This window comes from Aequorivita sp. CIP111184 (genome assembly GCF_900489465.1).
Taxonomy (GTDB): domain Bacteria; phylum Bacteroidota; class Bacteroidia; order Flavobacteriales; family Flavobacteriaceae; genus Aequorivita.
In genome coordinates this window covers 115,343-173,013 of sequence record NZ_UEFQ01000026.1, presented here as the reverse complement: position 1 = coordinate 173,013, position 57,671 = coordinate 115,343, and the positions used below count along the sequence as shown (strand labels likewise).

The 57,671-nt window shown below is 36.4% G+C and carries 57 protein-coding genes (1 of these 57 cut by a window edge); 30 read left to right on the top strand and 27 right to left on the bottom strand.

Annotated features, from left to right (window positions below):
* The 3 genes in view from AEQU1_RS12720 to AEQU1_RS12710 are tightly spaced (each overlapping or abutting the next) and all read right to left on the bottom strand, a layout consistent with a single transcriptional unit that may run on beyond the window.
* Nucleotides 1-297: the start of a peptidylprolyl isomerase gene (locus tag AEQU1_RS12720; RefSeq protein WP_258455297.1), read on the bottom strand. Its footprint begins 1,137 nt before the window's first position; 297 of the gene's 1,434 nt are visible here — the first part of the coding sequence; its start codon is at nt 295-297; the stop codon falls past the left edge of the window.
* On the bottom strand, nt 290-1,147 hold the full coding sequence (locus AEQU1_RS12715; protein WP_309300263.1) for a peptidyl-prolyl cis-trans isomerase: 858 nt from the start codon (nt 1,145-1,147) through the stop codon (nt 290-292). Before AEQU1_RS12715 ends, AEQU1_RS12720 begins: the two co-directional genes overlap by 8 nt.
* Nucleotides 1,144-3,099, bottom strand: a complete 1,956-nt coding sequence (locus AEQU1_RS12710; protein WP_111881687.1) for a peptidylprolyl isomerase — start codon at nt 3,097-3,099, stop codon at nt 1,144-1,146. Before AEQU1_RS12710 ends, AEQU1_RS12715 begins: the two co-directional genes overlap by 4 nt.
* Before the next feature lie 244 nt (nt 3,100-3,343).
* Here AEQU1_RS12710 and AEQU1_RS12705 point away from each other — a divergent pair, with 244 nt between their 5' ends.
* From AEQU1_RS12705 to AEQU1_RS12680, 6 genes are all read left to right on the top strand, one after another.
* Nucleotides 3,344-3,583 carry a hypothetical protein gene (locus AEQU1_RS12705; protein ID WP_111881686.1) on the top strand — a complete coding sequence of 80 codons (240 nt, stop codon included), beginning with the start codon at nt 3,344-3,346 and terminating at the stop codon, nt 3,581-3,583.
* A 107-nt stretch (nt 3,584-3,690) separates the two neighbouring features.
* Nucleotides 3,691-3,927, top strand: a complete 237-nt coding sequence (locus AEQU1_RS12700; protein ID WP_111881684.1) for a hypothetical protein — start codon at nt 3,691-3,693, stop codon at nt 3,925-3,927.
* Nucleotides 3,924-4,025 (top strand): DinB family protein, encoded by a 102-nt coding sequence (locus tag AEQU1_RS16450; protein WP_111881753.1) that lies wholly within the window; start codon nt 3,924-3,926, stop codon nt 4,023-4,025. The genes AEQU1_RS12700 and AEQU1_RS16450 overlap by 4 nt, the downstream gene beginning before the upstream one ends.
* A gap of 68 nt (nt 4,026-4,093) precedes the next feature.
* On the top strand, nt 4,094-4,609 hold the full coding sequence (locus AEQU1_RS12690) for an OmpH family outer membrane protein (RefSeq protein WP_111881682.1): 516 nt from the start codon (nt 4,094-4,096) through the stop codon (nt 4,607-4,609).
* A 110-nt stretch (nt 4,610-4,719) separates the two neighbouring features.
* Nucleotides 4,720-5,250 (top strand): hypothetical protein, encoded by a 531-nt coding sequence (locus tag AEQU1_RS12685; protein ID WP_111881680.1) that lies wholly within the window; start codon nt 4,720-4,722, stop codon nt 5,248-5,250.
* Entirely contained in the window at nt 5,243-5,656 is a 414-nt protein-coding gene (locus AEQU1_RS12680; RefSeq protein ID WP_111881679.1) for a hypothetical protein, read from the top strand. The genes AEQU1_RS12685 and AEQU1_RS12680 overlap by 8 nt, the downstream gene beginning before the upstream one ends.
* An 83-nt stretch (nt 5,657-5,739) precedes the next feature.
* On the opposite strand, the gene guaB is transcribed toward AEQU1_RS12680, so the two are convergent.
* The 10 genes from guaB to AEQU1_RS12630 form a co-directional block, all read right to left on the bottom strand.
* Nucleotides 5,740-7,212 carry an IMP dehydrogenase gene (gene guaB, locus AEQU1_RS12675; protein ID WP_111881677.1) on the bottom strand — a complete coding sequence of 491 codons (1,473 nt, stop codon included), beginning with the start codon at nt 7,210-7,212 and terminating at the stop codon, nt 5,740-5,742.
* A gap of 104 nt (nt 7,213-7,316) precedes the next feature.
* Entirely contained in the window at nt 7,317-9,749 is a 2,433-nt protein-coding gene (locus AEQU1_RS12670; RefSeq protein ID WP_111881675.1) for a TonB-dependent receptor, read from the bottom strand.
* Between the two features lie 9 nt (nt 9,750-9,758).
* Nucleotides 9,759-11,123, bottom strand: a complete 1,365-nt coding sequence (locus AEQU1_RS12665) for an HTTM domain-containing protein (protein WP_111881673.1) — start codon at nt 11,121-11,123, stop codon at nt 9,759-9,761.
* A complete protein-coding gene (locus AEQU1_RS12660) occupies nt 11,123-12,244 on the bottom strand; it encodes an imelysin family protein (RefSeq protein WP_111881672.1) in 1,122 nt (373 codons plus the stop codon). Before AEQU1_RS12660 ends, AEQU1_RS12665 begins: the two co-directional genes overlap by 1 nt.
* A gap of 79 nt (nt 12,245-12,323) precedes the next feature.
* Nucleotides 12,324-13,547, bottom strand: coding sequence for a DUF4856 domain-containing protein (locus AEQU1_RS12655; protein ID WP_111881670.1), 1,224 nt, complete (start codon nt 13,545-13,547; stop codon nt 12,324-12,326).
* A 112-nt stretch (nt 13,548-13,659) separates the two neighbouring features.
* Complete coding sequence (locus AEQU1_RS12650) at nt 13,660-14,142, bottom strand: heme-binding domain-containing protein (protein WP_111881668.1); 483 nt, start codon at nt 14,140-14,142, stop codon at nt 13,660-13,662.
* Complete coding sequence (locus AEQU1_RS12645; RefSeq protein ID WP_111881667.1) at nt 14,142-15,680, bottom strand: bifunctional UDP-sugar hydrolase/5'-nucleotidase; 1,539 nt, start codon at nt 15,678-15,680, stop codon at nt 14,142-14,144. The genes AEQU1_RS12650 and AEQU1_RS12645 overlap by 1 nt, the downstream gene beginning before the upstream one ends.
* Complete coding sequence (locus AEQU1_RS12640) at nt 15,681-16,544, bottom strand: hydroxymethylglutaryl-CoA lyase (RefSeq protein WP_111881665.1); 864 nt, start codon at nt 16,542-16,544, stop codon at nt 15,681-15,683.
* A gap of 81 nt (nt 16,545-16,625) precedes the next feature.
* On the bottom strand, nt 16,626-17,252 hold the full coding sequence (locus AEQU1_RS12635) for a LysE family translocator (RefSeq protein ID WP_111881664.1): 627 nt from the start codon (nt 17,250-17,252) through the stop codon (nt 16,626-16,628).
* Nucleotides 17,249-18,289, bottom strand: coding sequence for a quinone-dependent dihydroorotate dehydrogenase (locus AEQU1_RS12630; RefSeq protein WP_111881662.1), 1,041 nt, complete (start codon nt 18,287-18,289; stop codon nt 17,249-17,251). Before AEQU1_RS12630 ends, AEQU1_RS12635 begins: the two co-directional genes overlap by 4 nt.
* Before the next feature lie 85 nt (nt 18,290-18,374).
* Between AEQU1_RS12630 and pepT the strand changes: the two genes are divergently transcribed.
* Complete coding sequence (gene pepT / locus AEQU1_RS12625; protein WP_111881661.1) at nt 18,375-19,637, top strand: peptidase T; 1,263 nt, start codon at nt 18,375-18,377, stop codon at nt 19,635-19,637.
* Between the two features lie 87 nt (nt 19,638-19,724).
* On the opposite strand, the gene yajC is transcribed toward pepT, so the two are convergent.
* The 4 genes from yajC to AEQU1_RS12605 form a co-directional block, all read right to left on the bottom strand.
* Nucleotides 19,725-20,015 carry a preprotein translocase subunit YajC gene (yajC, locus tag AEQU1_RS12620; RefSeq protein WP_111881659.1) on the bottom strand — a complete coding sequence of 97 codons (291 nt, stop codon included), beginning with the start codon at nt 20,013-20,015 and terminating at the stop codon, nt 19,725-19,727.
* 28 nt (nt 20,016-20,043) lie between these two features.
* Nucleotides 20,044-20,526: a DUF1573 domain-containing protein gene (locus tag AEQU1_RS12615; RefSeq protein ID WP_111881658.1), complete on the bottom strand. Its 483-nt coding sequence runs from the start codon at nt 20,524-20,526 to the stop codon at nt 20,044-20,046.
* 54 nt (nt 20,527-20,580) lie between these two features.
* Nucleotides 20,581-21,525 (bottom strand): transcription antitermination factor NusB, encoded by a 945-nt coding sequence (gene nusB, locus AEQU1_RS12610; protein WP_111881752.1) that lies wholly within the window; start codon nt 21,523-21,525, stop codon nt 20,581-20,583.
* 85 nt (nt 21,526-21,610) lie between these two features.
* Nucleotides 21,611-22,708, bottom strand: coding sequence for a Glu/Leu/Phe/Val dehydrogenase (locus AEQU1_RS12605; protein WP_111881656.1), 1,098 nt, complete (start codon nt 22,706-22,708; stop codon nt 21,611-21,613).
* Nucleotides 22,709-22,827: 119 nt separating this feature from the next.
* Here AEQU1_RS12605 and AEQU1_RS12600 point away from each other — a divergent pair, with 119 nt between their 5' ends.
* The 5 genes from AEQU1_RS12600 (at nt 22,828) to AEQU1_RS12580 (ending at nt 30,361) form a co-directional block, all read left to right on the top strand.
* On the top strand, nt 22,828-24,585 hold the full coding sequence (locus AEQU1_RS12600) for an ABC transporter ATP-binding protein (RefSeq protein ID WP_111881654.1): 1,758 nt from the start codon (nt 22,828-22,830) through the stop codon (nt 24,583-24,585).
* A gap of 66 nt (nt 24,586-24,651) precedes the next feature.
* Nucleotides 24,652-25,047: a PUR family DNA/RNA-binding protein gene (locus AEQU1_RS12595; RefSeq protein WP_111881651.1), complete on the top strand. Its 396-nt coding sequence runs from the start codon at nt 24,652-24,654 to the stop codon at nt 25,045-25,047.
* Between the two features lie 117 nt (nt 25,048-25,164).
* The gene (locus tag AEQU1_RS12590; protein WP_111881648.1) at nt 25,165-26,757 is read left to right on the top strand and encodes an NAD(P)/FAD-dependent oxidoreductase; all 1,593 of its coding nucleotides are present in this window, start codon (nt 25,165-25,167) and stop codon (nt 26,755-26,757) included.
* A 142-nt stretch (nt 26,758-26,899) separates the two neighbouring features.
* A complete protein-coding gene (locus tag AEQU1_RS12585) occupies nt 26,900-28,675 on the top strand; it encodes a mechanosensitive ion channel family protein (RefSeq protein ID WP_258455296.1) in 1,776 nt (591 codons plus the stop codon).
* A gap of 69 nt (nt 28,676-28,744) precedes the next feature.
* Nucleotides 28,745-30,361, top strand: coding sequence for a SulP family inorganic anion transporter (locus AEQU1_RS12580; protein WP_111881749.1), 1,617 nt, complete (start codon nt 28,745-28,747; stop codon nt 30,359-30,361).
* A 7-nt stretch (nt 30,362-30,368) separates the two neighbouring features.
* Here the strand turns inward: AEQU1_RS12580 and AEQU1_RS12575 are convergent, their stop codons facing one another.
* Nucleotides 30,369-30,878, bottom strand: a complete 510-nt coding sequence (locus tag AEQU1_RS12575) for a DUF6265 family protein (RefSeq protein ID WP_111881645.1) — start codon at nt 30,876-30,878, stop codon at nt 30,369-30,371.
* Nucleotides 30,879-31,032: 154 nt separating this feature from the next.
* On the opposite strand from AEQU1_RS12575, the gene AEQU1_RS12570 reads away from it, so the two are divergent.
* Together AEQU1_RS12570 and AEQU1_RS12565 are read left to right on the top strand one after the other, a co-directional pair.
* Nucleotides 31,033-31,890 carry a TIGR02587 family membrane protein gene (locus AEQU1_RS12570; RefSeq protein WP_111881643.1) on the top strand — a complete coding sequence of 286 codons (858 nt, stop codon included), beginning with the start codon at nt 31,033-31,035 and terminating at the stop codon, nt 31,888-31,890.
* Between the two features lie 2 nt (nt 31,891-31,892).
* Nucleotides 31,893-32,279 carry a hypothetical protein gene (locus AEQU1_RS12565; RefSeq protein ID WP_111881641.1) on the top strand — a complete coding sequence of 129 codons (387 nt, stop codon included), beginning with the start codon at nt 31,893-31,895 and terminating at the stop codon, nt 32,277-32,279.
* 48 nt (nt 32,280-32,327) lie between these two features.
* Here AEQU1_RS12565 and AEQU1_RS12560 read toward each other — a convergent pair whose 3' ends face one another.
* Both AEQU1_RS12560 and AEQU1_RS12555 read right to left on the bottom strand, forming a co-directional pair.
* On the bottom strand, nt 32,328-32,666 hold the full coding sequence (locus tag AEQU1_RS12560; protein WP_111881640.1) for a tRNA-binding protein: 339 nt from the start codon (nt 32,664-32,666) through the stop codon (nt 32,328-32,330).
* Nucleotides 32,656-32,967 (bottom strand): phosphoribosylpyrophosphate synthetase, encoded by a 312-nt coding sequence (locus AEQU1_RS12555; protein WP_111881638.1) that lies wholly within the window; start codon nt 32,965-32,967, stop codon nt 32,656-32,658. Before AEQU1_RS12555 ends, AEQU1_RS12560 begins: the two co-directional genes overlap by 11 nt.
* A gap of 185 nt (nt 32,968-33,152) precedes the next feature.
* On the opposite strand from AEQU1_RS12555, the gene AEQU1_RS12550 reads away from it, so the two are divergent.
* Entirely contained in the window at nt 33,153-33,710 is a 558-nt protein-coding gene (locus AEQU1_RS12550; RefSeq protein ID WP_111881636.1) for a thioredoxin family protein, read from the top strand.
* Nucleotides 33,711-33,766: 56 nt separating this feature from the next.
* Here the strand turns inward: AEQU1_RS12550 and AEQU1_RS12545 are convergent, their stop codons facing one another.
* Together AEQU1_RS12545 and AEQU1_RS12540 are read right to left on the bottom strand one after the other, a co-directional pair.
* Nucleotides 33,767-34,297 (bottom strand): YfiT family bacillithiol transferase, encoded by a 531-nt coding sequence (locus tag AEQU1_RS12545; RefSeq protein WP_111881634.1) that lies wholly within the window; start codon nt 34,295-34,297, stop codon nt 33,767-33,769.
* Between the two features lie 67 nt (nt 34,298-34,364).
* On the bottom strand, nt 34,365-35,297 hold the full coding sequence (locus tag AEQU1_RS12540) for a peptidylprolyl isomerase (RefSeq protein ID WP_111881633.1): 933 nt from the start codon (nt 35,295-35,297) through the stop codon (nt 34,365-34,367).
* A gap of 282 nt (nt 35,298-35,579) precedes the next feature.
* Between AEQU1_RS12540 and AEQU1_RS12535 the strand changes: the two genes are divergently transcribed.
* The 4 genes from AEQU1_RS12535 (at nt 35,580) to AEQU1_RS12520 (ending at nt 40,599) form a co-directional block, all read left to right on the top strand.
* The gene (locus AEQU1_RS12535; protein WP_111881631.1) at nt 35,580-36,083 is read left to right on the top strand and encodes a hypothetical protein; all 504 of its coding nucleotides are present in this window, start codon (nt 35,580-35,582) and stop codon (nt 36,081-36,083) included.
* A gap of 286 nt (nt 36,084-36,369) precedes the next feature.
* Nucleotides 36,370-37,266, top strand: a complete 897-nt coding sequence (locus AEQU1_RS12530; protein WP_111881629.1) for an ABC transporter ATP-binding protein — start codon at nt 36,370-36,372, stop codon at nt 37,264-37,266.
* A 6-nt stretch (nt 37,267-37,272) separates the two neighbouring features.
* Nucleotides 37,273-38,109, top strand: a complete 837-nt coding sequence (locus AEQU1_RS12525; RefSeq protein WP_111881628.1) for an ABC transporter permease — start codon at nt 37,273-37,275, stop codon at nt 38,107-38,109.
* Nucleotides 38,110-38,163: 54 nt separating this feature from the next.
* A complete protein-coding gene (locus AEQU1_RS12520) occupies nt 38,164-40,599 on the top strand; it encodes a gliding motility-associated C-terminal domain-containing protein (RefSeq protein ID WP_111881626.1) in 2,436 nt (811 codons plus the stop codon).
* 71 nt (nt 40,600-40,670) lie between these two features.
* Here AEQU1_RS12520 and AEQU1_RS12515 read toward each other — a convergent pair whose 3' ends face one another.
* From AEQU1_RS12515 to AEQU1_RS12500, 4 genes are all read right to left on the bottom strand, one after another.
* Nucleotides 40,671-42,563, bottom strand: coding sequence for a VWA domain-containing protein (locus AEQU1_RS12515; RefSeq protein ID WP_111881624.1), 1,893 nt, complete (start codon nt 42,561-42,563; stop codon nt 40,671-40,673).
* Between the two features lie 116 nt (nt 42,564-42,679).
* Nucleotides 42,680-44,413 carry a DUF2207 domain-containing protein gene (locus tag AEQU1_RS12510; RefSeq protein ID WP_111881623.1) on the bottom strand — a complete coding sequence of 578 codons (1,734 nt, stop codon included), beginning with the start codon at nt 44,411-44,413 and terminating at the stop codon, nt 42,680-42,682.
* A gap of 94 nt (nt 44,414-44,507) precedes the next feature.
* Nucleotides 44,508-45,065, bottom strand: a complete 558-nt coding sequence (locus tag AEQU1_RS12505) for a LemA family protein (protein ID WP_111881621.1) — start codon at nt 45,063-45,065, stop codon at nt 44,508-44,510.
* Between the two features lie 254 nt (nt 45,066-45,319).
* Complete coding sequence (locus AEQU1_RS12500; protein ID WP_111881619.1) at nt 45,320-45,646, bottom strand: helix-turn-helix domain-containing protein; 327 nt, start codon at nt 45,644-45,646, stop codon at nt 45,320-45,322.
* 120 nt (nt 45,647-45,766) lie between these two features.
* Between AEQU1_RS12500 and AEQU1_RS12495 the strand changes: the two genes are divergently transcribed.
* From AEQU1_RS12495 to AEQU1_RS12460, 8 genes are all read left to right on the top strand, one after another.
* A complete protein-coding gene (locus tag AEQU1_RS12495; protein WP_111881618.1) occupies nt 45,767-46,279 on the top strand; it encodes a VOC family protein in 513 nt (170 codons plus the stop codon).
* Between the two features lie 76 nt (nt 46,280-46,355).
* Entirely contained in the window at nt 46,356-46,943 is a 588-nt protein-coding gene (locus AEQU1_RS12490; RefSeq protein ID WP_408730909.1) for an alpha-ketoglutarate-dependent dioxygenase AlkB family protein, read from the top strand.
* Between the two features lie 673 nt (nt 46,944-47,616).
* The gene (locus tag AEQU1_RS12485; RefSeq protein WP_111881614.1) at nt 47,617-48,702 is read left to right on the top strand and encodes an efflux RND transporter periplasmic adaptor subunit; all 1,086 of its coding nucleotides are present in this window, start codon (nt 47,617-47,619) and stop codon (nt 48,700-48,702) included.
* The gene (locus AEQU1_RS12480; RefSeq protein WP_111881613.1) at nt 48,699-49,958 is read left to right on the top strand and encodes an FtsX-like permease family protein; all 1,260 of its coding nucleotides are present in this window, start codon (nt 48,699-48,701) and stop codon (nt 49,956-49,958) included. Before AEQU1_RS12485 ends, AEQU1_RS12480 begins: the two co-directional genes overlap by 4 nt.
* Nucleotides 49,959-50,642 (top strand): ABC transporter ATP-binding protein, encoded by a 684-nt coding sequence (locus tag AEQU1_RS12475; RefSeq protein ID WP_111881611.1) that lies wholly within the window; start codon nt 49,959-49,961, stop codon nt 50,640-50,642.
* A 97-nt stretch (nt 50,643-50,739) separates the two neighbouring features.
* The gene (gene ppsA / locus AEQU1_RS12470) at nt 50,740-53,133 is read left to right on the top strand and encodes a phosphoenolpyruvate synthase (protein ID WP_111881609.1); all 2,394 of its coding nucleotides are present in this window, start codon (nt 50,740-50,742) and stop codon (nt 53,131-53,133) included.
* A 178-nt stretch (nt 53,134-53,311) separates the two neighbouring features.
* Nucleotides 53,312-53,923, top strand: coding sequence for a class I SAM-dependent methyltransferase (locus AEQU1_RS12465; RefSeq protein ID WP_111881608.1), 612 nt, complete (start codon nt 53,312-53,314; stop codon nt 53,921-53,923).
* A gap of 123 nt (nt 53,924-54,046) precedes the next feature.
* Nucleotides 54,047-54,697 (top strand): carboxymuconolactone decarboxylase family protein, encoded by a 651-nt coding sequence (locus tag AEQU1_RS12460; RefSeq protein ID WP_111881606.1) that lies wholly within the window; start codon nt 54,047-54,049, stop codon nt 54,695-54,697.
* A gap of 91 nt (nt 54,698-54,788) precedes the next feature.
* Here the strand turns inward: AEQU1_RS12460 and AEQU1_RS12455 are convergent, their stop codons facing one another.
* Complete coding sequence (locus tag AEQU1_RS12455) at nt 54,789-55,115, bottom strand: hypothetical protein (RefSeq protein WP_111881605.1); 327 nt, start codon at nt 55,113-55,115, stop codon at nt 54,789-54,791.
* 326 nt (nt 55,116-55,441) lie between these two features.
* Here AEQU1_RS12455 and AEQU1_RS12450 point away from each other — a divergent pair, with 326 nt between their 5' ends.
* The 3 genes from AEQU1_RS12450 (at nt 55,442) to AEQU1_RS12440 (ending at nt 57,616) form a co-directional block, all read left to right on the top strand.
* On the top strand, nt 55,442-55,675 hold the full coding sequence (locus AEQU1_RS12450) for a hypothetical protein (RefSeq protein ID WP_111881604.1): 234 nt from the start codon (nt 55,442-55,444) through the stop codon (nt 55,673-55,675).
* Nucleotides 55,676-55,779: 104 nt separating this feature from the next.
* The gene (locus tag AEQU1_RS12445) at nt 55,780-56,931 is read left to right on the top strand and encodes an ATP-grasp domain-containing protein (protein ID WP_111881747.1); all 1,152 of its coding nucleotides are present in this window, start codon (nt 55,780-55,782) and stop codon (nt 56,929-56,931) included.
* Between the two features lie 457 nt (nt 56,932-57,388).
* Complete coding sequence (locus tag AEQU1_RS12440; protein ID WP_111881602.1) at nt 57,389-57,616, top strand: hypothetical protein; 228 nt, start codon at nt 57,389-57,391, stop codon at nt 57,614-57,616.
* Nucleotides 57,617-57,671: the final 55 nt, after the last annotated feature.

The window sequence follows — 57,671 nt, the reverse complement described above, 5'->3', positions numbered from 1 at the left end:
GTCTTCCATCAATTTTCCCATCAATTGACAACGGGAAATATCTTCAATAGACATTCCTTGTGATTGCATTTCAACATAGGCTTTGTCAATATCGCTATCAAGAATAACGTATTCGCCAACTACTGCGCTTACACCTTCCGCTTTATATCTTTTAAAGGGAACTGTATCTCGTTTTACAACTTGCTGTACAACAAGAGAATCATTACTTTTTACCACACCGGTACTGTCCGGCTCCAAAACCACCTGCGCTTGCAGGATGGCAGTAGAAAATAACAATATCAATAAAAATTTATTCATTTTTATAAATTTCAAAATTATTTGTTTCAATAGCATCTTTTGTAATATCTGTTTCTAATTTTTTTATGAGTTCAAGCTTCCTCTTGTTCAAAATAATCTGTTTCAAAGTGGGCTTAACATAGGAAAGTGGCGCTGTATCATTGGGATTGAGCACATTTTCAATTTTCACCAAATATACTCCTAATGAATCTTGCAACTGCGAGAAATTAGATTTTTTTAACACTTGTTCACTATTCCCCCTTAATACCGGTAAAGTGTTTAGCAGAACTTCCTTTTTAACCCAAACAGAATCATTAAAATTTGAAGAAACAAATTGATAATCTTGACTGTTAAGAGATGTTTTATCCTTTTGATTATAACGATTCAATTTTTCTTTTACTGTGGCTAAACCGTCGTAATTTACAGGTACTTGCACGTAGCGCAGTTTAACCAAAATATCTTTTAGTTTAAAGTTTTCCTTATTGGTCTCATAGTATTCTTTGTATTCTTGCTCCGCAATGGTACTATCCAATTGCTTACTTACAATTACATTTTTGTAGGCCTCTGTTAAAAGATCATTTTGATATTCGCGAACCAGCTTATTGTATTGGTCTAGTTTATCTGAGGTAAGATTAATTTTTGCTTGGTCTATAAGCAATTGCTGGGTCGCCCAACGGTTTATATAATTATTTACTATTAATGTACTGTCTTCTGCGGAAGTATTTTCAGCAATCAATTTCGCAATGTCTTCTTTATATAAATAACTGTTGTTAACGCGCGCGACAACATCTCTTTCTGTTTCCTGTTTAAAGTAATTACAGGAACTCAAAAAAAAACTTAATACCAATATAAAAAGAATATTCCGAATCACTTAAGTTCTTTTTTCAAATGCTTCAAGGTTTTTTTGTCAACCTCAACTTTATATTTAGAACGTAAATCTTTTATCCACCTAGCCTCAATATCGTTTTGATAGCTGCTTAGAACTTTTCCTTTTACATCATCTAAAGACTTTTCACTGGGCGCCATTATTGCTTTTACGTTTACCACCACGAATGAATCGTTGCTTGGGTATACTTTTGAAACACCTTCTTTTATTTCTAAACCAGCAGGAAGTTCGTGTTGTTCTACTTCAAAAAGACCTGGAGTGATCAATACATTTACCTTTTCTTCAGTATTGAGTGCTGTTTTAATTTCTTCTGCTGTTTTACCTTCATTAAGCATTTTCTGAATTTGTTGTGCTAACATTTCTGAAGTAGCAGAATATATTTCAGCATCAACTCGTTGCTTCCATTGGTAATCTTGCTTCGTTTTGTTATAATATTCTTGAATACCAACAGAGTCGTTCTTTGCTTTCTGCCAAATATTTTTGTTCATTACATCAAAAATTAAAAGACCATCGCGATACTCCGAAAGAATTGCAGCATAATCCTCGTTTTCATCCTCTAGATGCTCCTTAAAATATTCTTTTAAATTTTCAGTTTCAAACTCATCATAAAGATCCACTAAAAAAGCTTCTTTTTGTTTGTAAGGCCTGGTTGTTTTTTGACGAGCGGCAATAAAATTAGCGAAATCTGTATAGCCTAATTTTTTATCACCAATTGTAAAAAGGGTTTTTTCCTCATTATTTGGTATTGGGCTCATAGTCCATTTTCTTTTCAAAACATCATCGGTAACGTAGGTGTCAAAATAAGGTAAAAAGCTCTCTCCCTTTTTAAATCCGTATTTTTCCTTTATTTTATTGTTGATGGCGTTTGTTACAATTTTAGAACGATCTCCTTCAGTCACCCTTTTTTCAAGAGATTCTTTTTGTGAGTCAAATGTTTCTACAGGTAATCTTTCGTCCAAACGAATAATGTGCCACCCAAATGTTGTTTTTACTGGTTTGCTTATGTCGCCAACGTTTTTAAGATTGTAAGCTGCATCCTCAAATTCAGTGGCGCGAAGATCGCCTTTTGTAAATGGGTTTAATTTACCGCCTTTTACTGCGGAATTTTTATCATCTGAAAATTGCTTCGCAAGGCTTTCAAAAGATTCTCCCTGCTTTAGCATGGTGTAAAGTTCGTTGATGCGTTCTTCAGGGTCAAAAGTACGTGCTCCCTTTTTATCAGAAATCATAATATGAGACACTGCAATTTTTGGCAATTTCTCTCTTCTGTCGTTTACTTTAAGAATATGGTACCCAAAACTAGTACGTATAATTTTTGAGATTTCACCAACCTTAGTATTATAGGCTGCATTTTCAAAAGGATAAACCATATTGAACACTGAAAAATAACCCAAATTCCCGCCACTTTCCTTTGCTCCAGGTTCTTCAGAATATGTTTTTGCCAATTGTGCAAAATCATCTCCTTTAAGCGCTTTTTCACGTATAGATTTAATTTTGTTATAAGCTGCCAAGGTATCTTGTGGTACAGATTCATAATCTACGCGAATTAAAATATGTGAAGCATCTACATCTTCTTTTCCTCGTTCGTAAGCTTCTTTGGCAAGTTCTTCAGTGACTTTATCTTCAAAAAGATAATTTCGTGAAAGTTGATCTCTGTATTTTGAAAGTTCGTTTTTATAAGAATTCTCCTTATCCAAGTCTTGTGCTTCGGCTTCGGCGATTTTCAGTTTGTAATCAATAAAAAGCTCCAGGTAACCATCAATATCTTTTTGCGACTCGTCCTGAACCAAATCAAGGTTTTTATTATAAACACGTTTAAATTCTTTGGCATACACAGGTTTGCCATCAATGGTCATTAATATTTCTTTTTTATTTTGTGAAAAAACGGTAGTGGCACTCAAAAGCACCAAAATGAATACGGAAAGAATATTTTTCATTTTTTTTAAAATATTTAATTTTTATTGAAGCAATACACCTATGCTTAACCTTTGGCTAACAAAGGTGCAAAAATAACAAAAAGGTACGGTATCTTACCTCAGAAAAGTTAACGAATTTAATATAATTATAGTGTTTTCCGCATTTTAAAATATTCTCAAAACCCTTATCTTGCAATATTTTTTAAATTGAAGCGGATTGCTCTTATATTTAGAATTAGCGTATTTTCTTCACAATAAAATGTAAATGACTGAACGAGTAAAACTTATATGGGATTTTCGCGGCCCCAACGCCCAACCTATTGCTGTACATCATGCAAAACACCTTGCCGAGTTTGCCATGTCCGAAAAATTACAAAACACTCTTACTGGAAATGAAGAAATTACATCCATGCACCACATCGCTTTTTTAGTAATAGAAAAACCTTTGATGAATACCTTACGGGAAACCCTCAAGCCTACACGAGGTCAAATTTATGACGATTAATTAAGGCCTTCGTTTTAGACAAGTTTGAATACACTCATCATTGCAACCATTTAGTAATTGATGTTCTTTTCAACAATTCTGAAATCTATAAAGAAAAAATTAGCCTTTTGGCAAGCCACACTTTAAATGCCCATCACGTTTGGAATCATAGACTATTTGGCATAGCCGCAGCGCTATCTATATGGCAAGTGTTGGATATTAAAAATTTGCATGCCATAAACGATAAAAACTTTGAACACACTAAAGAGCTTCTTCAAAAAAAGAACTTAAAAGAGCCCATAAATTACACAAACAGTAAATGTGAAAATTTTACAAATTCAGCCGAAGAAATCTTTTTCACATAATAAATCATAGCACTTATCATCGCGTACAAATTATTAATCAATTGAAAGAAGACGGACTGAAACCAATTGAAACGGATTACATTTTCTATAAACGGTAAACTTACCTTATGCTTATTTGCAATATTTATAGTAATATTGCGCTGTAAATACTTTAAATACAAACACAATGAAATTTTTAAAAGTTGCCATATTTTTTATTGGAATTACCGCTTTCGCACAAAGTAAAGTAGGAGCTGTTGACGTAGAGTACATTCTTTCCAAAATGCCCGAAATGATTACTGTACAAACACAATTACAATCCTACGGACAACAATTGGATGCAGATCTCAACAAAAAAATAGACGAATACAAGAAAATCGCAGAAGAATACAAAAGTGGCGAGGCCTCCTTTACTCCCGCACAGAAAAAAGAGAAACAGACTGCTCTCTTAAGTCTAGATGCAGATATCCAAAAATTTCAGCAAAACGGCGCTAAGCTAATGGATATCAAACAAAAAGAATACCTACAGCCTCTTTATAAAAAAATAGGCGAAGCATTGGATAAAGTGGCGAAAGCTCAAAACTACACTCAAGTGATGCAAACAAACACAGATTTGGTTTATTTAGATCCAAATTATGATCTTACAACGCCAATTCTAAAAGAGTTAGGCATTACTATTACTGTAGAAGAAGAAGGGAAATAGCCTACCTTTTTTTAATTTATAAAACTATAACGTGAAGTCTTTAAGCTTCACGTTTTTTATTTATGCTTTATGAAAATAGTTATATTTGAATACCTTCAGAATTGATTTTAATGAGTCTTCTTAAAAATTTTGCAGAAAAAAATAATGGCACTTATACAGAAGAAAGCATAAAAGAAGCCTTTTCGCCAATTGGAAAATTGATTTATCAGCCAAAAAGTGCATACTTTATGATAGGCGAATCCAAAATTTCAGTTAATCTTAATGAAGTTGGTGGCGCAATTCCAACAGCGGAACCTTTTAGAATAACACTTCATTTACAAAATAAGAACAAAAATACTTTAGAAATATACCCAGTTTCTTTTTGGGAAATAATATTTCAAAATGTTTTTCCCTCAAACCAGATATTAATAAAAGGTTCCTATATTTTTAAAGGTAATAAGAAATTAATTGACAAATTAAGCACGGCAGGTTCTATTGTCAGTGAACTCAAAAAACAAAGAGTTTATATTCGTATTCCTAAAGAAAATACTTCAAAAATCATTCTTACACCCGCAAGAGGAATTGAAACTGAAACAGAATTTGAATACTTTATAGCAATTCTAAAAGCTCTTGAAGAAAAAATAAATTCACATAATGACTGAAAACATGCTTGAGGAAATTCTCCAAAACCCTTCAGGCATTATATCTGAAAAAATTAATATTCAAGCTCGAGATTATGAAGTTACCTATACTTGGGAGCGGCGAATCCATATAAAAATAAAACCATATCAACATTTAATTGACAGACCATCTTCTTTCAAAATTAGAAAATCATCCTTCGCTAGTATTATTTTCCGTACGCCACAATACAGTTTACGTGGAAATAAAACAGCGCTAAGTGAAAAATTACTTTCCAACCAATATACGCGAGCCTTACTTTATTTTCCAAATTCAAAGATTATTGGTTACAAAAGTCAAATTGCATATACAGCAGAACTCAAGAAAAAAAACAGTGATCAGCTGGAAATAATACTAAATTATTTTAAAGCCTTACTTGTTACTCTTTAAACAAAATCTGTATTCCATTCCAAATAGAAAAAGCACCAGATAAACCCAGTGCTTCTAATAAAATATTGGTATGCTTTAATTTTTTATCTACTATAATTCGGCGCCTCTTTTGTAATGGTTACGTCATGCGGATGACTTTCTGCAATTCCTGAAAAAGTAATTTTTACAAACTTGCCGTTTTCTTTCAATGTCTCAATATCCTTAGCTCCGCAATAGCCCATTCCAGCTCTCAATCCACCAATAAACTGCGTCATGCTTTCCACTAATTCACCTTTATAGGGTACACGGCCTACAATTCCTTCGGGAACCAATTTTTTTATATCATCTTCAACATCTTGGAAATAGCGGTCTTTGGAACCTTGTTTCATTGCTTCCACAGAACCCATTCCGCGATATGATTTAAATTTTCTTCCTTCGTAAATAATAGTTTCTCCTGGAGACTCTTTTGTTCCTGCCAACAATGAGCCAAGCATCACACAATCAGCTCCAGCAGCAATAGCCTTTGGAATATCGCCTGTATAACGAATTCCCCCATCAGCAATCACGGGAACTCCACTGCCTTTTAAAGCTGCGGCAACTTCCAAAACAGCAGAAAACTGTGGAAAACCTACACCCGCAACTACACGGGTAGTGCAAATGGAACCTGGTCCAATCCCCACTTTCACAGCATCAGCACCAGCTTCTACCAAATATTTGGCGGCATCAGCTGTTGCAATGTTTCCAACTACAACATCAAGTTCTGGAAATCTTTGTTTTACTTTTTTCAAAACTTCAACAACACCTTTAGTGTGGCCATGAGCAGTGTCAATTATCACTGCATCAATCTGTGCGTTTACCAAAGCTTCGGCTCTTTCCACAGCATCAGCGGTTACGCCAAGTGCTGCCGCAACACGAAGTCTGCCATACTGATCCTTGTTTGCAATAGGTTTCTGTGTAAGTTTTGTAATATCTCTAAAAGTAATTAGTCCCAAAAGTTTTCCATCATCACTTACTACTGGTAGTTTTTCAATTTTGTTCTTTTGAAGAATTATCTCCGCTTCTTTTAATGAGGTACCTTGAGCAACGGTAACCAAGTTTTCCGTAGTCATCACTTCACTAAGCGGACGTTTTAAATCTTTTTCAAAACGAAGGTCACGGTTGGTAACAATCCCTATTAATTTTCCTGCATCATTAATAATAGGTATTCCACCAATACTGTATTCGCGCATTGTTTTTTGGGCATCGCCTACTGTATTTGATTTTTTTAAAGTTACCGGATCGATGATCATTCCGCTTTCTGCACGTTTAACTTTGCGAACTTCAGCAGCCTGGTCTTCAATGCTCATATTTTTATGAAGCACCCCAATTCCACCTTCCCGTGCAATAGCAATAGCCATGGCACTTTCGGTAACAGTATCCATTGCTGCGGAAACAATAGGAACGTTCAGTGTAATATTTCGTGAAAACTTGGTGGCGATGGAAACTTCGCGTGGTAAAACTTCAGAATATGCGGGTACTAAAAGTACATCGTCATAAGTAAGTCCTTCTCCTAGAATTTTGTTATCGTGTGCGGTCATTGCAATTAAATTAACTTCCGAAGGTTGCGAAAGTGATTATGGATTAATTGCGTGCAAATGTACGTTAATTAATTCAGATTTATGAATTGTGAATTATGAATTCTTTAAAGCCTTACCTGCAGCGTCGTATACCACGTCCGAGGTTGGCTCGGAAGAATTCCCGGACCAGGATAACCTGTAGCTCGGCGGGTAAAATAGCTGTTGCCTAAAACATTATTGATTCCACTTTCGAACTTGAAACGGCCAAAACTGTATGATAACGACAGATCCAAAATATCATAGGTAGGTATTTCGCCCACAATACCACTTTGACTTTCAAAATCGCGTTCGCTATTTGTAGCATCCGTAAATTGCTTGCTCAAATATGTATATTGCAGACTTCCCAAGAAGTTTTTATATCCAAAGCCAAGACCCGTTTTCAAGTTAATAGCAGGAATAAACTCCACCTTGTTCCCTTTTACATTGTTCTCTTCGGAAGAAGTGTACTCGCTACCTGTCACGGCAAGATTTACGAAATAATTCAATCTCAAATTTCTGTTTTCTGAAAAGCTTTCCAGTATGTTCCAATCCACAAAACTTTCCAAACCGTATGTAATAGCGTCGCCAATATTTCCGCGGAAGCGTTCCTCTTGAATATCACTAACCTCTCGAACAATAACCCCCAACCTATCCTGATAACTTAAAAAGAAGCCACCAATATCATAAGAAAGATACTTTCCAAATCTTCCCCGAGCACCCAAATCAAAAGTATAACCTTCTTCATCGGTTATGTTTGGGTCAACCACCAACGACGGATTGGTTACACGAATGTCATTGAAAGTAACCGAACGGTAATTCTGGCTCATATTTCCGTAGAATTCTATAAACTTTTTAGGTTTGTAACTCAAGCCAACACCTAACAAAATAAAAGAACGCTCAAATTCACGATTGTCAGTAATATCTTCGTTCAAAATAGGATTGCCGGCTATATCAAAGTTTATCTTTTTAAATTCACCTTCACTTTGTGTTTTTATATATTCAAAACGAAACCCAGGAGTAATGGAAAACTTAGATGAAATATTGAAAATATTCTCTCCAAAAGCTGCAAAGTTTAAGTTTGGAAATTCAAAATCGCTTTGACGCGGATAATTAGGGTATTCTTCGGAAGCGAAATCAAAATCAGCATCACTACCGTTTGTTCCTGCACCTTGGCGCTCAGCGTTGTTGGATTGATAATATTTCCCTCCAAAAAGTATAACGTTTTCATTTCGGAATAGGTTGTATTGTGTCAAAATACGGGCTTCTGCACCCCAATTGTTGAAATTCCCAGAAATCAACTCACGAGGAGAATCTATGTCATCCTGCTGTGAAACACGGTTTTCTCGAAAACCAACAGATTTTCTATATGCATCCAATGCAAAAAAGTTTAAGCTGAAATCGGTTTTGTTAGAAAATTTATGATCCAGTCGAAGTGAATAGAGTTTCCAATCTACCTTAAACCAATTTCGTGTTCGGTTGCTAAACGTTGGGTCTTCCTCAAACTGTCTATCCGTTAACCCTCCGGGTTGCTGGGCAAGGTAATGCAGATAGCTCATTTCAAAAGCAAGTTTGGTTTTTTCTGAAAATTTATAATCTATGTGGGCATAGGCGTTTTGTGAATCAAATTCAGAATTTGGCCGAAAATCACCTCCTGTTTTGAAATTGTAATATGCATAATACCCAAACTTTCCCAAGGTGCCACTGAGACTGTTGAAACTGTTGAAAAGATTATAAGATCCCAAAGATTGACGCGAAACCCATTCAATCTCTTTCTTTGGATTAGGTTTATGCAATTTGAAGTTTATCAAGCCCCCAAATTGCGTTCCGTATTGTAGTGAAGCCGCGCCTCGAACTACTTCTATCTCACTGATAGCATCTGCTGGTGGCGTGTAATAACTTTCAGGATAGCCCAAAACATCTGCCGAAATATCGTATCCGTTTTGGCGCGTGTTGAAATTTGCAGTCCTGTTCGGATTAAGACCACGACCGCCAATGTTTAATTGTAAACCGCCGTCGTTGTTTTCATAAATATTCAAACCCACAACCTGTGCATAAATCTGCCGTGCATTGTTGGTGGCTGTGTTTAAAATGAGGTTTTCCATAACCACTACTTCGCTCTTTTTTCCTGCGTAAATGGCTGTGCCTTCTACTTGTTTTAGATTTCTTAATGCGAAAATCTCTTCCTTTTGTTTTGTGATAAATACTTCGGAAAGCTGCTCGCCCAATAATTTTAGTTGAAATGGAATTGTTGTATTTTCAGAAATAGTAATTTGCTTTTTCAAAACTTCATATTCCAAATTAAAAGCTGCAAATTCATAAGTTCCTGAAGGAATTTCAGTAAATTCAAAGTTCCCACTTGCATCGGTAATTTTCGATTTTCCGAGGTCGAGAATATATACTTCAGCGTATTCAATTGGCAAGTTTGTTTCATTAGAAATCACCTTTCCAGTAATTGTAAATTGTGCAAAGGCAGAAATATTTGCACATAAAAATAGTATAAATAGTGTGTTTTTCAACATCGTATAATTTTAAAGTCCTTTGATTGTATCGTTAAATGGCAGAACCCAATCTTTGCGACAGAAGGATTCTTTCTGCTTCATCAAATCCACCTTTGGATTTATGTATGGCTGGCTCAACCTTCCGTTCAATGCTACATAGCTTTCTGCATACACGGCAACATTTTTATGGCCTTGCGAGGCGAAATGATTTCCCAAGTAATGCGCGTACTGCAATATAAAATCTGGCTGTGTGCTCATCTGCTTTTCTTGAAAAGGTGTCAAAAAATCGGTATTGTTCACCAAAAATTGCTCTCCGGTTTCTGTGTTTTTTATTTTAAATTGGGCATAGCCCGCCTTTTCCATCAACATAACGCGCCAGGAAAAACGGTACCCTTCCTCTGTCCAGAAAAGTTCATTGGGATACACCAAATAGCGCCACGGAAATAATAATTGGATTACAAAAAAGACGGTCAAAATATGCAAAGCTATGTTTCGTTTAAAACGATATTTTCTTGTTTGCGCCATAGCGACCATTTTCGAATAATCTATTCGCAATATTTTCGTAATGAAACGAATAATCCTTTGGTGAAAGCCTGTATCAAAAAAAATAAGTGTGCTTACAATCATTATAAATGGAAACATACCAATAGGAAATAAGACCCGCGTCATAACATGAAAGACGACTACCAAAGCAAAAGCGAACCAACGCGTAGGCTTATACAGCAGTAAAAAAGGAATTGCCAAATCATAAACCACACCGCTCCAACTGAATACAAAATGTAGCCATTGCTGTTGCATTAAATCTCCCAAAAAAGGAAGATCATATTTTGAAGGAAGCCATATTTTTAAGGGCATTGCTTTAAAGAGCCAATCGCTGTTTAGTTTTGCCAAACCTGCATAAAAATAGACTATTCCCAACATCAACTTAATGCTGTCAATAGTCCATTTTGGGACCATTTGGAATGCTCTGAACTGGTTTTTAAAAGCGTCCACAGAAAAGTAGGCATTCGCAGGTAAAAAAATCATCAAAAAACTCACACAGCTTATAAAATAATAATGGTTGAGATAAGTGGTTTTATCCATCAACTCAATGTAGGTAAAGCTCAAAAAGAAAACGATAATTGCTATTCGGTATTTGTAGCCCAAAGCCACAAATAATGAAGCAAGTCCGCAGATTATAAAAATAATATAGGTATAATTGTCAATAGGCTTTACCCATTCAAAACCGTAATAACTGAAGAAAAATTTCGGATTTACATACAGTTTTTCAATCCAGCCATTTGCCCAAAATCGAATGATACTCAAAAACATCATAATACCAAAAAGAACACGAAAAACAGCGAGAGGTGCGGCTTGAGTTTCTTCCTGAAAATATTTTTGAACTTTTTTAAACATTAGTCCCCATCAGCGTCTACGTAGTCAATGCTTACGTCCAAAGCCTGAATCATGTCCACTTTCAGCAGTATAACGATGCGCTGCAATTCATCATAAGTGGCTAGCATTTTTGAATTATCGGTTTCAACCTGTTGTACAAAATTCACGTTCAACTCGTTTGTTTTATTTTTGGCAACAGTAAATTGATCATTAATCAACGAGCTAAGGTTTGCTCCATTTTTAATGGTATTCAAATAATCAAGGTATGTTTTAAAACCTTGTCCACTTGAATTGCCATCAAAACTTTTCCCATTGAAAAAATCACGGCTAGCATCAATAGCTTTCAATAAAAGTTCTTTTGAAATGTCTTTTTTATAGAACGCCTCTACATTTTGCGGCAGCGTTTCGTTTGAAAAAACACCTGCGGGAATTCCTACTTTTCCAGCGCGAAGGACTTTTTCAAAGTAAAAAATATAATCGTTAGTAAGTTTATCAACAGCACCAGAAGCGGAGGAACTTGTGTTAGCTACAAAAACGTCTCGGTAGCCGCCCGTCCAGCTTGTGAACACTTCATTGCTTAAAGATGAGATAGTTTCAGATAAGGCTTGAAGATAATTTTTATAACCTTCCGCATTATTATTTGAAGTGTAAAAGGTTATAATTTCAGCATCTGTTTCCGCTAAACCATTCAACATATAATCTAGAGCTGGAAAGCCTTGTTTATCGATAGTAGACGGCAATGCAAAATCGAAGATACCGCCAGCAATGAAATTTTCTATTTGTGCAACATCAGTTGGATATACATTTAAACGGTTTCTAAAACGAACTTCTTCAGCCTTTCCAATTTCAAACATGGAAACATTTTGAAACGAAACATAAGCATCTTTCCAAGCAACCTTTAGTGTTTGCAAGTTTTCAACTGTTGGGGTTGTCGTAAATTCCGTAGTCTTTATTTTTAACTGCGAAGCTTTGGAATTAAAACTACTGTAGGCTGGAATTATAATATTGTCCGCCCAATTTACAAGCATAGCGCTGCGGTCAAAACTATCACCAGTTTCAGTAGCATTATCGCTATCACTGGAGCAAGCTGCAGCCAAAAGCGCGATTACAAAAAAGAAACTTCCTAATTTTAAATATTTCATTTGTATATGTTTAGATTTTTAAACTTGAAAATCAACCGGCTAAAATATGTGCCAACCGATCGGTGCTAACTTTAAATATTTAATCGTTGCTCGCAGCCTGAGCCACGGTAAAGTTGAACTTTGCTGCCATAGCTTCAGAAACAGCGTCTAAAGTTTCAGTGGTAATTTCCCAATATCCATTGTCTGAAGAATTCATCAGCATATTCAAAAGTGTGTCAACTTCAGCTCTTGTAAAAAGCGGCGTAGCACTTTCAGAGTTTCTTGTGAAACGAAGACTATAAACAAATCCGTATGCTTCGGACAGAGCGTGGAATGCTCCTTCACGGTTTCCATCAACAATTTGGTTTTTTCCTATTTGAAGATAGAAAATTCCCCGGGCGGCTATTACTGTTGAAACTTTTTCACGGATAATTGAGGCTTGTTCATCGCGAACTTCATAGTTTTTAGCAACGATAGCTGCACGACCCATTTTAAAGGCGTTCCAAATTTCTGCAGCAATAGTTGCAAAATCTGCATTTCCATTTACTGCACCTACATATTCATTTAAGAATTTATCATCTTCGCCAATAGTCAGGTTTGGGTTTTCAGGATTAGCCGAGGTACCATAAAGGTAACCGTAAGCTTCATCCCATTTATGCTCCATTGTAGTATATGGTTTGTTTTCTTCGGTAATTCCGTTGTCGTTGTTTTGGCGGTTATCACCTTCATCAAGCACAGTTGCACTTAAATAATTGTTCAACATTTGATCTGCTATCAATGCCCCTAGAAGACTTTTTGCGAATGCTTGGCTATACTCCAAACCTTTTCCACTAATGTAACGGGTCCTGCTGCCGTCTGCAATTTGACCGGCAACTCCAGGAGATGCTACCATCATTCTATTTGGAAACACTTCATTTGTCTGAGAAGAAATATAACCATCAAAAGTGGCCTTTATCTGTGCGCTCTCGGTAGCATTTGTCCCAAAATAATCGTAGGAAACAGCAGTTTTGCTTCGAAGATTTTTATCTGAAGCGTTCAAAGAAACATCTGAAAAGTCGTTATCTCCAGCTTGATGATTGAACATAGCCAAAAGAGATACCTGGGTGGTAGTATCAAAATCGGTGAAGGCACTAGCTGTTTCAGCTGCCATTAAAATTCTGGTAGTTTGACCGTCAAAACTTACTGTGGACTCACTGCCACGAATAAATTTATATGTAACTGGAGCTTCAACAGTATTTTGGACTATAGCTTGGTCGTCATCAGATGAACATGATACAAAGAATAATGTTGCAACTAAACTTCCTGTGAGAAATAAACTTTTCATTAAATATTATTTAGACTGAATTAAAATAGATTAGTTTTTCAGTCGCAAAAATAATAGTGATAATGAAATCTCACAAGTTTATTTAGATTAAATTTAAATAGATTTTAAAAAATTATTTAATTGAAGAAACTTCCAATTGATGTTTGTATTGAAGTCTTGCCAAACCAGCCCATTGAAGCAATAATTTTTTATCATCTTCCGAAAGATTGCCGTGAATAAGTGTGTAGGATTGTAATGGCATTTCATCATCTTCCACCATCTCAATAAGCTCTTCAAGCTTGTGTTCCTTCTTTTTCACTGTATAGTTTTCCCAAGCAGACACGTTAAAATGTTCTTTTCCCTCTTCAATATGATCGGCCAACCATAGTGATGTTGGTGCAATTTCTGAATACCAAGGATATTGGGTTTGATTGCTGTGGCAGTCGTAACAGCTTTCTTTTAAAATGGAAGCTACCTTTGCTGATGGCTTTGTTTCAGTTTCAAATAAAGCAACACTTTTATAACCTTGGTTATTTTTTTCTGGACGTATAAATTGAATTGCCACTAAAGCGAGTAATGCTATAACCAAAACAATTTTTATAACTTTTTTCAACATTATTTTTTTAACGAATTTAAATAGAAAATGATTGCTTTTCGAATATCAGCAGCAGTTTCATTTTCCTTGGGTGTATAAATTTTTACTAAGCCTTTATTCTCAGGGGTTAAAAAAGGAATATCCAGTCCTTTAAGCAAAAAATCACTGAAAGCAACGGAATAGGTTTTTTGGTCACTGATCGGCTTATCACTTACCAGCCATTCGTCTTTTTCATTCTGTGAAAAATTATAACGCTGAAGATAAGCTCCTTCCCCACTTTGCGATTTTCCGTAATCCAATACTTGCTTTAACAAACTACCTTTTAAATCAACTTTCAAGATACTCCCTCCAAAGGGAAGCACTCTAAAAATATCGGTACTTGTAATATCACCCACCAATCTATCGTCTATTCTTATTGAGCCTCCATTCACTAAGGCTCCGTCAACCTTGTCGTTGAAAGAATAGGCCATCGAACGAGTAATTAGCTCGCCCATATTGGTTTGTTTGCTGCGGTTGGCGGTATCTGTACCATCAAGAGGCATTGTAGCGTTATAGATTACTTCTTCTGGCTTCTCCACAACTTCCTTTAGTTTTTCGTCCAAAAGGTCAGTCCATTTGTTTACTACGCGTTCCACTTTCGCAGAGGATGCTATTTTATCGGTAACCATCATTAATTCAGAATTGATATGAAGGTATTTTGTGCGCAAGTTATAAATAAGGGTATGTACATATACACTTTTTGCATTGGCGTCTGCTTTAGCTATAATGGTTCTACCTTCTTTTTCTAACATATTGAAATGTTCGTGGCCTCCCATTATTAATGGAAGAGATCGCAATTGCTTAGCAATTTTTTTATCTTCATCTAATGAAACGTGCGTCAAACCAACAACAAAATCAGATTTTTGAATAGCCAAATCATAAGCTCTTACTGCATTTTCATATATATCTCCATAAGAAACATATGGATTTGGATTTGCAGGAAGGGTTACGCCAAAAACGCCAAATTTCATTTTGTTTCCATCGGCATCCATGGCGTTGAATGTGGAGTAATCTGAAGTAGGGACAGTGGTATAATCCCATTTGGTGGCAAAAGGCACAAGCCCTTTTTCTGTAACGTGACGTACATTAGCAGTTGTCCAAGTAAAATTTGATTCATTCAATCGTTTTTGCAAATCTTTTTCGCTCAAATCAAATTCATGGTTTCCAAAGGTCACCAAATCTATATCCATTGCATTGAGCACATCTACCATCTGCTTTCCATTTACACGTTCGCCATCAACTTTTAGCGTTCCTATTAAAGATGGATTTAAAAAATCTCCGGCCAAAAATAAATATGTATTTGGAAACCGCTCCTTTATTGAATCGCGAATATGAGCCACACGGGCTAAGCCACCATATTCACCTCCATTTAAAGGTGCAATTTCATAAACGTCGTTTATTTGAACAAATTTAAGGGTAATGGCGCCTGCGCCTTTTATTGGATCCTCGGGAGCGAGCTGAAGAATTTCACAGCTTACAGAAAAATAGCCCACGACAGCTAAAAGTAAAAATTTTCTCATTTAATGGTATTTAGTAAAAATTTTAGTTGCTTCATTATAAGCGCTTTCAAAAGACATTGGGTGTATGTTACTCGAAATTTTTTCAGCCGTAAAGTAGCTGAGCATTTTTTCGGTAGGCATATTTCCAGTTAATTCATCTTTTGCCATAGGGCAACCACCAAAACCTTGAATGGCTCCATCAAAACGGTTACAACCTGCCTTGTAGGCGGCGTTAACTTTTTCGTGCCATGCTTTGGGGGTGGTGTGCAAATGCGCGCCAAATTCTATGTGGGGATATTTGGGTATCAAGTTACTAAATAAATATGAAATAATATCGGGCGTAGATGAACCCACGGTATCACTAAGCGAAAGGATTTTAACGCCCATTGCAGAAAGTTTTTCTGTCCACTCTCCTACTATCTCAACGTTCCACGGGTCGCCATACGGATTCCCAAAGCCCATGGATAAATAGGCTACAACCTCTTTATTGTTTTTATGCGCTAGGTTTAATATATCTTGGAGTATTACCAACGACTCCGAAATGGTTTTGTGCGTGTTCCGCATTTGGAAGTTTTCGGAAATTGAAAAAGGGTACCCCAAATAATCAATTTCGGGATGTTTCACAGCATCTTCCGCGCCGCGAAGGTTGGCTATTATGGCAAGCAATTTACTTTTTGAGGCAGAAAGGTCCAGTTTTGAAAGTACTTCAGCCGTGTCCTGCATTTGCGGAATTGCCTTAGGAGAAACAAAACTTCCAAAATCAATTGTATCAAAACCACAACGCAAAAGCGATTGTATGTATTTCACTTTTTGGTCGGTGGGAATCCAATCTCTTATGCCCTGCATAGCATCGCGCGGACATTCTATAATTTTTACTTGCTGCATTGCTTCAAAGATAGTTTTTGAAAGAAGAACTACGAAATTAGAAATAGAAAATCTTTTTAAATGGAATTGAAATCTAATTAATTATGGCAAAACAATGAAAACTGCAATTCCAACAAAAACAAGTATTTGCAACCATTTTAACACAGCACCCATATTTTTCCATTCCAAAAGCAAACCTGAAATACGTCCAGCGGCTATTGCGATTATACTGAAGGTTATAAAAGAAACAATCATAAAAGTAATTCCTAAAATATAAAACTGAGCCACTGTATTTACTCCCGAAACTTCAGGATTATCCCAAAGAAAACCTGGGAAAAACGCCAAAAAGAATATCATCACTTTTGGGTTCACCAAATTCATTATTACACCCGTTTTAAAAAGTTGGGCGTATGATTTCTTAGGTGCATTCTCAGCCAACGAAATATGTTCATTACTTCTATATACTTTGTAAGCCAAGTAAAGTAGATAGCAAGCGCCCAAAACTTTTATACCGTAGAAAATTTCTTCCGAAGCAGTAATTATTGCAGAAATACCAAATGCCAAAAGTGTGGTGTGCACAATGCAACCACTTATCAACCCAGCAGTAGTAGCGATGCCACTTTTAGTGCCATTTACCAAAGATTGGGTAAGCACATAAATATTGTCCGGTCCCGGAGAAATGGCGAGTGCAAGCGTGGCGATTGAAAAAGAGATTAGGGTTTCAATCATTTTCGTTTTACAATCGCTTCGTTTATTTCTTTTATCAATCCCGGACCTTCATAAATAAAACCTGTATAGAGTTGTACCAAACTTGCTCCGGCATCCAGTTTTTCCAAAGCATCTGCTGCGGAATGGATTCCACCCACACCAATTATCGGAAACGCTTTATTACTTTTTTCCGAAAGAAACCGAATCACTTCCGTTGCTCTTTTATTTAAAGGTTTACCGCTCAAGCCGCCCATTTCCTTTTTGTTTTCGGAAAATATTCCTTCTCGTGAAATAGTGGTATTTGTAGCAATAACACCATCAATTTTTGTGGTTGCAATAATTTCGATAATGTCTAAAAGTTGTTCATCGGTTAAATCTGGAGCAATTTTAAGAAGAATTGGCTTGCGTTTTTCTTTTGAATGATTCCTGTCTTGCAGGGTTTGCAACAAATCTGTCAACGGCTTCTTTTCCTGTAACTCACGAAGGTTTGGTGTATTGGGTGAGCTAACATTTACAACAAAATAATCTACATAATCAAAAAGTGCCTCAAAACAAATTATGTAATCGTTGACGGCTTCTTCATTAGGAGTAACTTTATTTTTCCCAATATTTCCACCTATTAAAACATGTTTTGTCTTTTCAAGCGCAGTCGCGGGATTTTTCTTCAATCTTTCCACCGCTTCTTCTACACCACCATTATTAAAACCCATTCGGTTTATAATTGCAGAATCTTCCTTTAAGCGAAACAAACGCGGCTTTTCATTTCCAGGTTGTGGTTTTGGAGTAACGGTTCCTATTTCAATAAAACCAAACCCAAAATTTGATAACTCCTTGTAAAGCTTCGCATTTTTATCAAAGCCAGCGGCGAGACCGACGGGATTTGGAAATTTTAGTCCGAAAAGTTCGCGTTCCAGTTTTGGGTTTTCAATTTTATAAATACTTTGGAAAATACTTCCAAAGCCAATTTTATGGAAAAAACGAATCAACGAAAATGTAAAATGATGAATTTTCTCAGGATCAAAACTAAAAAAGAGTGGGCGTATGATGGTTTTGTACATAGTTGAAAAATGTGGTACAAAAATACACTAAACTATGTATTTGTTATTTTGAATATGCTTTATTTTGCAATGTAAAAGAAAAGTTATGATTGAAAAACAACACATTATTGATCGCTTTATAAGCTACGTTACCGTAGACACCGAAAGTGATCCAAACAGTGATACCACCCCAAGCACTAAAAAACAATGGGATCTCGCCAATAAACTGGCCGAAGAGCTGAAACAGATAGGAATGGAAGATGTTAGCATTGATGAAAACGCTTACATTATGGCCACTTTGCCTTCCAATGTTCCGCACCCTGTTCCTGTAATCGGCTTTGTTTCACATTTTGATACTTCCCCAGATTTTACTGGAGCAAACGTGAAACCACAAATTATTGAGAATTACAATGGGAAGGATATTCTTCTAAACAAAGAAAAGAACATCATTCTATCACCAGATTATTTTGAGGATTTGTTGCTTTACAAAGGTAGAACCCTAATAACAACGGACGGCACAACGCTTTTGGGTGCAGATGATAAAGCGGGAATTACGGAAATAGTTTCCGCAATGGAATACTTAATTAATCATCCCGAAATTAAGCACGGAAAAATTCGTGTAGGCTTTACACCCGATGAGGAGATTGGCCGAGGTGCGCATAAGTTTGATGTAAAAAAGTTTGGCGCAGAATGGGCATACACAATGGATGGCAGCCAAGTGGGTGAACTGGAATATGAAAATTTCAACGCTGCTGGTGCTGTAGTTACTATAAAAGGAAAAATAGTACATCCGGGATACGCCAAAGGAAAAATGATTAACAGTATGTACATTGCTACAGACTATATTAATTCACTTCCAAGACTTGAAACTCCAGAGCATACTGAAGGTCGCGAAGGGTTTTTTCACCTTCACGGTATTGATGGATCTGTTGATGAAACTAAAATTCAATACATAATCCGCGATCATGATAAAAAACATTTTGAGGCCCGAAAAGAAATGGTTCAAAGATTGGCAGACGACTTAAACGAGCAATTTGAAATGGAAGTGGTTACTGTTGAAATAAAAGATCAATATTTCAATATGCGCGAAAAGATTGAGCCAGTAATGCACATTGTGAAAATCGCAAAACAAGCTATGGAGCAAGCGGGTATTGAACCTTTAATAAAACCAATACGTGGTGGAACTGACGGTTCACAATTAAGTTTTATGGGGCTTCCGTGTCCAAATATTTTTGCAGGCGGCCATAATTTTCACGGAAGGTATGAATACGTTCCCGTTGAAAGTATGCAAAAGGCTGTAGAAGTAATTGTGAATATAGCACAATTGACAGCGCAAGATCTTTCAAAATTCAAAAAAGAAGAAGAGTAAATTTTTAAAATAAAATACCTAATAAAGAAACTCCCTCAACTATTTAAAAATAGTGAGGGAGTTTTTATTTAAACAAGGAACAATTTACTATTTCTTCTCTTTTTCGGGAGCATTGATTTTTGCAGTTCTTTCCATAGAAATGGCTGCTCTTTCAAACTTTATTTTTCCGGCCCCGCATTCTATAATACAGGTTCCATCTTCATTAAGCTCCAAAACTTTACCGTGTATCCCTCCAGTAGTAATTACTTTGTCACCTTTTTTAAGTTGGGCGGCAAACTGTTTTTCCTGTTTGGCTTTTTTCATTTGTGGACGTATCAAAAATAGATACATCACCAAAAACAATAATATTATCGGTAAAAAACTTTGTATTTGTTCCATAGTAATTTTTAGTGATCCAAAAAATTTATTATTTGGATGTTGGGGTTTTTATTGGAGCGGCACCACCTGCTTTAGGAGTAACGAAAGCTTTAATAGTTAAAGTTTCGGTTCCAGCTTTGGTATTGGTTGTAAGAGTTACTGTTTTACTTACTTGGTTTTGACCACTTCCGTTGAATTTTACCAATAACTCACCTGACTCACCTGGAGCAACTGGTTCTTTAGTATATTCTGGAATAGTACATCCACAGCTACTTTTTGCGTTTACTATCATCAATGGAGCTTCCCCGTTGTTTTTGAATTTGAAAATGTGCTCAACAGGCGTTCCTTGGTCGATAGTTCCGAAATCGAATTGGCTTTCTTCAAAAGCGATGGTTGGGAATTTACCAGACTCTGCATCACGATCTGCGGCAGTGGCAACATTTTCCTCGTTTACTTTGTCTGCAGCATTGTCTTTACAAGAAGAAAAGGCAAAAACAGATAGTATTGCTACTATTAAAACTGATTTTTTCATGGTATTTAAAATTTTTAGGTTTTTAGCACGCCAAAAGTATGTATTTTTTTGCTTTTATTGAAGCCCTCGTCCAATTTTATTCAGTTTACCGTTTTCTGAAAATTCTTTAACAATTTTATCCAAAATTCCGTTGACGAATATGCTGCTTTTTGGAGTTGAATATTCTTTGGAAACCTCCAAGTATTCGTTGATAGTGGCCCTAACAGGAATTGAAGGGAAATATAAAAATTCAGCGATGCCCATTTTTAAAATAATCAAATCCACATCGGCTATACGGTCTTGGTCCCAGTTTGGGGTTTTTCCTTCTATTTGGGCGTTCAATTTATCTTCATTAAGAATCACTTTTCTGAAAAGCTGCAGTGCATAATCGCGATCTTCATCATTTTTATAAAGATTGGGAACCAAAAGCGAAGAAGCATTTTTTTCTGAAAGCTTACCCAGCATTTTAACAATGGCCGTGTTTACTATTGGAAAATCATCAACCCACGTAAGGCGTTTGTCTTCAATATATTCGTAAATCTTGTCGTTGGGGGCAACTACTTCCTTAAAAACTTTAATTACAAAATTTTGGTCTTCTTTATAGGTAGTTTCTTTTTGAGATAGGTAATCATTATACCACTCCAATTGGCGTAGCTCGTTGAAAATGATATTCACATATTCCCCGTCCAAATGCCAGTAATTTAGTTTTTTCTTTTCAATTATATCAGAAAAAGTAGTGTTGTTTGCAATTACATGCAATAACTTATTTTCGACAAAAGTGCGGCTAGGGTCTTTTTCCAAAGCCGTTGCAAGATGTTTCTTTTGGGATCTAGTAAGAAAACTATCCGCTTGTTCCTGAAGCGCCAAAAGTAGCTGCAACATTAATAAGTAGAGGTCCTGCATCTGGTCTATACTATGAAGCAGAAATTTTTCCTGTGAATCAATATTTGGGTTTGTACACTGGTTATAAGCGTAAACGGACTGCAAAACTTTTACTCGGATATGTCTTCTTGTAAGCATATTTTTTTGAAAGAACTTTTTTAAAGTAACAACGCACAAGAATTTCCTGTGCGTTGCAAAGATAGTGTTTTAAAAAAATCGAAACCTATTTTTCGTTTTTTCTTGCATCAATTCTGGCTTGTGCCACATTAAATGCTGCTTGATGAGTTGTAATATTTTCTAGCTCAGCTTTTTTCAAAATTTCAAGCGTAGTATTATAAATATTTTCAGTCTTGCGCATTATTTCCTTTCGGTCATAATTTTCAAGTTCAGCATAAACGTTTATAATTCCACCAGCATTTATCAAGAAATCTGGAGCGTAAACAATCCCTTTTTCACGAAGCATTTTTCCGTGCTTCTGCTCTTCTGCCAATTGATTATTTGCTGCACCAGCAATTATTTTTGTATTCAATTGATTGATGGTAAAATCATTTATAGTTGCACCCAAAGCACATGGAGCATAGATGTCCATTTTTTCCGCATAAATGTTGTTTCCACCATAAATTTCTACGCTGTATTTATCGCGAACTTCTTCCAAACGCTCTTGGTTGATGTCGGAAATATAAACTTTGGCCCCTTCATTGCTCAGGTTTTCAACTAGAGCTTCACCTACGTTTCCAATTCCCTGCACATACACCACTTTGTCTTCAAGCACATCGCTTCCAAACGTGTATTTTGCAGCGGCTTTCATTCCCATAAAAACACCGTAAGCTGTAATTGGAGAAGGGTTTCCGGCACCACCTTTTGATTCTGAAATACCAGTAACGTAAGGAGTAACCGTTCTTACCAAATCCATATCAGAAGTTGCCATTCCAACGTCTTCTGCAGTAATATATTTTCCGCCTAATGAGTTTACAAACTCACCAAACTTCAACATAAGCTCAGGGGTTTTTTGTGTTTTTGCATCACCAATTAAAACTGCTTTTCCACCACCAAGGTTAAGCCCCGTGATTGCGCTTTTATAAGTCATTCCGCGTGAAAGACGAAGTACGTCATTCAACGCTTCCCACTCACTGCCATAGTTCCACATTCTTGTTCCTCCCAAAGCGGGCCCCAAAACCGTATTGTGGATACCAATTATTGCTTTTAAACCAGTATCTTTGTCGTTGCAAAAAACGATTTGTTCGTGATTGTCAAAAGAAAGTTGCCCAAAAACTGGGTCCATTTTATGAAGTTCTTTTGTATTGATTACCTCAGTTATCATAGCTTTTTAATTATTTTGTTCATCCTTTAAAAAGGCGGTGCAAAAATAACTTTTTGTTGTCAATTTCACAAAATATCAGCTGTTAATTTAAGAATTTTAAAAATAATGTTTTTTTCGGAATGAAAGAATTAAAATACCTAAATAAATATTTCATAAAATATAGAGGACGACTATTATTGGGCGTTTTCATAACCATCATTGCAACGGCTTTTAAGCTGGTAGTACCTATGAAAGTGGGAGATTCGGTAACTGCCGTAAAGCAATATTTAAATGGGCAAATAACCGATATTTCAATTGTTCAGCATGAACTGCTTATCAATATTTTAATGTTACTGGGCGCGGCGCTGCTTTCGGGTTTGTTCACATTTATGATGCGGCAGACATTTATCGTGGTTTCCCGTTATGTGGAATACGACCTTAAAAACGAAATTTTTCAACATTACGAAAAACTCTCTTTGGGGTTCTACAAACAAAACCGCACAGGCGATTTAATGAATCGTATTAGTGAAGACGTATCTAAAGTACGCATGTATGTTGGTCCTGCGTTGATGTATAGCATAACTACAGTTACACTTTTTATCGTGGTAGTAAGTTATATGTTTTACAAAGCACCAACTTTAACTCTATATGCAATTGCTCCTTTGCCCATTCTTTCCATCGCAATTTATAAATTAAGCGTACTCATTAACCACCGAACTACTATCGTACAGCAATACCTTTCTAAACTTACCACCTTTACACAGGAAAGTTTTAGTGGAATCGCAGTGATAAAAGCTTACGGAATAGAGCCACGAACCAACGCAAATTTTGAAGAACTTGCTGAAGGCAGTAAAGTGAAAAATATAGATTTGGCGAAAGTTCAAGCCCTATTTTTTCCCCTGATGATGCTTTTAATAGGCGTTAGTAACATTTTAGTTATTTACATTGGAGGTACGCGTTATATAAGTGGAGAGATTGCAGAATTTGGAACTATTGTAGAATTTTTGATTTATGTAAACATGCTAACCTGGCCCGTTGCTGTTGTAGGTTGGGTAACCTCCATGGTGCAACAAGCTGAAGCTTCACAAAAAAGAATAAACGAATTTTTAAAAACCGAGCCTTCCATTCAAAATTTAGTGGATGAAAGTACGCCGGTGGATGGAAATATTGAATTCAACGATCTCACTTTTACCTATCCAGATACGGGAATAACGGCGCTTAAAAATATTTCCTTCACCGTAAAACCCGGCGAAACTTTAGCTATTGTTGGAAACACAGGTTCAGGAAAATCTACCATCTTGGAGTTAATAGGAAGACTATACGATGTTGACGAAGGTATGCTCAAAATTGATGATACTAAAATACGAAACCTAAATCTTGAAGATTTGCGTGACAGTATCGGGTATGTTCCTCAAGATTCATTTCTTTTTAGCGATACCCTCAGAAACAATATTCGTTTCGGAAAAGAAAAAGCTTCTGAAGAAGAAGTGATAGCAGCTGCCAAACTTGCTGCAGTTCACAAAAACATTATAGGTTTTACTAAAGGCTATGACACTATTTTGGGCGAACGCGGAATCACTTTAAGCGGCGGGCAAAAACAACGAGTTTCTATTGCGCGTGCAATTATAAAAGATCCTCAGATTTTGTTATTTGACGACTGCCTTTCAGCCGTAGACACTGAAACCGAGGAAGAAATACTTCAAAATCTACATAAAATTTCGAAAGAAAAAACCACTATTATTGTGAGCCACCGAATCTCTTCTGTTAAGAATGCAACTAAGATAATTGTGCTTGAAGAAGGAAAAATCATACAACGCGGAACGCATAATGAATTGGTAAATACCGAAGGCTATTACAAGGAACTCTACGCAAAACAGCTTTTGGAAAAAGAAATGTAAATTTACTTTGGCTGGTTTGGTTTTTTTTTGGATTTTTGGCAAAACGTAAGCTAAAAAACAGAAATTATGAGTGACCACTATACGATGGAGCAAGAAGAGATTTTTTCAAAAGTTATGCGCGCCGGAAGACGCACCTACTTTTTTGATGTAAGGTCCACAAAGGCAGGGGATTTTTACCTTACCATTACTGAGAGCAAAAAATTTACAAATGATGATGGTTCCTACCATTACAAAAAACACAAAATTTATCTTTATAAAGAAGATTTCAGTGAGTTTAAAGATACTTTGGATGAAATGATAAACTATGTAATTGATGAAAAAGGCGAAGAAGTAATTAGCGAACGCCATCAAAAAGATTACAAAAAGGAAACGGACGATATGCCAATGGCTGCCGAAACTACTTCAGAAGATAGCGAAACAGACACAAGTAATTTTACCAATATAGAATTTGACGATATATAAGTTTTAATTCAAAATAAACAACCGGCACAGCTAAAACTGTTGCCGGTTTTTTTATTTTTAAGCTCAAATACTTTGCTTATTTTTCGTTTCTAAAATCCAACACAACAAATTTTTTCCATGGAAAATAAATTATACCAACCCTACAAACCCAATCTAGATTTTTCAGGATTTGATCATATTGTGATTGGCAGTGGCATGGGCGGATTAACTGTTGCCACTTGGCTTGCCAAGGCTGGAAAAAAAGTTGCAATTTTTGAAAGACATTACGTTCCAGGCGGTTTTACTCATAGTTTTAAGAGAAAGGACGGGTTTCAATGGGATGTTGGGGTTCATTATGTTGGCAATATGGCGGAAGATTCTTCCCTTCGCGATTTTTTTGATTTTTTGACCGATGGAAACCTAGCTTGGGAATCTATGGGTGAAATTTATGATGTAGCAAATATTGAAGGCACTGAATATAAATTCAAAGCTGGAAAGGAAGACTTCAGAAAACAACTACTCAATTATTTTCCCGAGGAAGAAGTGGCGATTAATGCCTATGTAAAATTGATAGAGACAGCCAATAAACGCGGTAGTGCTTTCTTTTTTGAAAAAGTATTTGAGCCTTGGTTTAGCAAATCAGTTGGTTGGATTTTTAAAAATAGATATTCAAAATTTTCGCAAAGAACCACGCGAGAGGTTTTAAGTGAAATCACAAAAAACGAACGGTTGCTAGCCGTACTCTGCGCACAATGCGGTAATTATGGGCTTTCACCCAAAAACAGTAGTTTTGGAGCGCATGCAATGGTAATTGGCCATTTTCTGGAAGGTGGCTACTACCCTATTGGCGGCGCAGATCAAATTTGCAAAAAGACATTGGAAGTTTTTACAGCGCACGGAGGCAAAGTTTTTATAAATGCCGATGTGAATAAAATTATAACCCAAAATAAACAAGTTAAGGGAATCGAAATTGACGGAAAATTTATTCCCTGCAAAAGTGTAATAAGCAATGTGGGAGTCAATAACACCTTTAATCATTTACTATCTGAAGCAGATCGCAAAACTTGCAACTTCAATTTAAAAAATGTGCAGCCAGCAAGTGCTCATATTTGCCTATATCTAGGTTTAAACAAATCTAGCGAAGCCTTGAATCTTCCAAAACACAATCTTTGGTATTATAAACACGATGGTATCGATAAAATTTTTGATGAAGCTACACTGCAAAATGCTCCTGAAAATTTTGCATACATCTCCTTCCCATCTGCCAAAGACCCGCAATGGGAAAAAAACAACCCAAATACGTCAACTATTCAAGCTATTTCAATAGCAAATATGGATTGGTTTGAAAATTATAAAGACAGCGATTGGATGAAGCGCGGTGAAGAATATCTTAAAATTAAAAAGAATTTTGAAGTCGAAATGTTAAAGGTGCTCTATAAATTCTTCCCTCAAATTGAAGGAAACATAGTTGCCTCCGAAGTTTCAACCCCGCTTTCAACAGAAAACTTCACTAATTATAAAAGTGGCGAAATCTATGGATTGGCGCATTCACCGGAACGTTTTAAGCTTTCTTTTTTACGGCCAAAGACAAAAATAAAAGGATTGTTTATAACAGGCCAAGATATCACACTAGTAGGTGTTGCCGGCGCTATGCTTTCCGGCATTTTATGCGCTACTGCCATTCTGAAATTTGGGTCTTGGAAGATTTTTAAGGAAATTAAAAGCAAATAATTATAATATTGTTTTTGATTACTTTAGCCCAAAATCTAATGCTATGGATCAGTTAAAAAAGAGCTTAGTAATTCTAATAATTTTTTTTTCGATAACATTTTGTTTTTCACAACAAGACACAATTTCTATAAAAAAGGATTCTGTGAATATTGCACTCTTGGAAAACTACAACACACGCCTTTCGGAAATTGAACGTCAACGTGTTGCTGATTCTGTTAGAAAAAGCGAGTTGGAAGCGCAACTTGACGCATTAAAAACTACCGACAATCTTAAAAAAGAAGAATTACAAGCGCAGCTGATTGCCCTAAACGAAAAAGAAGTTAAACGCCTCGCTGATAAAAAAGCAAAAATAGATTCCTTAAAAAATACAACTAAAGGCTTTCCTGTATCTGGTTTTTTTAATGACACTTTATTTGTTCTCTACACTAAACTGGGTAGCTTTTCTCCCAAAGAACGGGCAGATATTATTTCCAGCAGAATCAAAAAACTTTCCGACAATTTTAAATTTGGCCCCAATTCATTAAAAATTGAAGATGCCGAAACTTCTGTTGACATTGTTTTAGAGGAAAGGATAATTATGAGCGTCACCGAAAACGATGCTCTTTGGAACGATATATCCAAAAAGGAACTTGCGGAAACATACAAAGAAAAAATAACCGAAGCAGTTCTAAAATATAAAAACGCAACCAGTTTTTCTACACTTGCCAAACAAATAGGGCTTGCGTTATTAGTACTCATCATTATTATATTATTGATTTTTTATATTTCAAAGTTTTTCAAATGGAGCGCTCAAAAAATTCAGTCTCAGGAAAATAAAAAAATTCAAGGGATCAAGATAAAAAACTACATCCTTTTTGATGCAAAACGTCAAGTAAGTGCATTTCTCTTTTTAAATAAAATTTTAAAGTGGTTTGTAATATTACTGGCTGTTTATATTGCACTACCCATACTATTCGGTCTATTTCCATGGACGGAACAATTTGCCGACACACTTTTTGGCTATATTTTGGATCCCTTAACAAATATGCTGACATCTTTTTGGAATTATCTTCCAGACCTAATTACTATTGTGGTAATTGTAATAGTATTTAGATATATTTTGAAAGGAATTAGCTTTTTAAAGGATGAAGTTGCGAGAGGGAATTTAACTCTTAATGGTTTCTATCCAGACTGGGCGGCACCTACTTATCAGATAATTCGGATATTGGTTATAGCCTTTATGTTCGTAGTGATTTTTCCCTATTTACCAGGAAGTGATTCACCTATTTTTAAAGGGGTTTCCGTGTTTTTAGGGTTTTTGTTCACCTTTGGTTCAGCGGGGTCGCTTTCTAATATTATTGCAGGTCTGGTACTGACCTATATGCGATTGTTTACTATTGGCGATCGTGTTAAAATTGGTGAGGTAACGGGTGATGTGATTGAAAAGTCATCCTTAGTAACCCGTGTGCGAACCATTAAAAACGAAATCATTTCCATTCCCAATTCTACTGTTATGAACAGCCATACAATTAACTACAGCAGTGATGCGCCGGCCAAGGGATTGATCATTCACACAACAGTTACCATTGGTTATGATGTGCCGTGGAAAGATATGTACGAAACTTTAATAGATGCTGCGCTTCGAACAGAATTAATTTTAAAAGAACCACAACCTTTCGTTTTACAAACTAGTCTGGAAGATTTTTATGTGGCATACCAGATTAATGCATATGTTCGTGAAGCGAATAAACAAGCTAAAATTTATTCAGATTTACACCAAAATATACAAGATGCTTGCAATGAGCGCGGTATAGAAATATTATCACCACATTACCGTGCAGCAAGGGATGGAAATGCAACGACTGTTCCCTCAGATTATTTACCAAAGGATTATGAAGCTCCAAGTTTTAATGTGAAAACCGAAAAGAAAGAAAAGTAAGTTTAAGGTTTTATAATTGAATCGTTATTTTCGAAAACCTTATATTTGCCGCCTTTTTAAACAAATATGATGCTAGCAAAGACACTTCTCAACTTCACCCAAAACCCCAAAAACGATATACTTTCCGGACTTACCGTAGCTTTAGCCTTAATACCGGAAGCTGTGGCCTTTTCCTTTGTAGCTGGCATTGACCCTTTGGTGGGATTGTACGGTGCTTTTATTATGGGTCTTGTAACCGCACTCTTTGGCGGTCGCCCTGGAATGATTTCTGGAGCAACAGGAGCAATGGCTGTAGTAATGGTCCATTTAATTCAGAAAGGAAATGAAGTTGGTCTAACTTTAACGGAACCTGTTCAATACCTCGGGTTGCAATGGCTTTTTATAACACTTTTATTTGTTGGCGCAATTCAAATTATGGCAGGAGTTTTTAAACTTGGAAAATTTGTTCGGCTTATTCCACATCCTGTGATGATGGGGTTTGTAAATGGCTTGGCAATAGTAATTTTCCTCTCCCAATTAGGCCTTTTTAAAGAAAGTCGCGGCACGGTTCCACAATGGCTCACAGGTCCCGATCTTTGGGTAATGCTTGCATTAGTAGGATTAACGATGGCAATTATGTTTGGCTTGCCAAAGCTTACCAAAAAACTTCCCGCAGCTCTAATCGCTATAGTTGTAGTTGCCTGTATCACCATATTTGGAAGTATTGATGTTAGCACCGTTGGCTCATTTATTCGCGAGGGTGGCGGAAGTGGTTTAAAGGGCTCACTTCCTGTGTTCCAAACCCAGATTTTTGGATTTTTAGAGACTTTGAACGGACATTGGGATTTAATCATTTCCACAGCATTTTTATTGGCTGCGGTTGGGTTGATTGAATCTCTAATGACCTTAAATTTAATAGACGAAATGACCGAAACCCGTGGTAGTGGAAACCGTGAATGTGTTGCCCAAGGTGGTGCCAATATATTAAACGGCCTCTTTGGTGGAATGGGTGGTTGCGCAATGATTGGACAGTCCATTATAAATGTTAGTTCTGGCGGAAGAGGCAGGCTTTCGGGTGCTACGGCAGCAATTGCACTTTTATGCTTTGTACTCTTTGGAGCCCCTTTAATTGAGCAAATTCCTATTGCAGCTTTAGTGGGCGTAATGTTTATGGTAGTAATCGGCACTTTTGCGTGGAGCAGTTTTAGAATTCTTCATAAAATTCCAGTTGCAGATGCTATAGTTTTAATTACGGTTTCGGCAGTAACGGTTTGGCAGGATTTGGCCATTGCGGTTCTTGTGGGGGTTATTATGAGTGCTCTCGTTTTTGCGTGGAAAAGTGCCACTATGATTCGCGCACGAAAACGTATTAAAGAAGACGGAACAAAAGTTTATGAAATTTGGGGACCCTTATTTTTTGGTTCCACTACGGCTTTCAACAGTAAATTTGATGTTTCAACTGATCCAAATTCAATTGAAATAGATTTTATAGAATCTAAAATTTCAGATCATTCTGGAGTTGAAGCAGTTCGAAATATCGCCAATAAATATATTGATAGCGGAAAGCAAGTAAAACTAACCCACCTCAGCCCCGATTGCAAAGCACTTCTCTTAAAGAGGAATCCCGAGTTTGAAACTATTATTGAAGACTCTATTGAAGATCCTCGATATTATGTAGTTACCGATACCTTGGATGCGGAAGCTTAAATAGATTTTAGTTTTTTCTCTTAAAATAGAAATCAACTTTCTTGGCTTCACCATTTACCGTTCCTTCAATCCAGGCGTGTAAAGAGTCTTTAACTGGATTGGAATAGGTAATGCGTTTTGGGAAATCGTGGCTTTTATTCTCAAAAGTAAACTGTCCGTTATCAGAAGAAATCATTTTAAAAGTAACAGGTTTTTCTTCGTTTTGGTTTGCAGTTGCTACAGTTAATAATAAAGTATCGGCTTTTTCTTCAAGTACCATAGTCTCAGCAAACACAGTTTCGTCTGCAATTTGAGTGAAACTAAACGCTGTAAACGTATTAGCATTTTCCCTTGACCAACTTTCTTGTGAAAACTCTTCTCCCTTTTCATTGGTCCAAGTTCCCAAAAGCCATTGGAGTTGATCAATTTTTTCAGATTTCTCTTCAGCAATTTCAGTTTTTGACTGTTTTGCGTCTGAATTATTTTTACAGGAATTTAATACTATGGGAATAAAAAATAAAATAAGAAGATTTTTCATGTGAAGGATTTATGAAGCGGCAATTTATAAAAAATCTAGCGTTTAAAATATTCTAAAAATATAATTGCACGGCAAGCTTTTAACAAATTTATCACAACTCTATTGATTTCTCTAGATTATATTTGGATTATCTTTAAGTGTTATTTCTTATAAAATGGCCACTTCCGTAAAATCAATTGATAAATCATTAAAAGACTATGGCCGCGGTATTACAGGTGGATTACTATTCAGTTTGCCCATGCTTTATACCATGGAACTGTGGTGGGCTGGTTTTATTGCAAATTCGCTTCAATTAATCGTCTATTTTATTGTTGGGATGTTTTTACTAATGGTTTATAACCATTATGTGGGTATTCGTCGGGAACATTCCTTTTTAGAAGGTCTAGAGGAATCTATAGAAGAAATGGGAATGGCGCTTTTACTCACCGTATTTATTCTTTGGGTTACAGGCCGCTTGGCTCCAAATATGTCGCTCAATGAAATAAGCGGAAAAATAATAGTAGAAGCAGTAACAGTAGCCATCGGTATTTCTGTCGGAAAATCGCAACTAGGCAGCGAGGGTGATGAAAAGAATGATAAAGATGAAGATGAACAAAACAAATGGTCAAAAAACCCAAATATATTACGCTCGGTAAATATTGCGCTTTGTGGCGCTATTCTTATAGCATCAAACGTGGCACCCACAGATGAAGTTATGGTTATAGCATTAGAAGCAGAAATATTTAAACTTCTTCTCATTGCCCTTCTCTCTATAGGCATTGGAGGTGCTGTTTTGTATTATATCAACTTTAAAGGTGCAAAAGAAGCGGTACTACAACCACATAATTTTAAACAAGTCGTTTTTGGAACGGTTATAATGTATGCCGTGGCTCTTGCATCATCTGCATTTATGCTTTGGTTTTTTGGACGTTTTGACGGTTTGTCACTTTACGGAATAGTTGCTGAAACGGTAGTTCTGGGATTTCCCGCAGCCCTTGGCGCTTCCGCAGGCAGATTGCTTATTCAAACTTAATTATGGAAAAAAAGAAAGAAAAGAAAAATTGGTTGGAATGGTTGATTACTATCATCTCTGGAATATTAGTATTTTTCACTTTAGGCTTTTTGATATATCAATTAATTTATGAAGAGCGAACACAACCTGATATCGGTATTGTTTTAGGTGAAATAGTCCAGAAAGACGATGCCTACGCAGTACCTATTAAAGCAACTAATAAGGGAACAGCTACGGCTGAAAATGTTGTTGTGGAGATTATTTCCGAAAATGGAGAAAACCAAGAAAAAGCAGAAATCACATTTTCATTTTTACCTGGTAAATCATCCGCAGACGGATGGATTACTTTTAACAAAAATCCAAGAGTAGGCTCACTTAAAACTCATGTAGTAGGGTATACAACACCCTGAGTTTCTTTGAATTATTTTATTAAAAAAAAAATTACTCAACTATTGGATTTATAAAATTCGCAATCCATTATTTACAGTTTTCCCTGGTTGCAAAAGTGTTACATTTTTTCCTTCCACAGCGCCCAAAACAAGACATTCGCTCATAAAATTAGCGATTTGTTTCTTCGGAAAATTTAAAACTGCCACTACTTGTTTGCCTAATAGTTCTTCTTTTGAGTAAAGAGAAGTAATCTGCGCAGATGTTTTTCGCTTTCCAATCTCATCACCAAAATCTACTAAAAGTTGGTATGAAGGATTTCTAGCTTCTGGAAAGTTATTCACTTCTAGTATAGTTCCCACTCGCATTTCTACCTTTTCAAAATCCGCCCAAGACAGCTTATTCGTCATGGTGTAATTTCAATTTCTGAATCATTTCTGGTGAAATTTCTCCTTGATAAGCACCATATGCATCAACAAGCAAACCTTTAGCACCATCCTTTGTTTCTATTAAATACAAGATGGTATTATCTCCTGGATCGGTCATACCTTCAAAACGATAGAATTTAATAATATCAAGTTCGCCTGCCTTCCATTGTTTCTTTAAATTTTTAGATTCTATGCCTTCTCCCACAAGATTGAAATCTTCTGTAAATCCGTGATTTTGTAAATCTTCAATTGCTACTGATAGTGATGAATATGAGTTTTTCATAATAGTTGGTTTATTTTTTAAAGTTAATGGAGTTATTCTATACCAACAAAGTTTTATAAATTCTTTAGGAAAAGTGAATGAATTAATGCGTTTCGATTTATATAGATGCTTTTTATAGTGCCCAATAATCACACAAAAATTGTAACTTTAAACCATTGTTTTCAACCGATATAGAAAAGAAGAAAATGGCCAGAACAGAATCTAAAATGCTTTCCTTGGGAACTAAAGCGCCTGATTTTACCCTTATAGATGCAGTTACCAACAAAGCTGTTTCGCTAAAGGATGTTCGTGGTGCAAAGGGAACAGTAGTTATGTTTATTTGTAATCACTGCCCTTTTGTAAAGCATGTAAACGAAGAACTTGTTCGGGTTTGCAACGATTATCGAGTAACAGGTTTCGGTTTCGTTGCCATAAACAGCAACGATGTTATCAATTACCCAGAAGATTCACCAGCAGAAATGTGGCGGACTTCTCAAAAGAATAATTATCCTTTTCCGTATTTATATGATGAAACTCAAGAAGTAGCAAAGGCATACCATGCCGCCTGCACTCCAGATTTTTATCTTTTTGACGCTGAATTGAAATTGGTTTATAGGGGTCAATTAGATAACAGTCGCCCAGGAAATGGAATTCCCACTAACGGTCGTGATCTCCGCGAAGCGTTGGACAGTGTACTTAGTAACAGTCCACAGCGAAAGGATCAAAAGCCAAGTATTGGGTGTAATATTAAGTGGAAGGAATGAATTGGTTTATTGGTTAACTGTTTAATTGTTCAAATTCCTATTGCCGAATATTACTTCTACCCTTCCCGTTTCAACAAATTTTCAATATGTGCATAATGGTGATTGCTGTGCCAAGCATAACTTCCCACTGTTTCTGCAAGTGTATAATTACGGTTGCGGGCTGGATGATGAAACTCTTTTAGCAATTGTTCCTGCGATAATCCCTTTACTAAATAAATCCATTTTGCGTGCAAAGCACTTATTGCAGCTAAAGACAATTCAATAGGCGCATTTTTGGCATCTTCGGTTTCTGCCCAAGCTTTTTCATCATAAACTTTTATTGTTGGTCTATCTTCCGTTAGCGTCCACTTAAAACGGGTATAGGCGTTGTGATGGCTGTCATAAATGTGATGGATTGTTTGCCGCACTGTCCAACCTTCCGGTCTGTAGGGTGTCTTTAATTGTGCTTCGGAAAGGTTGCTCACTAAATTATTCAATCTATTTGGAAAATGTTCCAATATAGAAATCCAAGCCTCCAATTTTTCAGGAGTTATATCTGAAGGGCAGTCAAAGGTGCCTATTGGGTATTTTAGTTTCTCTAAATCCATGTGTTAAAAGTACAAAACGCCCCGATAGCTCGAGACGTTTTGTTTATTTATTAAAAGTGTTTTTAGACTATTTTACATCGATCAATTCCACATCAAAAATCAAGGTAGCATTTGGAGGAATAACCCCGCCAGCGCCGCGTTCGCCGTAGGCTAGTTGTGAAGGAATCACAAAACGAGCTTTATCGCCCACTTGCAATAATTGGATGCCTTCGTCCCAACCAGAGATTACCTGCCCAACACCCAATTGAAAATCGATTGGTTGTTTTCTTTTATAAGATGAGTCAAACTCAGTGCCATCAGTAAGTGCGCCCTTGTAATGCACTGAAACTGTTTTTCCTTTTTCAGCTTTTTTACCACTTCCTTTTTGAACTATTTTATAAAGAAGTCCGCTGTCGGTTCTATCAAAACCTTCTGAAACTTTTTTTAGTTCTGCTTCTTCTTTTGCCTTTATTTTAGCAATTCGCTGTTCTCTTTCACCAGTAAATCTTCTAAAAGCTTCCACGGCGTTCCATTTTTTAGCTTCTTCGCCCACGCGAATTATTTCAATCTTTTTCATAGTGTCGCCCTGCGCAACGCTATCAACAACATCCTGTCCTTCAACAACATTTCCAAACACGGTATGTTTGTTGTCCAGCCAAGGCGTGGCAACATGGGTGATAAAAAACTGGCTACCATTGCTTGCAGGTCCAGAATTTGCCATAGAAAGCACACCCGGAGTATCATGGCGAAGATCTTGATGAAATTCATCTTCAAAATCATACCCTGGTCCACCAGAACCTGTTCCTTTTGGATCACCACCTTGAATCATAAAATCAGGAAGTACCCGGTGAAATTTCAACCCATCGTAATATGGAGTTCCCTGTGGTTTTGCTGAATTCTCCAGGTTACCTTCAGCCAAAGCCACAAAGTTTCCAACCGTTCCCGGGGTTTTGTCGTGTGTAAGTTTTATAAGAATTTCTCCTTTTTCTGTCGTTATTTTTGCGTAAATCCCGTCTTGCATTGCATTTGTTTTTTAATGAATTGCAAAGGTACGGAAATACGAAGTATGAAATTGGAAATACGAAGTTGGAAGTTTTTAGAAATAAAAGAAAAAGCAAAGAGAGATTTTAGATTAGGGATTAGAAACTATCTGTTAAGTTGGCGGAAGATCTTTTGGTGTTGGGAATTTATATAGAGGGGGTTGGAATAGGTGAATTTGTATATTTGGAATTAAAGATATAATGGGAATAAATACTATATAGTGTTTATCCACATGTTGTAAAAAAGCTGAAAACGAGAAACTATGATATATTTAATTTGGTCAATAATAAATGGAATGATTATTTTTTATTTTCTATATCTGATTGTTGAATTTATCGAAAAAGGAAAAAAAATATTTAAACCACAATTTAAAGTTATCTCAATCTTTATAATGATAATCGGAATTGTTCAAATAATTTCTGCCTCTAATTCAGAAAAAAACTCAAACCGAATAACTATAACTAAAGACTATAACAAAAAGAATGATTCCAAAATTAAACAAGTAATTCTTGAAGACAATTTAACTTTTGATATTAATATGCTTATTAAATACTCGATTAACCAAAATGAGTATATCCCAATAGAAAGTAGTAGTTTTTTGAATGGTCTTGTTAGCGGTTACGATTGGGAATTTAAATCGATTAACACCAATAATTACAAACCAAATGAAAAATCAGAATTTACTGCTAACGGAATTTTAAAGTGGAATCTTTTCGGAATAAATATTTATAGTGAATCAAAAACATTTAATGGTACGATTGAATAATAGCCAGTTTAAAACAACGGCTATAGTTGATTGCGGGGAATTTCCTCTCGGGAATTGCTAGCGCCATTTCGCTTTGCTCGTGTCTTGCCGTTTTGCTATCTTCGACTACAGCGGAAAAGTCCTTCGAATATTTTTCGCAACGAAACCATAGCCTAAACGTTTCCACACAACTTCTGACTTATCTCTTCCCACTTCTCTTCCCACTTCTCACTTAAAATTGTAACAATTCCCTCGTCCATTCGTCAAATAATAAACCTCCCGAAGTTATCGGGCCCAAAACTACCCTGTGGAAAACATTCTCACAATAAACAATCTAACGAAGAAATTTGGATCACTCACAGCTGTAGATAATCTTTCCTTTACTATTGAAAAAGGCAATGTTTACGGTATCCTCGGACCAAACGGCAGTGGAAAAAGTACCACACTCGGCATCGTACTGAACGTGGTGAACAAAACTGCTGGCGACTTTAAATGGTTTGATGGTAAAATAGATACGCACAACGCTTTAAAAAAAGTTGGTGCCATTATTGAACGTCCAAATTTTTACCCCTATATGACCGCTGTGCAAAACCTACAACTGGTTTGCAAGATAAAAGAGGTTTCAGAAAAAAAGATTAACGAGAAGTTGGAGCTTGTGGGGCTTTTGGATAGAAAAGACAGTAAGTTCAGTACTTTTTCCTTAGGAATGAAACAACGCTTGGCAATCGCTTCAGCATTGTTGAACGATCCAGAAATATTAATTCTAGACGAACCTACCAATGGTTTGGATCCGCAGGGAATTCACCAAATTCGGGAAATCATAAAAGTGATTGCTTCACAGGGAACTACTATCCTCTTGGCGTCACATTTATTGGACGAAGTTGAAAAGGTGTGTACCCACGTGGTAATTCTTCGGAAAGGGGTAAGTCTGTATTCTGGTAGCGTGGACGGCATGAACGCCAGCCACGGCTTTTTAACAATGCAGAGCAACAACATGGAAGCACTGCAACATGCTTTGGAAGGAAACCCCGCCTTTGGCACCGTAAAGCGCGAAGGTGATTTTATCATCGCTTACCTCAACGCCCCGATGGATGCATCTGAAGTGAACAAGCTCCTTTTTGAAAAAGGCATTAGCCTTAGTCACCTTGTGAAACGCAAGGAAAGCCTCGAAGAACAATTCCTTGAACTTACCAAACAAAACTAACCCAAGATGCTACGACTGTTAAACATAGAACTCCAAAAACTGCGCTATAATCGGGCGGCTAAGGTTATTTCCATTATTTATTTTTTACTCATAACCTTTATCGCTTTGATTGCATCTATTGAATTCAACTTTGGTGATTTTCACTTTCGCGTGGCCGACCAAGGAATATTCAACTTTCCGTTTATTTGGCATTTCAACACCTATATGGCGGCTATTCTAAAATTGTTTTTGGCTATTGTGATTGTTTCTATGATGAGCAATGAATACAGTTATAGAACTTTAAAACAGAACCTTATTGACGGTCTGAGCAAGAAAGAATTTTTACTTTCAAAATTTCTTACGGTTTTGCTTTTTTCAGCAATATCAACAGTATTTATATTTGGCGTTTCTTTAATCTTAGGACTTATTTTTTCAGATTACAATGAAATAGGTATCATTTTCAGTGGTATGGAATACATTGGCGCCTATTTTATAAAATTAGTTGCTTTCTTTTCCTTCTGTCTATTCCTTGGGGTTTTGGTAAAGCGTTCTGCGTTTGCGCTCGGTTTTTTGATTGTGTGGCAAATTGTTGAATGGTTGTTTTACGGCTTAATGAAATGGCAATTTTTTAAGGACACCGATGTTGCAGATAATGTTGCGCAATTCTTTCCCTTAAATGCAATGGCAAACCTCATCAAAGAACCTATTAGCCGTTTGGGGGCTATCCAATCTGCGGCAAATCAGTTAGGCGAAAGTTTTACGAAAGACTACCACGTAAGTATGTTGAATATTTTTATCGTTTTAGTTTGGACAAGCCTTTTCCTCTATTGGTCCTACGCTATTCTGAAGAAAAGAGACCTTTAAAAAACACTCCTTCCCTTTGATTTTTTGTCTATATTTAGCAAGCAATCAACCCCTATGTTTTCTTTAAAGCGTTATTTTTTTATACTTTGCTCCTTAATTTCCACTGCGTTTTTTGCTCAGGATATTGAATTATTCCAACAGTTTAATGGCAATTATGATTACACCGCTTTTGGAAATACATTAAACGTTGAAGAAAACGGACAAGGTGGCCAATGTTTTATTCTTACCAGCAGCAGTGCCGATTTTCAACTACAACCGAACCAAGAAGTGGTGGCGGCCTACCTATATTGGGCAGGCTCTGGGCCGGGCGATTTCAATGTTACCTTTAACCAAATACCTCTTACTGCCGAACGAACTTTTAATGTTACCTACAACAGTGGCGGTATTGATTATATCTATTTTGCTGCTTTTGCAGATGTAACCCAACAAATTCAAACTACTGGCAACGGTAATTACACACTTGCAGATTTAGATCTTACTCAAGTAATCCCAACTTATTGCAGTCCGCCTGGGTCGGGCACCAACTTTGGCGGGTGGGCAGTTACAGTAGTTTATGAAGACGCCAACCTCCCCCTAAACCAAGTGAATGTTTTTGATGGCTTGGAAAGCGTTTCACAAAGCAACCAAAACTTAAACATTACTTTGAATAATTTAATGGTCTTGGACACCCAAGGCGCCAAGATTGGTTTCCTTGCGTGGGAAGGCGATCAAGGGCTTGCTGTTAACGAAACCCTTCGCATTAACGGAAATATTCTCGGTAATCTGCCGCTAAATCCTCCCGACAATGCCTTTAACGGCACTAATAGTTTTACCGGAAGCGATGTGCTTTACAATATGGATATCGACGTCTATCCTATTTCAAATTATATAAATCAAGGAGATACTTCGGCGACTATTCAACTTACCAGCGGGCAGGATTTTGTGATGGTGAACAATATTATTACCGTTTTAAATACCGAACTGCCCGATGCCACCATTTCCATAGACAGTATTATTGGCGGCACGGAATGTGGCAATCGGGAGCTTACGGTAAATTACACTGTTTATAACCTAAACAGCACAGATGTTTTACCTACGGGAACACCTATTGCTTTTTATGCGGATGAAGCCTTGGTAGCGCAAAGTGAAACCGCTGCCCTTATTCCTATTGACGGACAAGAAAGTGGAACCATCATGTTTACTATTCCCAACAATATTGAAGCCGATTTTATTATGAAAGCTGTTGTTGACGATACTGGCAACAGCACAGGAATAGTCGATGAAATAAACGAAGATAATAACGAAGACGAAACACCAATCCATTGGCTTCTAAATCCGGTAATTACAGGGCTTCACAATCTGGATACTTGTGATGTTATTGGAAAAGAATATTTCGATCTAACCGAAGCCACTTCCCAAATAGATCCTATTTATGCTTTGAGCTTTCACCTTACAGAAGCGGATGCCCAGAATAATGATAACCCTATTGCCAATCCTGAAATATTTCAAAATACCGAAAACCCACAAACTATTTACATACGTGTTTCAAATCCCGATTGTTTTCTTATAGACAGTTTTACTGTTGAAGTACTGCCTTGCCCCTTGCCCGATGCCACTATAGAACTTCCCGAAATTTCAGCTTGTCGCGATAGAGCGTTGCTATTACCTTTTACGGTTTATAATTTGGACGCCACGGCGCTTTTGCCAGCAAATACTTCGATAGCATTTTATACAGATGGGGTTTTGCTTGGACTTACACAAACGCTACAAAGCATTCCAATTGGCGAAAGTGAAAATGGCGAAGTGCAAGTTATATTACCCGATAGTTTACCAGATACCTTTACCATCACTGCTGTGGTTGATGACGATGGTAATGGCAATGGTTTAGTTGAAGAACTTCGGGAAGACAACAATAGTTTTACGCAGATTATTGCTTTTGAAAGCATCCCTCCCATCCCCAATTTGTCTAATTTATTAAAGTGCGATATAGGTTTTAACACCGCTACTTTCGACTTAACTGCTCAAGATGATTTAATTCGCACCGGGGCGGATGATGTTATTCGGTATTTTACATCTTTGGAAAACGCTTTGGAAAACACCAATCCAATCAATAATTCTACTGAATATCAAAACAATGCTGATCCCCAGACTATTTATGTGCGATTGGAAAATGAAATCTGCTTTGCCACAGCTTCTTTTTTATTGACCACAGAAAAATGTGCTCCTTTTATTCCCGAGGGTTTTTCACCCAATGGCGATGGTATTAACGATACTTTTGAAATTAGCAACCTGCTGAACATTTACGAAAACTTTGAGCTGCACATCTATTCCCGCGATGGCAACCTAATACACACCGCTCACAACGCAGATGGTTTTTGGGATGGTGTGGCTACGCAAGGCCTTCTCTTTACAGGAAGCACAGTGCCAGTAGGTACATATTATTACGTTTTGGTTTTAAACGACCCCAAATATCCCGATGCTTTTATTGGTTGGGTTTATGTAAATTATTAAAAAAAGAAAGAGCGCTCACGCGCCCTTCCCCTCAAAAAAACCAAACCACCTCACAAAACTATAGTTCAGAATTACTTACTGCTCTTTACTAAGCGAATAAACTCTGCTCTGTAGCCATCATTATCTTTGCCTTTACCCGCTTCCGCTAAGGCTATTACGTCTTCTTTCTTTTTAGTATTGATAAACTCAGAGTTGCGTAGTTGCATTCCGAAGAGGGCCACTGCTGCTGAAAACTTCAAGTCTTCTGAGGCACTTTCTATAGAGTTGTTATCGTCTTTCACTGTTTTTACTATCAGCTTGCTCACATCGCCATCGGGTTCTTTGTAACGGAATTTTACGGTAAGCATTTCATCAGTATAATTCTGGTTGGTTTGCTTGGTGTATTTCAAGTTGTCTATATCTTTTAAATATTTGCTCTTTATTCCAACGGGAATTATTTCATACAGAGCGGTAACTGTGTGGCCACTTCCCAATTCGCCTGCGTCTTTGGTGTCGTCTTTAAAATCTTCATCGTTTAGCAAACGGTTTTCGTAACCAATCAAACGGTAGGCCTGTACTTTGGCAGGGTTGAATTCCACTTGAATTTTTACATCTTTAGCGATGGTATAAAGTGTGCCGAAAAACTCTGTGCTCAATACTTTTTGTGCTTCTTGCATAGTGTCAATATAGGAGTGGTTTCCGTTGCCCTTGTCAGCTAGGGTTTCCATTTTGCTGTCTTTGTAATTACCCATTCCGAAGCCTAAACAGGTTAAGAAAACACCGCTTTTGCGTTTTTCCTCAATTAATTCTTCCATAGAGCGGTCGCTGGATGCGCCCACGTTGAAGTCGCCATCAGTCGCTAGGATTATGCGGTTGTTGCCACCTTTGCTGAAGTTTTCTTCCGCGACTTTATAAGCCAATTGAATACCGGCTCCTCCTGCTGTAGACCCTCCGGCACTAAGGTTTTCAATTGCATTACGGATAAGTTGTTTTTCTGCGCCTGAAGTTGGAGGAAGCACTAAACCAGCAGCACCTGCATAAACCACTATAGAAACCTTATCTTTTTCTCTTAGCTTATCAACCAACACATTTAGCGCTGATTTCAACAATGGCAATTTGTTTGGATCATTCATAGAGCCAGATACATCTAAAAGGAAAACTAGATTTGAAGGTGGCACATTGTCCATAGAAATATCCTTTCCTTTTAAACCAATTCGCACCAACTTGGCATCTTGGTTCCAAGGTGAGTTAACTACATCTGCTGTAATAGAGAATGGATCTTTGCCTGTTGGCTGTGGATAGTTATATGCAAAATAGTTTACCATTTCTTCAATCTTTACAGCATCCTGTGGCACTTCCTGTCCGTTGTTTAACATACGGCGGATGTTGCTGTAACCTGCTTTATCAACGTCTATAGAAAATGTAGAAAGTGGCGCGGTAGAAACGCTTTTAAAAATGTTTTCTTCTATACGGCCGTAGGATTCGTTATCAGATACGGGGTTTGAAAGATTAGACGACGTACCTCTGATAACAAAAGATGGTGTTGCTCCTACATTATCATTTGTAACTTGAACACCCGCGGCTTTTCCCTGTAGCTTTCTATTAAATGATTCGCTATTAATTGAGGTTACTGAATGACTCACAGATTTTTTCTCTCTAGTTGCTCCATAACCCGTAACCACAACTTCATCCAAAGCAGAACCTGGGTTTAAACTAATATTTATTTCCCCAGCCATTCTAACCTTAACTTCTTGGGTGTCAAAACCGACATATGAGAAAACTAATTTCTGTCCAATTTGAGCTTCAATGTTGTACTTACCATCAAAATCTGTTTGGGTGCCATTGCTAGTTTTTTTAATAATAACATTTACACCAGGCAACGGAAGTCCAGTATTATCAGATACTACGCCTGTTACGGTAACTATTTGTGCGTGAAGCTGGAATCCCAGCAACGCTACTGCTAAAAATGTGAAAAGTGTTTTCATAATATGTGGTTTTAGTGTTAAACTTGAAGTAAAACTACCGCACATTAAAGAGTCAAAAAATATGAAATGAGGGAACTGGTGTTTTGAGTGAGGGAAATATGTTTTTACTTAATCAACTACCAGCTTCCGCCTCCTCCACCTCCAAAACCACCTCCTGAGGAACCTCCGGAACCACTGTTGGAAGGCGAACTAACCATTGTAGATTGAGCCGAAGAAATGGAATCTGAAAACGAATGAGTAAAATTGTGCATCGTGAATGCACCTGAAGAAGAAGTATACCAACTTGGAGGTTGCAAGTTAAGTGCCTCAAATTTTTTTGCCCACTGATCAAAAAGACCAAATGCAAGCGCATAACCCATAGTAGTTTCGAAATAGGATGGGCTGTCCTGTAAAAGCATTTTCAGCTTATTTTCCTCTGCTATTTTTATAAAGTTTTTAAACCCTTTCAATTCAGAATAAACCTTGTTGCCCAGAGAATTCTTCTTCACCATATAAATAGTCATAAACAAAAGGAAAAGTGAAATTGGAACTACTGCTAAAGCGGCCCAAAGTCCCCAGCTAAGCAGAAAGAGAATAAAAAGAAAAATACCAAGTAGCAAAACACCAACTATAGTCCAAGTCTGCATTTTTTTTGCTTCTTTGTCATAATAAATTTGGGCCTTGTCCCCCAATAGTTTTTTGGCGCTTGCCATTGTTGTATAAAAGGAATCTTTTAGACTGCTTATCAGTACTTCTTTTTCAATGGCACTACTGCTGCTTCCGAAGAGTCCTTTGAAAATCTTCTCTTCATAATCTGGAGCGCCTTCAGGTAAGGGACGAAGCTGGGTTAGTTTTGTATCATCTTTAGCTAACCATCCTTTTTTGGGAACCTGCTCCATTTTAATAATTCCCCGTGCGCCCCAATAGGGAATTAGGGAAATCAAGTCGGGCGTATCTGCTTTATCATCAACCAAGAAACCTGCCATTGCAGGATCTACACCATTAGGTGGAAAATAACTGGTGGTAGCCACTACCCTGTCGTCTTTGCCATATTTATTCCAAACCCAATAAAAAACAAAAAGCATTGCACCCAGTATAAGCGTCCAGCCATAATCGCTCCAAAAGGGCCACCAAGGTTTTATTTCCTTGATAGATCCCGTGGGAAGATTAAGCGAAACAGTTACACTTTGATCTGGAGCGGAAAGAAAATTTTCACGGCTTTTGGCAGTAAAAATTCTATTACTATATTTTACATCGAAATCTTTACTAACTATGGTATCTCCGGCAAAACCAGAATATACCGATATATCGTCTAGATTGGCGTCCATATTTTTCGGAAGATGAATGCTGAAATCTATTTGGTGAAATAAAGTATTCCATCCCGATGCTTTAATATTCCAATAAAAAAGAATCTGCGAATCCTCAAACAGGAACGCATTGTAAACCCTATATTTTATTTGATAGTGTTGTGGGCCAATAACAGTTACATCCTTATCGCCAACTTTGATTTGAAGATTGTCACTTATTTTTTGAACAAAATCTGGATCTGCATCAAATTTGTGATTTGGCACATCAATCTTTCTGATTTTAATTCTGCGTTTTTCCTGGTTTCCTTTTTCGGTAATCAAATCATACTTTACTTGAATGTCTCTGTAAATACCGTGTTGATAGGTAGTGAAGTTTAGATCATAATTTTCAACTACATCAAAATAACCGTCCTCGTTGATATAGATATCAACTTGGCTATGGTTCATCTCAAAATCTTGGGCAAATCCTTTCAGAAAAAACAGGAGTCCGAAAAGAAGCAGGAACAGTTTTCTATTTAATTGCAAGGGGCTATTCTCTTTTAGTATGACATTGTTGGTACTCATTCCAGATTAGTTTTGGATTACTGGATTATTGGATTACTAAATTGTTGGACTTTTAATTCATAAAAAATTAACCCAGAACCCATAAACTTAGAACTCAAAAACTCACTTTCACGTTTTCGCGGGTAGCCTCATCTGCTTCAAAGAAATCGAAATGCTGATAGTTGAGCATTCCGGCAAAAAGAACCCCCGGAAAGCTTTCGCCATACGTATTGTTCTCTCGAACCGTTCCATTGTAGTAACGACGACTTCTTTCAAGGTTTATTTCTATTTCATTAAGTTTTTGCTGTAGGTCTAAAAAACTGGCATTTGCCTTTAAATCTGGATACGCTTCCCCCAAAGCAAAAATACTTCGCAAGGATTGTTGCAGTTGGTTTTCGGCTTTTATTTGCGCATTAATTTCATCAGAAGGAACCGCCATTGCAGCATTCCGTGCTTGTATTACGTTTTCTAAAGTTGTTTTTTCGTGAGCTGCATATCCCTTTACGGTCTCCACAAGGTTTGGTATTAAATCGTAACGGCGTTTAAGGGCAACGTCTATGTTGCTCCAGGCATCTTTCACCATGTTTTTGTTTTTCACAAAACGATTGAAGACAATAACGAGCAATAAAGCTATTACAACTAGCACGCCCAAAAGAAGAAATATAACACTCATAATTGTTTGGTTTAAAATTTAAAGTAAATATTTAAAAATGAACATCTAAGGTACTATAATTTTCTCTTTTCTATACCTATAAAACCTATCTAAGATAAAATGAAAACGTCTAATTAAAATAGTTGCCTAAGTACTTCTTATGAGCTCTTTTGTTCTGTAGTAAACTTAAAAAAGCAGAAAGGCGGATACTATATAATTTCGGAGGCGCCTATTACCACTATAACCAAAAAATACTGCCCATTCCCGAAAATCCTTTAATGGACTTTCTTTTCAGTTTGATTGTCTTGTAAACCCCACTCATCCATGCTTCTTAATACTCCTTCAAGAGATATTCCTCTCAAGCTTAATTTATACTCCACTTTGGGAGGAACAACAGCAAATACTTTTCTGGAAATAAGACCATCTTTTTCTAGTTCCCTTACCGTTTGAGTAAACATTTTATTTGAAATTCCTGTAATTTTCTTTTGTAATAAACCTGATCGTAATGGGCCGTCCAATAGGTGAAATAAAATTAAAGGCTTCCATTTAGTTCCAATTAAATTCATTGTATAATTGAGGGGACAGTAATTATCTTTATTCATTTTTAATTTATAATATGCTGAAAATCAATATTTAACCCCTTTAGGTAACTAGAGCACAAAAAGGTAAGTTATTGTTGATTAGGTAAATATAACCTAAATTTGCATTACAAAATATGAGCTATGACAACAAATAAAAATTACCCAAAATCATTTTCACACATTGGATTAACCGTTCCGAACATCCATAAGGCTGTAGAATTCTATTCAGAGGTAATGGGATGGTATATAATTATGGAGCCTTCCACAGTGAAAAAGGAAAAAGAAACCGCAATCGGACAAATGTGTATTGATGTATTTGGGGATGATTGGGAAGAATTTGAAATTGCACATTTGGCAACTTCAGATGGCATTGGAATTGAATTATTCTCATTTCCACAGGGAGTTAAAGAAGCCCCGGAATTCAACCCTTTTAATACTGGACTTTTCCACTTTAGCGTACAAGATCCAAATATTGAAAAACTAATAGATGAAATAGTATCTTACGGCGGAAAACAAAGAATGCCCATTAGAGAATATTATCCAAATGAAAAGCCCTTTAAAATGTGTTATGTGGAAGATCCCTTCGGAATTGTTTTCGAAATATATACACATAGTTATGAATTGACATATTCCTCGGGTGCTTATACAAAATAGAATCGGCAGTAAACTTGATATTTAAACCAAGTATAAGCCATAAAAAAATTGAAGATTGAAATTATTTGATTTCGAAATGGATCCAAACATCAACCTGCTTCCCAAAGATGGTACGGTAAATTACTACGGTACCATTTTTTCTACTGAAGAAGCAAACCATTATTACGAAACCCTTCTTAATACAATCAACTGGAAAAACGACGAAGCCATTATCTTTGGAAAGAAGATAATCACCAAACGCAAAGTAGCGTGGTATGGCGAAACGGAGTTTGAATATACCTATTCCAAAATAACCAAGAAAGCTAATTTGTGGACTCAAGAGTTATTGGAGCTTAAAAAGCAGATTGAAGCTAAATGTGGCGAAACCTTCAACAGTTGCCTTCTCAACCTATACCATTCTGGCGAGGAAGGCATGGCGTGGCATAGCGATGCAGAAAAGGATTTAAAAAAAAATGGAGCAATTGCTTCTTTAAGTCTGGGTGCCGAACGCAAGTTTGCCTTTAAACACAAAGAAACCAAGGAAACAATCTCCCTAAACTTAGAACACGGCAGTCTTTTAATAATGAAGGGCACTACACAAAGCCATTGGCTACATAGATTGCCACCAACCAAGAAAGTACAGTCCCCGAGGATTAATTTGACTTTTAGAACTATTGATGTTTAATGACGAGCGACGAAGAACGAGCGACGAAGGAAGAGTGACAAAGGAAGAGGTTCAATGAGACGGAATTTATAATCTTTTGAGTCATCAAGAGGTGCTTCGAATTATATGCTATTTCTTTTTGAACAATTATTAAACACTTCCGTAGGGCTTGTTTTAATTTTGTAGGAAAAAAGGCCCTTTTTCTTACAATTTGATGAAGTATCTATGGCTTTGCTATGGCTTTGCTATGGAGTATCCGTGAGTGGCCCATTTATGGAAAGAAAAATCCCTTTTCCATATTTTTGAACTAGTTTTAATCACTAGTATTCGGCAACAAATCAAAGACATCCATCTGATGTCAACTCCAAAAGATTCCCTATATTTATACAAGAACTAGTTCTGGGAAAGAACCAGCTACCGCACCCGAAACAATACTTCGCTATGCTCAATATGTAGCTTGAAAAATGAAGCCAAGTACTCAAAAGCTAAACTTGATTTTTTTTAAAGGCTGATTCTAGATGAGCTAAGATTATTTTAAAATAATTTAAAGACGAATTATTATGCAACCCTTGGTAGACTGTATAGAATTAAAATAAAACTTCAACAAATAAAAATTAAATGCTGTCAAGATACTGCGCCTTTCACCTAGAAAAATAGAAGCAGTTTCTTTCTTTAGAAAAAAATAAAACCACTCATGAACTATAAACCTCTTTTTTTACTTTCAGTATTTATTTACTTAACCCTCTCCTGTACCAAAAAAAAAGAGTCCATTACGCCTGAAGTTAAAAGCATTACTGAAAGCGTTTACGCCTCGGGATTTATAAAAAGTAAAAAGCAATACGAAGTGTACAGTAGGTTTAGTGGCATAATCAAAACAATATTTGTCACTGAGGGGATGCAAGTAAAAAAGGGCGACCCAATTTTTCAATTGGATAATAAAGATTTAAAAATAGCTACTGAAAATGCGCGGCTTGCCTCAGCTACTGCCGACTATAAATTAAATGCCGACAAATTACAGGATGCAGGTAAAGCCATTGATATGGCAACTAAAAAACTTACAAACGATTCCCTTTTATACCATAGACAAAAAAATCTATGGAGTAATAACATAGGGAGCAAAGTAGAACTTGAGCAAAAGGAATTAAATTTTGAAAACGCTAAAGTAGATTTAGCTAGGGCAAGTACTAATTATCAGGACTTAAAACGTCAGTTAAAACTGCTATCAGACCAAAGTAAGAACAATTTAGAAATCGCAAAGCTAATGGAAGACGATTTCATTATTAGGAGCGAGGTAGATGGCGTGGTTTACAAAATTAACAAAGAGAAAGGCGAGCTAACCAATGGCCTAGAACCCGAAGCCGTAATTGGTACAGATGAATTTATTATAGAATTGAGTATTGACGAGCTCGATATCGTAAAAGTAAAGAAAGGCCAGCAAGTACTTATTACGATGGATAGTTATAAAGACCAAGTGTTTGAAGCTGAAATTATAACTATTGATCCAATGATGAACATACGAACGCGCTCCTTTCAGGCTGAAGCAATATTTACTAAAAAACCTGGCGCTCTTTTTCCAAATCTTACCGCAGAGGCAAATATTTTAATCAACTCAAAAGAAGATGCCCTAACCATTCCGAGAAATTATTTAATCAACGACACCTATGTTATGCTGGAAGGAGGTAAACTCCAAAAAGTAGAAACAGGCTTAATGGATTACGATTTAGTTGAAATAAAAAGCGGGATAAACAAGACCACTCTCATAGAACTGCCGGAAGAATGAAGGTAAAACATATTACAGAAATTGCTATTGCCCTTATGCTCGCTCGTTGGAAGCAAACCCTCGTAGCTGCCATTGGTGTAACGTTTAGCATTGCCTTTTTTATATCCTTACTAGGTTTTATGGAAGGTTTAAATGAACTGCTAGATGGAATGGTTTTAAATCGCACCCCGCACGTAAGACTGTACAATGATATTCTTCCCTCCAAGCTACAGCCTATTGACTTGAGCAAAGAATACAAGGATCACCATAATTTTATTAGTTCTGTAAAACCGATCAATACCCGAAAAGAAATATATAATGCACAACAAATTATTAACCAATTAAAAAAAGACAAACGCGTTTTTGGTGTAGCTCCTAAAATTACAGCCCAAGTTTTTTATAACCTCGGAAATATTGACCTGAATGGGATTATAAACGGTGTTGATACTGAGCAGGAGGAAAAGCTTTTTTCTTTTAGCGATTATATAATTGATGGGAATTACAAAGAACTCAAAATCATTCCAAATAGCATAATCCTTGGCAAAGGAGCGGCTGATATAATGATGGCCAAAATTGGCGACATAATAACTGTAACTTCCACCGAAGGGGAGCAATTTTCCTTAAAAGTTATCGGTTTTTTTCAGTCGGGTATCGCTGAGATAGACAAGGTGCAAAGCTACGCCAGCTTATCAACTACGCAGAAAATTCTTGGGGAAAACAGTAATTATATAAGTGATATTCAAATAAAATTAAAAGACATAGTCCAGGCTCCTGCACTAGCCATTGAATATGGAAACTTTTTTAAAATTGATGCTGAAGATATACAAACTGCCAATGCACAATTTGAAACAGGAAGCAGTGTGCGTTCTATAATTTCGTATGCGGTGGGAATTACTTTATTGATAGTATCGGGTTTCGGGATCTATAACATCCTCAATATGCTGATCTATGAAAAAATGGATACCATTGCCATTTTAAAAGCCACTGGCTTTGCTGGTGCCGATGTAAAAAAAATATTTATCACCATTTCAATGAGTATTGGTATTGCGGGGGCTTTGGCTGGTTTACTTTTCGGGTTTTTACTCTCGTTAGTTATTGATGCCATTCCATTTCATACTACTTCTCTGCCAACGGTAACCACCTACCCCATAAATTATGGAATGCAATATTATTCAATTGCAGCAATATTTGCGCTAGCAACAACCTACTTGGCAGGATGGTTACCAGCAAGAAAGGCAAGTAAGGTTGATCCTGTAATAATAATTAGAGGTAAGTAAATGGAAAATAATATCGTTTTAGAGGCACGTTCAATTTGTAAATCATTCCACGATCCGGTTAAGATTGATGTTTTAAAAGATATCTCGTTTACCCTTTCTCGTGGGGAATACGCTTCCATAATTGGTAGATCGGGAAGTGGAAAATCTACGCTCCTCTATATTCTTTCAACGATGGATACGGACTATACGGGAGAGCTTTTGATAGATAATGTTAGCATACGCGACAAATCAGAAAAAGAGTTAGCCGCTATTCGAAATGAAAAGATTGGGTTTGTTTTTCAATTTCACTATTTGTTAAATGAATTTACTGCCCTAAAAAATGTAATGCTACCTGGTTTTAAACTGAATAAGTTAAGCGAAGCAGAATTAGAACACAATGCCTATGAATTCTTAAAAGATCTAGGCATCGAGAAATTAGCAAAGAAAATGGCCTATCAATTATCAGGTGGCGAAAAACAACGAGTTGCAATAGCGCGCGCTATGATAAACGACCCACTAATAATAATGTGTGACGAGCCTACTGGAAATTTGGACAGCAAGAATGCCGATATTGTATTCAATATTTTTAAAGAACTCACTGAGACTTTTAATAAAACTCTATTGGTGGTAACACACGATCTAGATTTTGCGAATAAAACGGAGCGAATTATAGAACTGGATGACGGAAGGATTGTTTTTGGTTGATGGTTAGTCGTGAAGCGTGAGTTGTGATTCGTGGGTCGTCTCTGTCCTTGGCTTTTGGCTCTTGTAGTTGATTAAAAAAATATAAAAAACAGAAATAATGAAGGAACTAATAAAACATTTTTCGGAAGTAAGTATAAAAGATATTCCAATTGTTGGTGGTAAAAACGCATCCCTTGGGGAAATGTACCAAGCACTTTCATCAAAAGGAGTTGCGGTGCCGGAGGGTTTCGCAATTACCGCTGAAGCTTATTGGATGTTTTTAAATGAAAATAATTTTGTTCCTCGTTTAACTGAAATGCTTTCAGAGCTAGATACCACCACTTTCAATAACCTATCTGAAATCGGACTCCGAGTCAGAGGTTTGATACTGTCAGGTCACTTCCCCGAGATACTTAAAGAAAATATCATTGAGGCGTATTCCAAATTGCAATTAGCTGTTGGTTCAGAAAAAACATTTGCCGTTCGCAGCAGCGCCACAGCCGAAGATTTGCCAAATGCAAGTTTTGCAGGGCAGCAGGAAACCTATTTAAACGTTAAAGGCCCCGAAAACCTATTAAAGGCTTGCCTGCGTTGTTACGCCTCTTTGTTTACTGATAGAGCTATAAAATATAGACTCGACAATGGCTTTGACCATATGAAAGTGGCGCTATCTATTGGTGTCCAAATGATGATACGTTCAGATATTGCCAGTTCGGGTGTGATGTTTACTATAGATCCTGATTCAGGTTTTGAAAATGTGGTGCTCGTTTCTGGTGCATGGGGATTGGGGGAAAACGTGGTGCAAGGAACTGTGAATACAGATGAGTTTCTTGTTTTTAAACCCTTGCTAGGAAAGGTTAAACAACCAATCATTGCACGTAAATTGGGAAGTAAAATAAAAACAATGGTATATTCTTCCGTTCAAGCCAATGAAATTTTAAAACCAGAAGAGGCCATTATAAATCTGGATACAACGGCAGAAAAAAGAGATCAATATGTACTGTCTGATAAAGAAGTAGTGCAGCTAGCAAAATGGGCCTGCATTATTCAGGAGCACTACAAATGCCAAATGGATATAGAATGGGCTAAAGATGGAGAAGACGGAAAAATATACATAGTGCAGGCACGCCCAGAGACTGTTCATAGTAATAAAAAACAAAATATATTCAAACAATACAGCCTACTAGAAAAAGGAAAAACACTCTGCAGCGGTGCTGGCTTAGGAAATAAAATTGTTTCAGGAAAAGCTAGATTACTAAGATCTCCTTCTGAAATATCAAAATTAAACAAGGGAGATATCTTGGTGACTGAACGTACCGATCCCGATTGGGATCCTGTTATGAAAAAAGTATCAGCTATCATTACAGACCAAGGAGGAAGAACATCCCATGCTGCCATTGTTGCCCGGGAATTAGGCGCCAGTGCCGTAGTTGGAACGGGGGATGGAACAAAGAATATTGTTGACGGACAACTAATCACCGTTTCTACTGCAAACGGAAATATGGGGGTGGTTTATGATGGTTTATTAAAATGGGACGAAAAAGTAATAGATATTTCCAATGTGCCAAAGATTAAGACAAAAGCCATGCTTATTCTTGCGCATCCCGATGAGGCCTTTGGGTTTTCACTTTTGCCAAACGATGGTGTGGGTTTAATGCGTATGGAGTTTATTATCAGCAATACCATCGGCATTCATCCAATGGCATTAAAGCATTTTGATAAAGTTGAGGATTTGGTTGCAAAAGAAAAAATTGAAGCAACAACGCGCTTGTATAAAAGCAAGGAAGCGTATTTTATTCAGACCTTGGCTGAGGCAACGGCAAAAATGGCAGCCGCTTTTTATCCCAAAGATGTAATTGTGAGGATGAGTGATTTCAAATCCAATGAATATGCAAATCTCATTGGAGGAAAGCAATTTGAGCCTAGTGAAGAAAACCCCATGATAGGTTTTAGAGGTGCTTCCCGTTATTATCATCCTTTATACAAAGACGCGTTTGAGATGGAATGCAAGGCGATGAAAATGGTACGCGATGAAATGGGCTTGACCAATGTAAAACTGATGATCCCTTTCTGCAGAACAATTCCTGAAGCTGAAAAAGTAATTGAAGTAATGCGCACATGCGGATTAAAACGCAATGAAAACGGCTTGGAGTTGTATGTAATGATAGAAATACCAAGCAATGCCTTGCTTGCCGAAGAATTTGCAAAACACTTTGACGGCTTCTCTATAGGTTCTAACGACCTTACCCAACTTACACTAGGGGCAGACAGAGATTCTGAATTGTTGAGTGAAATCTTCAACCCCTTTGATCCCGCTGTAATGCAGCTAATAGAAATGACTTTGACAAAAGCAAAAAAGACAAAAACACATACGGGCCTTTGTGGACAGGCGCCAAGTGACTATCCTGAATATGCCCAGTTTTTGGTGAAAAATGGAATTAATAGTATTTCCTTTAATCCTGATGCTTTAATAAAGGGAATTGAAAATATTGCAATGGCTGAGGGGGAATAGAGTTTTTGATTGTTGGATTGTTGGACTATTGGACTGTTGGACTGTTGGATTGTTAGATTGTTGAATTGTTTAATTGTTGAGGTGTTTAATTGTTGAATAGACTTTTATTAGCTTTTTTTTATTCATTACTAATTACTAATTGCAGCTGAGATGGCTGAATTTTAAAATAAATCAAAAAATGAAATCAGAACAAAAAGATTATTTTGCAGAAAAGGCAAAGGAATATGATGGAGAAAAAACCAGAACTCAAAATGTAGCTAATATTGGCCAAACAATACTAAAGGAGCTATCATTTTCAAAGGAAATGCATATTATGGATTTTGGTTCCGGCACAGGATTGTTATTATCTCAAGTTGCTCCATATGTTAGTGAAATTACAGCAGTCGATGTTTCTGCAGCTATGATTGGCGTTTTAAAATCTAAAATAGATACCATAGACTGCAAGGTTCAAATAGTGCAGCTAGATTTAACCAAAGAAACATTAGACACAAAATTTGATGCTATCATTTCGTCTATGACTATTCATCATATTGAAAACGTTCAAGAGCTTTTCAATAAATTTTATTCCTTGCTTAAGGATAATGGAACCATTGCCATAGCCGATCTCGACACAGAGGATGGTTCGTTTCATACAGAGGACACTGGAGTGTTTCATAATGGATTTGACAGAAACGAATTCTTAAGCATTGCAAAAAAAGCTGGTTTTAAAGAATTGAAGATTCAAACCGCAAGTGTAATGGAAAAACCAATAGGTAATTATCCTATTTTCTTGTTAACAGGTAGAAAGTAGCTAGCGGCATAAAAAAACGCAAAAAACACGTATCAAAAAGATAGTATTTCGGTAAAAATGCGACTCCTCTACTAGCTGAAAACTCTTAGCGATCAGCTAAAGAAATTGAGAAGCAAATAAAAAATGAAAGAGCGTATAACATTACCAAAATCAATAAGTTCAAGAAGTGAATTTAAACGTAAATTCAGTTTATTGGAAATGTATCGCGCCGCCGTTTTTGCCCCAAGGGCAATGTCAAAACTAATTGGAAATAATAAAAGTAAGTTAGTTGACCAAAATTTTGTGAAGCGCATACAATTGGCAGTAACCGAAGTAAATGGTTGTGCAATCTGCTCCTATGGCCACGCTAAAATGGCTTTGCGCCAAGGAATGGGTAACGAAGAAATAAACAGCTTTTTAAGTGAAGGAGGCGGAGGTAATTTTATTAAACCTGAAGAAGCAAAAGCAATACTATTTGCCCAACATTTTGCAGATTCAAGAGGGTTCCCAAAGAAATACGCTTATGACGCAATTGTAAAAGAATACGGACAAGAAAAAGCACAAATTATACTTTCGGCTTCCCAAATGATGATTACAGGAAATATGTACGGAATCCCCCTCAGTGCATTGCAATCTAGACTTAAAGGAAAACCATACAAAGACAGTTCCTTATTTTACGAACTTAGCATGCTAATAATAAGCATCCTGTTTCTGCCAATCGCGATTATTCACGGATTCTTAAGAGGGCTTTTAGGCTTACCTAATATACGATTTGACAACAGCAAATCTGAATAAAAAGCACACTGATACCCGTATAATAACCACCGTATTAATAAAACTATAATTAATACTGGGTCATACGTAAGAAGTTAATTTCATTTTGAATCTACCCCCCAAGCAGACAGGCTCCAAAATCAGGACATATTTGAGGTAAGATTAGCCAAACGTGGATAAAAAATAATATAACAAAAAATACCCCTACTATAATTGCATGACTTATGTAGGTTGCATCTCCAGAAGGTTTAATAATTGGCCACATTAAACCGTAAACTCCTGCAACAAAGAAAAAAAATGGTACCCCTGAGAAAAACAGAAGAAATTGCATGCTAAATTGACCATGAAGGAGATTGTAAAAAACAACACCAATAACAAATGACAATAGCAATAGAACCCAATAAATTATTTTACTTGTTCCTTTAGTAACATTACCCATAATATTTATTTTTTAATTATATAAAAATAGCACTTAATTATTTGATTATAAATGATATATATCATTTATAATCAAATAAACACTATGAATCAATTTATTAAAATACAATTGCGGGCAACTCTAGTAAACCCTTAAAATAATAAAAGAAGCTCAATAATATACTTCATGAATTTTCCAGTGATCGCGGATATTTTACTTTTATTTTATATTTGAAAACAATCTTACAAATAGCTGCAGTATAAGTACAATAGAAGATTAAGATCAAACGTATTTAGCAACCTTACCCCGTTCTTTTCGACTTTATAATTAATACTTAAAGTTCCCCTATGATAGATTTACCTCATGCTACAAATCAAATCCAACTGGTCAAAAATTTTCAAGATCTGGTTTCCACGCCTTTTCAAGGAGAAATAAACACGATTTGTTGGAATCGTCAACTAACAGGTGATTTTTCTGAGATTGTTAAACAAGTAGAACTAAACGAAAATATAGCGACACTTGGAGAACCTCTTAATTTGCTCATTTATTTTTTTAAGAAAAAACTAAGTTGGAATTATTGATATATTTGGAAGTTCTTTAAGTAGATAACTATATTATGGGAGTAAAAACTATAATAGTGTTTATCTATATGTTAGCCTTAACCAACACGAACACGAACATAAAAATGATACTTATAGACAACCCATATATTTCAGATTTTCTAGTAAGAACTATTAAAGAAAATAATTTTGAAATTGTTTCTACTAAAGAAGCGAAGTCATTGATTAATGATAATTCTTTGAATTGGATTTCTGAAAATGATGCGAAGAATAAAATCCTAAACAGTCCAAATCCTCTTGTTTACACAAATTCCGAGAACGCATTAACTTGGATTTTCAACAATCTAAAAAAAACTAACCTACCTAACCAAATAAGGTTATTTAAGGACAAGCTTAAATTTAGAGAATTAACTAAAGATATATTTCCTGATTTCCTGTTTAGAAAAATTAAAATAGATGATATTCAAACCTTAGATATTAATGAATTAAAACTTCCATTTGTTATTAAGCCTTCATTAGGTTTTTTTAGTATTGGAGTACATATTGTTCGTAACAAGTCTGACTGGCATACTGCTCAAAAAGAGTTAAACTATGATAATCTAAAAAGCATTTATCCTAAAGAGGTAATGGATGCTTCTACTTTTATTATAGAAGAATACATAGAAGGAGAAGAATTTGCCATAGATGCCTATTTTAATAATGATGGAGAAGTGGTTATTCTAAATATTCTACATCATATGTTTTCTTCAAGTACTGATGTAAGTGATTCTCAAAGCATAATTCGCAAGTACAAAGAAAGCGTTGAAGAGTTTTTAAAACCCATAGGGAAAAAAGCTGATTTGAAAAATTTTCCTTTACATGTAGAGGTTAGAATTGATAAAAAAGGAATCATAAAACCAATAGAAATAAACCCGCAACGATTTGGAGGGTGGTGCACGACTGGAGATCTTTCGTGGTATGCATTTAAGTTTAATTCATACCAATATTTCATTCAAAATAAAAAACCGAATTGGGATGAAGTTTTTAAAAATAAGAAAGATGAAATTTATAGCATCATTTTATTAAACAATAATTCAGGTTTTAAACCATCAGAAATCTCTCATTTTGATTTTGATATGCTTAAACAAGATTTAGAAAATATATTAGTTATTAGAAAATTAGATTTTAATAAATACCCTGCATTTGGAATTTTATTTACTGAAACAAGTGAAGGAAATGAAAGAGAATTAAAAGAAATACTAAGTTCTGATTTAAATAAATATATTAGAAAATACTAAGGCTAACTCCGTTTATAACTTATTGCTAGTTCTAACCTACTTACTAAAATCTCTGAACCAGTTCATTTCGTTCGTGGCTTGAAAATATACCTCAACTAATCTCATACCAACCGTCTAAGAATCTTAAATACACCATTAGAGATTGTAGTAGTAATTATTGATATTTTAGTTACTGTTAGAACAATAAAGGGTCTTACTCTATTGGCAGTTTAAACGTCATTACAGTAAAAAAGTTCTAGGTGAAAAGATTTATAAATAATGGAATTCCAAACTCTATTTTTGGCAAAGCGCTATATTCATTGGTACTGGAATAAAATTTCTAGTGATTTTTATTTCAAAACCAATAATAAGCTTATCTACTGCGATCTGTCCTGTTAAAATATTCATAACTAGGCTCTAGTACTTGTAAAATCTGTTTTGATTTAATAGTTTTACCAGCGATTAATCAAAATTATCTATGGATATTTTACAAGAAGCAACAGCTTTTGAAGAGGCTAGTATGAGTAATCTTACTACCAGTGATAGAGTAGAAGCTACACGAGAAGCAAAGCGACTTATTCTCGCCATTAACGAGATTTACAAAAAAACAAAAGATGACTCTTTAATGGAGGTAATGAAGCGCTTGACGGAAAAGAAAAAAAGGATTGATATTCGATTAAAAGGAAGACCCAGCTCAGGAATTTAGGCATGGGCACAACTATCAAATTGAATGTTCTGGGAACAGCATTAAACCCTTGGTT

Coding starts and splice junctions, on each gene's coding strand:
- AEQU1_RS12535 (WP_111881631.1), top strand. CDS start 35,580: ATGATATATTTAATTTGGTCAATAATAAATGGAATGATTATTTTTTAT.
- AEQU1_RS12630 (WP_111881662.1), bottom strand. CDS start 18,289: ATGTACAAAACCATCATACGCCCACTCTTTTTTAGTTTTGATCCTGAG.
- AEQU1_RS12670 (WP_111881675.1), bottom strand. CDS start 9,749: ATGTTGAAAAACACACTATTTATACTATTTTTATGTGCAAATATTTCT.
- AEQU1_RS12455 (WP_111881605.1), bottom strand. CDS start 55,115: ATGGGTAATGTTACTAAAGGAACAAGTAAAATAATTTATTGGGTTCTA.
- AEQU1_RS12600 (WP_111881654.1), top strand. CDS start 22,828: ATGAAAGAATTAAAATACCTAAATAAATATTTCATAAAATATAGAGGA.
- AEQU1_RS12570 (WP_111881643.1), top strand. CDS start 31,033: ATGGCCACTTCCGTAAAATCAATTGATAAATCATTAAAAGACTATGGC.
- pepT (WP_111881661.1), top strand. CDS start 18,375: ATGATTGAAAAACAACACATTATTGATCGCTTTATAAGCTACGTTACC.
- AEQU1_RS12635 (WP_111881664.1), bottom strand. CDS start 17,252: ATGATTGAAACCCTAATCTCTTTTTCAATCGCCACGCTTGCACTCGCC.
- AEQU1_RS12465 (WP_111881608.1), top strand. CDS start 53,312: ATGAAATCAGAACAAAAAGATTATTTTGCAGAAAAGGCAAAGGAATAT.
- AEQU1_RS12515 (WP_111881624.1), bottom strand. CDS start 42,563: ATGAAAACACTTTTCACATTTTTAGCAGTAGCGTTGCTGGGATTCCAG.
- AEQU1_RS12615 (WP_111881658.1), bottom strand. CDS start 20,526: ATGAAAAAATCAGTTTTAATAGTAGCAATACTATCTGTTTTTGCCTTT.
- AEQU1_RS12520 (WP_111881626.1), top strand. CDS start 38,164: ATGTTTTCTTTAAAGCGTTATTTTTTTATACTTTGCTCCTTAATTTCC.
- guaB (WP_111881677.1), bottom strand. CDS start 7,212: ATGACCGCACACGATAACAAAATTCTAGGAGAAGGACTTACTTATGAC.
- yajC (WP_111881659.1), bottom strand. CDS start 20,015: ATGGAACAAATACAAAGTTTTTTACCGATAATATTATTGTTTTTGGTG.
- AEQU1_RS12440 (WP_111881602.1), top strand. CDS start 57,389: ATGGATATTTTACAAGAAGCAACAGCTTTTGAAGAGGCTAGTATGAGT.
- AEQU1_RS12495 (WP_111881618.1), top strand. CDS start 45,767: ATGACAACAAATAAAAATTACCCAAAATCATTTTCACACATTGGATTA.
- AEQU1_RS12560 (WP_111881640.1), bottom strand. CDS start 32,666: ATGACGAATAAGCTGTCTTGGGCGGATTTTGAAAAGGTAGAAATGCGA.
- AEQU1_RS12460 (WP_111881606.1), top strand. CDS start 54,047: ATGAAAGAGCGTATAACATTACCAAAATCAATAAGTTCAAGAAGTGAA.
- AEQU1_RS12595 (WP_111881651.1), top strand. CDS start 24,652: ATGAGTGACCACTATACGATGGAGCAAGAAGAGATTTTTTCAAAAGTT.
- AEQU1_RS12500 (WP_111881619.1), bottom strand. CDS start 45,646: ATGAATAAAGATAATTACTGTCCCCTCAATTATACAATGAATTTAATT.
- AEQU1_RS12450 (WP_111881604.1), top strand. CDS start 55,442: ATGATAGATTTACCTCATGCTACAAATCAAATCCAACTGGTCAAAAAT.
- AEQU1_RS12655 (WP_111881670.1), bottom strand. CDS start 13,547: ATGAAAAGTTTATTTCTCACAGGAAGTTTAGTTGCAACATTATTCTTT.
- ppsA (WP_111881609.1), top strand. CDS start 50,740: ATGAAGGAACTAATAAAACATTTTTCGGAAGTAAGTATAAAAGATATT.
- nusB (WP_111881752.1), bottom strand. CDS start 21,525: ATGCTTACAAGAAGACATATCCGAGTAAAAGTTTTGCAGTCCGTTTAC.
- AEQU1_RS12640 (WP_111881665.1), bottom strand. CDS start 16,544: ATGCAGCAAGTAAAAATTATAGAATGTCCGCGCGATGCTATGCAGGGC.
- AEQU1_RS12445 (WP_111881747.1), top strand. CDS start 55,780: ATGATACTTATAGACAACCCATATATTTCAGATTTTCTAGTAAGAACT.
- AEQU1_RS12645 (WP_111881667.1), bottom strand. CDS start 15,680: ATGAGAAAATTTTTACTTTTAGCTGTCGTGGGCTATTTTTCTGTAAGC.
- AEQU1_RS12680 (WP_111881679.1), top strand. CDS start 5,243: ATGACTGAAAACATGCTTGAGGAAATTCTCCAAAACCCTTCAGGCATT.
- AEQU1_RS12485 (WP_111881614.1), top strand. CDS start 47,617: ATGAACTATAAACCTCTTTTTTTACTTTCAGTATTTATTTACTTAACC.
- AEQU1_RS12605 (WP_111881656.1), bottom strand. CDS start 22,708: ATGATAACTGAGGTAATCAATACAAAAGAACTTCATAAAATGGACCCA.
- AEQU1_RS12490 (WP_408730909.1), top strand. CDS start 46,356: ATGGATCCAAACATCAACCTGCTTCCCAAAGATGGTACGGTAAATTAC.
- AEQU1_RS12685 (WP_111881680.1), top strand. CDS start 4,720: ATGAGTCTTCTTAAAAATTTTGCAGAAAAAAATAATGGCACTTATACA.
- AEQU1_RS12660 (WP_111881672.1), bottom strand. CDS start 12,244: ATGAAATATTTAAAATTAGGAAGTTTCTTTTTTGTAATCGCGCTTTTG.
- AEQU1_RS12565 (WP_111881641.1), top strand. CDS start 31,893: ATGGAAAAAAAGAAAGAAAAGAAAAATTGGTTGGAATGGTTGATTACT.
- AEQU1_RS12505 (WP_111881621.1), bottom strand. CDS start 45,065: ATGAGTGTTATATTTCTTCTTTTGGGCGTGCTAGTTGTAATAGCTTTA.
- AEQU1_RS12555 (WP_111881638.1), bottom strand. CDS start 32,967: ATGAAAAACTCATATTCATCACTATCAGTAGCAATTGAAGATTTACAA.
- AEQU1_RS12550 (WP_111881636.1), top strand. CDS start 33,153: ATGGCCAGAACAGAATCTAAAATGCTTTCCTTGGGAACTAAAGCGCCT.
- AEQU1_RS12545 (WP_111881634.1), bottom strand. CDS start 34,297: ATGGATTTAGAGAAACTAAAATACCCAATAGGCACCTTTGACTGCCCT.
- AEQU1_RS12525 (WP_111881628.1), top strand. CDS start 37,273: ATGCTACGACTGTTAAACATAGAACTCCAAAAACTGCGCTATAATCGG.
- AEQU1_RS12475 (WP_111881611.1), top strand. CDS start 49,959: ATGGAAAATAATATCGTTTTAGAGGCACGTTCAATTTGTAAATCATTC.
- AEQU1_RS12575 (WP_111881645.1), bottom strand. CDS start 30,878: ATGAAAAATCTTCTTATTTTATTTTTTATTCCCATAGTATTAAATTCC.
- AEQU1_RS12690 (WP_111881682.1), top strand. CDS start 4,094: ATGAAATTTTTAAAAGTTGCCATATTTTTTATTGGAATTACCGCTTTC.
- AEQU1_RS12510 (WP_111881623.1), bottom strand. CDS start 44,413: ATGAGTACCAACAATGTCATACTAAAAGAGAATAGCCCCTTGCAATTA.
- AEQU1_RS12665 (WP_111881673.1), bottom strand. CDS start 11,123: ATGTTTAAAAAAGTTCAAAAATATTTTCAGGAAGAAACTCAAGCCGCA.
- AEQU1_RS12580 (WP_111881749.1), top strand. CDS start 28,745: ATGCTAGCAAAGACACTTCTCAACTTCACCCAAAACCCCAAAAACGAT.
- AEQU1_RS12705 (WP_111881686.1), top strand. CDS start 3,344: ATGACTGAACGAGTAAAACTTATATGGGATTTTCGCGGCCCCAACGCC.
- AEQU1_RS12710 (WP_111881687.1), bottom strand. CDS start 3,099: ATGAAAAATATTCTTTCCGTATTCATTTTGGTGCTTTTGAGTGCCACT.
- AEQU1_RS12540 (WP_111881633.1), bottom strand. CDS start 35,297: ATGCAAGACGGGATTTACGCAAAAATAACGACAGAAAAAGGAGAAATT.
- AEQU1_RS12650 (WP_111881668.1), bottom strand. CDS start 14,142: ATGTTGAAAAAAGTTATAAAAATTGTTTTGGTTATAGCATTACTCGCT.
- AEQU1_RS12480 (WP_111881613.1), top strand. CDS start 48,699: ATGAAGGTAAAACATATTACAGAAATTGCTATTGCCCTTATGCTCGCT.
- AEQU1_RS12590 (WP_111881648.1), top strand. CDS start 25,165: ATGGAAAATAAATTATACCAACCCTACAAACCCAATCTAGATTTTTCA.